The sequence below is a fragment of the Saccharopolyspora sp. NPDC002376 genome (assembly GCF_053593195.1).
Genome location: NZ_JBSFBZ010000022.1, coordinates 56,655 through 104,225 on the forward strand (window position 1 = coordinate 56,655; position 47,571 = coordinate 104,225).

34 protein-coding genes and 1 pseudogene (1 of these 35 cut by a window edge) are annotated in these 47,571 nt (G+C 67.8%); 10 read left to right on the top strand and 25 right to left on the bottom strand.

Annotated features, from left to right (window positions below; translation table 11 throughout):
* The 4 genes in view from ACWCO2_RS16980 to ACWCO2_RS16995 are tightly spaced (at most 26 nt apart) and all read right to left on the bottom strand, a layout consistent with a single transcriptional unit that may run on beyond the window.
* Window positions 1-102: the 5' portion of a Vmc-like lipoprotein signal peptide domain-containing protein gene (locus ACWCO2_RS16980; protein WP_450128663.1), read on the bottom strand. Its footprint begins 15 nt before the window's first position; the window shows 102 of its 117 coding nt (coding positions 1-102); its start codon is at window positions 100-102; the stop codon falls past the left edge of the window.
* A 16-nt stretch (window positions 103-118) separates the two neighbouring features.
* A complete protein-coding gene (locus ACWCO2_RS16985; protein ID WP_450128664.1) occupies window positions 119-5,755 on the bottom strand; it encodes a hypothetical protein in 5,637 nt (1,878 codons plus the stop codon).
* On the bottom strand, window positions 5,752-6,060 hold the full coding sequence (locus ACWCO2_RS16990; RefSeq protein WP_450128665.1) for an ESX-1 secretion-associated protein: 309 nt from the start codon (window positions 6,058-6,060) through the stop codon (window positions 5,752-5,754). Before ACWCO2_RS16990 ends, ACWCO2_RS16985 begins: the two co-directional genes overlap by 4 nt.
* 26 nt (window positions 6,061-6,086) lie before the next feature.
* Complete coding sequence (locus tag ACWCO2_RS16995) at window positions 6,087-6,638, bottom strand: YbaB/EbfC family nucleoid-associated protein (protein ID WP_450128666.1); 552 nt, start codon at window positions 6,636-6,638, stop codon at window positions 6,087-6,089.
* Between the two features lie 160 nt (window positions 6,639-6,798).
* Here ACWCO2_RS16995 and pdxR point away from each other — a divergent pair, with 160 nt between their 5' ends.
* The 5 genes from pdxR (at window position 6,799) to ACWCO2_RS17020 (ending at window position 11,081) form a co-directional block, all read left to right on the top strand.
* Window positions 6,799-8,184, top strand: a complete 1,386-nt coding sequence (pdxR, locus tag ACWCO2_RS17000; protein WP_450128667.1) for a MocR-like pyridoxine biosynthesis transcription factor PdxR — start codon at window positions 6,799-6,801, stop codon at window positions 8,182-8,184.
* 91 nt (window positions 8,185-8,275) lie between these two features.
* The gene (locus ACWCO2_RS17005) at window positions 8,276-8,782 is read left to right on the top strand and encodes a DUF6319 family protein (protein ID WP_450128668.1); all 507 of its coding nucleotides are present in this window, start codon (window positions 8,276-8,278) and stop codon (window positions 8,780-8,782) included.
* 263 nt (window positions 8,783-9,045) lie between these two features.
* Complete coding sequence (locus ACWCO2_RS17010; protein WP_450128669.1) at window positions 9,046-9,498, top strand: YbaB/EbfC family nucleoid-associated protein; 453 nt, start codon at window positions 9,046-9,048, stop codon at window positions 9,496-9,498.
* A 3-nt stretch (window positions 9,499-9,501) separates the two neighbouring features.
* A complete protein-coding gene (locus ACWCO2_RS17015) occupies window positions 9,502-9,828 on the top strand; it encodes a hypothetical protein (protein ID WP_450128670.1) in 327 nt (108 codons plus the stop codon).
* Entirely contained in the window at window positions 9,828-11,081 is a 1,254-nt protein-coding gene (locus tag ACWCO2_RS17020; protein ID WP_450128671.1) for a WXG100 family type VII secretion target, read from the top strand. The genes ACWCO2_RS17015 and ACWCO2_RS17020 overlap by 1 nt, the downstream gene beginning before the upstream one ends.
* Window positions 11,082-11,158: 77 nt before the next feature.
* On the opposite strand, the gene ACWCO2_RS17025 is transcribed toward ACWCO2_RS17020, so the two are convergent.
* The 3 genes from ACWCO2_RS17025 to ACWCO2_RS17035 form a co-directional block, all read right to left on the bottom strand.
* The gene (locus tag ACWCO2_RS17025) at window positions 11,159-12,361 is read right to left on the bottom strand and encodes a hypothetical protein (protein ID WP_450128672.1); all 1,203 of its coding nucleotides are present in this window, start codon (window positions 12,359-12,361) and stop codon (window positions 11,159-11,161) included.
* A gap of 189 nt (window positions 12,362-12,550) precedes the next feature.
* Window positions 12,551-12,892 carry a hypothetical protein gene (locus ACWCO2_RS17030; protein ID WP_450128673.1) on the bottom strand — a complete coding sequence of 114 codons (342 nt, stop codon included), beginning with the start codon at window positions 12,890-12,892 and terminating at the stop codon, window positions 12,551-12,553.
* A gap of 120 nt (window positions 12,893-13,012) precedes the next feature.
* Window positions 13,013-13,225, bottom strand: a complete 213-nt coding sequence (locus ACWCO2_RS17035; RefSeq protein WP_450128674.1) for a hypothetical protein — start codon at window positions 13,223-13,225, stop codon at window positions 13,013-13,015.
* Between the two features lie 37 nt (window positions 13,226-13,262).
* On the opposite strand from ACWCO2_RS17035, the gene ACWCO2_RS17040 reads away from it, so the two are divergent.
* The 3 genes from ACWCO2_RS17040 to ACWCO2_RS17050 are packed head-to-tail and all read left to right on the top strand — an operon-like array spanning window position 13,263 to window position 14,031.
* Window positions 13,263-13,616, top strand: coding sequence for a DUF6247 family protein (locus ACWCO2_RS17040; RefSeq protein WP_450128675.1), 354 nt, complete (start codon window positions 13,263-13,265; stop codon window positions 13,614-13,616).
* The gene (locus ACWCO2_RS17045) at window positions 13,616-13,858 is read left to right on the top strand and encodes a type II toxin-antitoxin system RelE family toxin (protein WP_450128676.1); all 243 of its coding nucleotides are present in this window, start codon (window positions 13,616-13,618) and stop codon (window positions 13,856-13,858) included. Before ACWCO2_RS17040 ends, ACWCO2_RS17045 begins: the two co-directional genes overlap by 1 nt.
* A gap of 41 nt (window positions 13,859-13,899) precedes the next feature.
* Window positions 13,900-14,031, top strand: coding sequence for a hypothetical protein (locus tag ACWCO2_RS17050; protein ID WP_450128677.1), 132 nt, complete (start codon window positions 13,900-13,902; stop codon window positions 14,029-14,031).
* Between the two features lie 80 nt (window positions 14,032-14,111).
* Here ACWCO2_RS17050 and ACWCO2_RS17055 read toward each other — a convergent pair whose 3' ends face one another.
* Window positions 14,112-18,023, bottom strand: coding sequence for a DNA-directed RNA polymerase subunit beta' (locus ACWCO2_RS17055; protein ID WP_450128678.1), 3,912 nt, complete (start codon window positions 18,021-18,023; stop codon window positions 14,112-14,114).
* 107 nt (window positions 18,024-18,130) lie between these two features.
* Window positions 18,131-21,625, bottom strand: coding sequence for a DNA-directed RNA polymerase subunit beta (gene rpoB / locus ACWCO2_RS17060; protein ID WP_450128679.1), 3,495 nt, complete (start codon window positions 21,623-21,625; stop codon window positions 18,131-18,133).
* Between the two features lie 701 nt (window positions 21,626-22,326).
* Here rpoB and ACWCO2_RS17065 point away from each other — a divergent pair.
* Entirely contained in the window at window positions 22,327-23,037 is a 711-nt protein-coding gene (locus ACWCO2_RS17065; RefSeq protein ID WP_450128680.1) for an endonuclease/exonuclease/phosphatase family protein, read from the top strand.
* A 30-nt stretch (window positions 23,038-23,067) separates the two neighbouring features.
* Window positions 23,068-26,196, top strand: a complete 3,129-nt coding sequence (locus tag ACWCO2_RS17070; protein WP_450128681.1) for a CHAT domain-containing protein — start codon at window positions 23,068-23,070, stop codon at window positions 26,194-26,196.
* A 317-nt stretch (window positions 26,197-26,513) separates the two neighbouring features.
* Here the strand turns inward: ACWCO2_RS17070 and ACWCO2_RS17075 are convergent, their stop codons facing one another.
* The 16 genes and pseudogenes from ACWCO2_RS17075 to ACWCO2_RS17150 all read right to left on the bottom strand — a co-directional run bounded on the left by ACWCO2_RS17075 (window position 26,514) and on the right by ACWCO2_RS17150 (window position 47,325).
* On the bottom strand, window positions 26,514-28,805 hold the full coding sequence (locus ACWCO2_RS17075; RefSeq protein WP_450128682.1) for an ADP-ribosylglycohydrolase family protein: 2,292 nt from the start codon (window positions 28,803-28,805) through the stop codon (window positions 26,514-26,516).
* Window positions 28,806-28,811: 6 nt separating this feature from the next.
* Window positions 28,812-34,610, bottom strand: a complete 5,799-nt coding sequence (locus ACWCO2_RS17080) for a toxin glutamine deamidase domain-containing protein (protein WP_450128696.1) — start codon at window positions 34,608-34,610, stop codon at window positions 28,812-28,814.
* Window positions 34,611-34,634: 24 nt separating this feature from the next.
* Window positions 34,635-35,075 (bottom strand): annotated as a pseudogene (locus ACWCO2_RS17085) (WXG100 family type VII secretion target); the annotation flags it as partial.
* Window positions 35,076-35,078: 3 nt separating this feature from the next.
* Window positions 35,079-35,378, bottom strand: a complete 300-nt coding sequence (locus ACWCO2_RS17090; RefSeq protein ID WP_450128683.1) for a WXG100 family type VII secretion target — start codon at window positions 35,376-35,378, stop codon at window positions 35,079-35,081.
* A gap of 11 nt (window positions 35,379-35,389) precedes the next feature.
* A complete protein-coding gene (locus ACWCO2_RS17095) occupies window positions 35,390-36,019 on the bottom strand; it encodes a YbaB/EbfC family nucleoid-associated protein (protein WP_450128684.1) in 630 nt (209 codons plus the stop codon).
* Window positions 36,020-36,170: 151 nt separating this feature from the next.
* Window positions 36,171-36,890 carry a hypothetical protein gene (locus tag ACWCO2_RS17100; protein WP_450128685.1) on the bottom strand — a complete coding sequence of 240 codons (720 nt, stop codon included), beginning with the start codon at window positions 36,888-36,890 and terminating at the stop codon, window positions 36,171-36,173.
* A gap of 35 nt (window positions 36,891-36,925) precedes the next feature.
* Window positions 36,926-37,435: a hypothetical protein gene (locus ACWCO2_RS17105; protein ID WP_450128686.1), complete on the bottom strand. Its 510-nt coding sequence runs from the start codon at window positions 37,433-37,435 to the stop codon at window positions 36,926-36,928.
* 15 nt (window positions 37,436-37,450) lie between these two features.
* Window positions 37,451-38,554: an MlaD family protein gene (locus ACWCO2_RS17110; RefSeq protein WP_450128687.1), complete on the bottom strand. Its 1,104-nt coding sequence runs from the start codon at window positions 38,552-38,554 to the stop codon at window positions 37,451-37,453.
* Window positions 38,554-39,687 carry an MCE family protein gene (locus ACWCO2_RS17115; RefSeq protein WP_450128688.1) on the bottom strand — a complete coding sequence of 378 codons (1,134 nt, stop codon included), beginning with the start codon at window positions 39,685-39,687 and terminating at the stop codon, window positions 38,554-38,556. Before ACWCO2_RS17115 ends, ACWCO2_RS17110 begins: the two co-directional genes overlap by 1 nt.
* 182 nt (window positions 39,688-39,869) lie before the next feature.
* Window positions 39,870-41,042 carry an MCE family protein gene (locus tag ACWCO2_RS17120; RefSeq protein ID WP_450128689.1) on the bottom strand — a complete coding sequence of 391 codons (1,173 nt, stop codon included), beginning with the start codon at window positions 41,040-41,042 and terminating at the stop codon, window positions 39,870-39,872.
* On the bottom strand, window positions 41,039-42,019 hold the full coding sequence (locus tag ACWCO2_RS17125) for an MCE family protein (RefSeq protein WP_450128690.1): 981 nt from the start codon (window positions 42,017-42,019) through the stop codon (window positions 41,039-41,041). The genes ACWCO2_RS17120 and ACWCO2_RS17125 overlap by 4 nt, the downstream gene beginning before the upstream one ends.
* On the bottom strand, window positions 42,016-43,038 hold the full coding sequence (locus tag ACWCO2_RS17130) for an MCE family protein (RefSeq protein ID WP_450128691.1): 1,023 nt from the start codon (window positions 43,036-43,038) through the stop codon (window positions 42,016-42,018). The genes ACWCO2_RS17125 and ACWCO2_RS17130 overlap by 4 nt, the downstream gene beginning before the upstream one ends.
* On the bottom strand, window positions 43,035-44,369 hold the full coding sequence (locus tag ACWCO2_RS17135; RefSeq protein WP_450128692.1) for an MCE family protein: 1,335 nt from the start codon (window positions 44,367-44,369) through the stop codon (window positions 43,035-43,037). Before ACWCO2_RS17135 ends, ACWCO2_RS17130 begins: the two co-directional genes overlap by 4 nt.
* Window positions 44,366-45,205 carry an MlaE family ABC transporter permease gene (locus ACWCO2_RS17140; protein ID WP_450128693.1) on the bottom strand — a complete coding sequence of 280 codons (840 nt, stop codon included), beginning with the start codon at window positions 45,203-45,205 and terminating at the stop codon, window positions 44,366-44,368. Before ACWCO2_RS17140 ends, ACWCO2_RS17135 begins: the two co-directional genes overlap by 4 nt.
* Window positions 45,206-45,310: 105 nt before the next feature.
* Window positions 45,311-46,102: an MlaE family ABC transporter permease gene (locus ACWCO2_RS17145; protein WP_450128694.1), complete on the bottom strand. Its 792-nt coding sequence runs from the start codon at window positions 46,100-46,102 to the stop codon at window positions 45,311-45,313.
* Window positions 46,099-47,325 (bottom strand): ABC transporter ATP-binding protein, encoded by a 1,227-nt coding sequence (locus ACWCO2_RS17150; RefSeq protein ID WP_450128695.1) that lies wholly within the window; start codon window positions 47,323-47,325, stop codon window positions 46,099-46,101. Before ACWCO2_RS17150 ends, ACWCO2_RS17145 begins: the two co-directional genes overlap by 4 nt.
* Between the last annotated feature and the right edge of the window lie 246 nt (window positions 47,326-47,571).

Below are 47,571 nucleotides of genomic sequence, written 5' to 3' on the forward strand. Positions count from 1 at the left end.
TGGCAGCCCTGCGCCTAGCCGACTCAGTGGCAGCCTCGACCTTCGCCCGCATCTCGGGCGACAGCTTACTGCGATCGTTGCTGTACTTCCGGACGAGTTCATCGTGATCCACTACCGTTCACCTTCCCATAGCAGATAGATAAATCTTCCACTTATTGTTCTCTTCGTCGAACTCCCGGTGCGTCACCTCAAATCGCCCCCCCGGGGGAAAGACAACTTCCCTCATTCCGCCAGTTGGCTTCAAGAATGCGATGTCCTTACCGGCCCCTTGTGCATCGATCACGAACTCGACATTTCCAGTCATTGCCGGTTTGCCGTCATTGGACGGGTCAGCCAGGTCATCCTTCGTGGAACTGGTGAAACCATTTTCCGTCAACGAGTTGCCCACCTCGTACCGCTTGAGGAAGTCATCCATGTTCATGGCGGAAAACGAATCGATCTGGATTCCACGCAAGAGTCGCGGAACGCTCGGGCTCGAACTCCAGTCGGGCAACTTGTTCATGCCCGACACGGCGTTCCTGATCAGCGTCTCGTACTCGCGCACCGCGTCAGGGTCACCGCTGCGCAAGGCTTCATTCCAGTTCGCGTGCTCCGGCCCGGTGTAGAGATGCATCGCCGATAGTTCTTCATCGGTGATGTGCGCGACATCAGCACGCGACCTGATTTCCTGCAGCTCACGCTCGCTGAGCATTTTGCGGCTCTCGCGCATCGCAGCGAGGTCTTCTTCCGTTGCCCGGAAGTCCTTGTTCCCGAAGAAGTCGAACTCGTCGAGCGGATTGCGCTCACGAGAGTCCGGCCCGTCGTGCTGCCCCGGCGAAGCATCATCCAGCCCCAACGAATCCCGATCGAACCCGTTGTTTCGCATGAAGTCTTCGCGAGAACGAACCGGCTGATGCGGCTCCGGGGTTGGTGACGGGCTTGCGGTCCCGGCAAGGTTCCGCTGGCCTGCGTCCACCGACGGCGACTGACCTCCCCGGTTCTGCGGGGGACCGCTGACATCCGCTGGCGAGACACTGTTCGACCGCGCCGACGGCCCGTCAAGACGCGGACCACTGACGTCCACTGGCGGCACCGACTGGCGCGGCACACCGCCCTGGCGCGGACCACTGACATCCACTGGCGAGACACTGTTCGACCGCGCCGACGGCCCGTCAGAACGCGGACGGCTCGGCGTCTGCTGCGGACCGCTGACCTCCGCTGGCGCCGGGGCCGCCGGGCGGACGGCAGGTTGCACCGGATGCTGCGGCGGGGCGCCCTGCGGGCGCTGCTGGAAGCCGCCGTTTTGCGGGTCTCCCTGGAAACCTCCGCGCTGGGGGTTTCCTTGGACACCGGATCCCTGCTGGAAATCTCCGTCTTGCGGGCGTTGCTGGAAACCAGGGCCTTGTTGGGGCGAGGCTCCTGGTTGGTGATAGACCGCTGGGTGTTGGGGCTGGCCAGGCTGCGGCGCGCCTTGCTGGAACGGGCCTGATTGGGGCGGGCGCTGCTGATACTGGCCCGGTTGAGGCGCACCCTGCTGAGGTTGCCCCGGCTGAGGCGCACCTTGCTGGTACTGACCCTGTAGGGCGGGACCTTGTTGGTACTGCCCCTGCTGGGGCGCACTCTGCTGGTACTGGCCGGGTTGAGGTGCACCCTGCTGGAACTGACCCTGTTGAACCGGACCTTGTTGGTACGGGCCCTGCTGGGGCACGCCCTGCTGAGCCGGGCCTGGTTGAAGCGGCCCCTGCTGGAACTGGCCCTGCTGGGGTGCGAACTGGCCCTGCTGTTGGGGCGGGCTTTGCTGGAACTGACCCTGCTGAGGCACACCCTGCTGGTACTGGCCTTGTTGGGGCTGACCTGGTTGCGGCCCGACAGGGGCTTGTTGGCCTTGGGGGAACTGCGCCTGGCCTTGGGGCTGGCGCCATTCCTGCGGCAGGTGCGCTGGTTGTCCGGGCTGCTGCGGCGGGAAACCTTGCTGCGGTGGTGGCGAGAACGTGTTGGAACGGACGTGTTCTGCCGCCCATTCCTCCATCGGACTTGGTTCCGGCTGTTTGTTCCTGCCGAAGATTCGGTCGAACAAGCCGCGTTGTTCGGCGTTGGCTGCTTGGGCTCCGTGGCGGACCCATTCTGGTTCGTGGCCTGGGGGGTAGGGGCTGTCGTGGACGGCTTGGGTGCCGTCCGGGTGGAAGCTGGCCCACTGGCCCGGTTCGTCGAAGGTGGCTTGGACGCCGTCGGGGCCGTTCGGGTCCAGCTTCGCCCGGGATTCGCTGGCGTACATGTTGCCGAAGTTGTCGACCCACGCGTTGGTCTTCGGGGCGAGGACTTCGACGCCCAGTTCCTTGGACAGCTGCTGGGCGAAGTTCGGGGAGCCGTCCGGCAGGTCGGCGCCGGTGTTGCAGGACAGCAGGCGGACCGGGGCGCCCGGCTTGTAGCCCGGTGCACCCTTGATGACCTCGGCCAACTCCTTCGCGGAGAGCTCCTGGCCGCGGAAGGTCACGCCGTTCGGGCTGCCGTGCACCTCGACCGTGTAGCGCTTCGGGTCGATGGACGGGTTCGGTTCCCGCCACCGGTCGTGCGGGGTGGTCATCGAGGAGGGCAGATCGGACCGCGACGGGACCATCGAGAGACCCGACTTGGTGTTGCGGATCCCCGTGGGCTCGCCGCCCAGCTTCTGCCGCAGCTCGTCCGAGACGTCCAGCCGCTGGTGCGCGCCCGCGTTGAGGTTCCAGGCGTGCTCGTACGGGACCGCCGGGGGCCGTTCGGCCGCCATGGACTCCGCGGTGGAGCGCTCCGGATCCGGAGCCGGTTCCGGCTGCTGCCCAGGGGATTCCTCGCGGACGTGGGTGTTCTCGGGCTGCTGCTGGCGGTCCGGGCCCCAGCGCTGGTCGCCCTCGGTCCTGACGTTCGAGAACGAGTCGGGGCGGACCTGCGAGTGCTCGTTGCGGCTGGTGTCCGCGTGTCGTGGGCCTGGTTGGGGCGCGTTGGGCGCGTTTCGGTTCGGCGCGTCCGGGCGCGTGTTCTGGGGGTGCGCGCCGCTCGGGTTGGGCTGGGACTCCGGGTGGCGCTGGCGCGGTGCGTCCGGGGCGGCGTCGGGGCGGGTTCGGGGCGGACCGTCCGGAGCGTGCTTCGGCTGGCCGTCCGGGTGCGTCGACCGGTCGGGGTGGGGTGGGCCGTCGGGCCGCTGGTGCTGAGCGGGCGGGCCGTCTGGACGCTGTGCCGGCTGACGCGACGGGCCATCCGGGTGCTGGTTGGGCCGGGCGTCCGGGCGCGACGGATCGTTCGGGCGCGCTGAGCCGTCCGGGCGTGCAGGCGCGTCGGGGCGTGGCTGGCCGCCTGGATGTTGCGGTGTGTTCGGCCTCGACACATCCGGGCGTGACGGAGCATCCTGCGGCCTCGGACCGGCCGGGTGCTGCGGGGCGTTCTGCCGCGGCGGGCCGTCGGGGCGAGGCGAGCCGTCCGGGTGTCCGGAACGGGCAGGGTTGGCAGGCCCGTTCTGCGACGCGGGTACGTCGGAACGTGGTGCGCCGCCCGGATGTTGTGGCGTGTTCGGCCTGGACGCGTCCGGGCGCGATGGAGCGTGCTGCGGCCTCGGACCTCCCGGATGCTGCGCGGGCCCCGCCCCTCCGGGGCGGTTCGCGCCTCCCGGACGCTGTCCGGCCTCGCTGCCCGGGCTGCGCCGCTCCGGCGCGTCCGGCTTCGCCGATCCGCGCGCGGAGCGCTCCGCTGCGCCCTCCGGCCCGCGCTGACGCGGGGCCTCCGGGCTGTTCCTCCCGGCTGCGCCGGGGCTTCCAGGAGTTCCGGTCCACCCACCGGACCCGGCCCGACCGGCGCCTCCGCCGGTCGATCCCGCCCCTCCGGGCGCGCCGCCGCCGGCTCCGCCCGCCATGCCACCAGCGGCTCCGCCGCCAGCTGTGCCACCGCCGGGCGACTGGTCGGAACGGGAAGGCGGGGGTCCGGACACGGGTGCCGCAACGCCTGGATCCGACGGCCTAGCAGGTGCATCCACATTGGACGAAAAGGTGCTCGCCGGGGTGTTCGGCGCGTTCGTGCCATGTCCAGCAGGACCGCCCGGCGAGCCGAATCCGCCTGCAGGCCCGCCAACCGGCCCCGCAGATCCGCCCGAGGTCGGAGCCCCAGTCGGCGACGCACCGGAGTGCCCCGGCCCACCAGGATTCCCACCGCCAGGCTGTGGCCCGCCAGGATTCCCGCCACCGGAGTGCTGACCACTCGGCTGAGGACTGTTCCCGCCATCTGGACCAACGCCGCCGGAGTGCGAGCTACCGGTGTTCACACCGCCGGAGTGCGAACCACCAGGATTCGGCACATCGGAGTGCGAACCACCAGGGTGCGATCCGCCCGGATTCGGGCCGCCCGACTGCGAACCGTGCCCACCATCAGGCCCAGCACCACCAGGGTGCGAGCCACCAGCGTTCACGCCGTCAGAGTGAGAACCAGGCCCGTCCGAATGCGGACCAGCGGACCCACCCGGCTCCGAAGTGCCAGGCCCACCCTGGTGCGAACGACTGGAGTCAGTACCGCCAGCACTGTCCCCGACACCCGAGTGCTCCGACATCGCAGTCCGCGGAGAATCCGGCGCCGTGCGGCCATCTCCACCACCGTCCACCGAGGACGAATCGCCCGGGCGATCCCCCGAACCGGAAGCCGTGTCCGACCCGCGACCGGGCTCATCAGCATGCCCAGCGGTATCCGAACCACGCGGAGAACCCGGCCCATCACCACCGGCCGGAGTCCCCGAATCACCGCCTGAAGAATCCCGAGGAGACCCACCGCTCGGCGCCTCGTCGGACTCCCCACCGGAATCCCCGCTCGGCAGGTCAGGTCCACCGAACTTCGCCTTGTGCTTACCGACAACATCAGTCCCCGCGATGTCGTCGAACTTCTTCCAGGAGCTCTCGGCGAACTTGTCCGCGATCTTCCCGGAGATCTTGCCCGAGATGTCGACGTTGTCGGCGATATTGGCGGCCTTGGTGGCGAACTTGGCACCCATCTTGGCCAGGGACTTCATCACGTCGCCGAAGACCTGGGCCATCTTGGCCAGCTTCGGGGCGACGTTGCTGATCGTCTTGATCAGCTTGGTGATGACCTCGCCGATCTTGCCGACGGTCTTGGAGATGAACGACACCGCCTGCGGGACCACCCACGCCAGGGAGACGACGGGTGGCACCCAGGCTTCGAGCGCGTAGGCGATCAGGCGCGAGATGCAGTCGGTGACCAGCTGCTGGACGAAGTCGCGGACGAATCCGACGACCTGGCCCATGACCGTCACGACCGAGCTGATCGTGCCGGACAACTTGGCCGCACCGACGAGGGCTTCGCCCTTCTCCGCGGCCAACTTGCGGTAGGCCTCACCGGCCTGGCCGGTCCAGTCCGAGGTGTCCGACAGCACGGCGTCCTGGTAGGCGGTGGAGGCCTCGCCGACCGCCTTCGACACGTTGTCCCAGGTCTGCCCGTACGCAGCGACTCCGGCGGGGTCGCCGGCGAGCCAGTCCAGCGCGTCCTGCAGCGGCCCGATGTGCTCGATCAGCCAGCCCACTCCGTAGGACACCAGGGTGCCGACCGGGTCGGTGGCGATGCTGACGACTTCCAGCGCCGCCGAGCCCCAGGCCAGGCCGGTCTCGACCCAGTTGTTGCCGTCGTCGAGCTCGGAGATCCCGTCGACCGCGTCGAGGATGCCGATCCCGCTGGTCCAGCTGTCGCCCTTGGTGATGAACCCGTCGTCACCCGACTGCTCGGACTGGGCCACGAGCGGATTGCTCATACCTCAACCCCGCCGATCAGGTCGCGGTTCTGGTCGTCGACGGCCTGGTAGTCCTCGGCCGCGCCGCGGACCTCTTCGGCGACGTGCTGCATGCCCTCGACGGCCTTCTGCAGGGTCTCGACGCCGATCCCCTCGACCATGTCGATCAGCATCGCGAACGGCTGGCCGATCAGGCCGTAGGCGTCGTTGTCCACCTTGACCTGCTGCGAGGCGTCGACCGCCACGTTCAGCTGGTCGACCACCGAGTCCACTTTGGACGCGTGGGTGCGCAGGTTCTCGATGACGACGTTCATCTCATCGGGCATCGCGAAAACTCCCCCAGGTCAATGCTTCAGCGCAGGAACGAACCGCTTCCGAAGTCGTCGTCGAAGTCGTCGACCGGCTGGCGGCGCGGCGGCTGCCGGGGCGGCTCGGGCGGACGCTTCGGCGGCTCGTAGTCGTCCTCGACCGGAACCTGCATCTCCTGCAGCCCGGAGGAGCGCTGCGGCGCTTCCTCCTCCTCCGGCGGCTCCGGGAAGTACTTCCGGGACTGGGTCACCAGGTGCTGCGCTGCGGTGTCCTCCAGGCCCACGGTGTCGACGACCGCCTGCTCGACCATGTCCGGGACCTTGGACTGCGCCAGCTGCACCATGCTCATGATCTCGGCGCCGAGCTTGGCCATCGGCCGACTGCTCGCGCTCTCCGCCAGCTGGAGGGACTGCAGCATCCCGCTCGAGTTCACCGTCACCTGGATCGCACCGTCGCGGGATGCCTGAGTGATCACGATCTGTTCGATCTGCTGCTGCATCTGGCCGAACTTCTGAGCCTTCTCCTCGGCTCGTTCCTGCCATTCGCGAACCATCCGCTCGGTGTTCGCGATGCTCTGCCCGACGTCCTCAGCCACGAGTCCCCTGCCACGAATAGCGCTGCCTGCGGCGACAAACCGTATCAACGGCGAATGCCGCAGCGGGGTGGAAAGCGAAAACCGCGCGTGTAGCGATCATCACCACCGGGGACGGGACTCGGCTTCGATCACCCTCCGCTCCGGCGTAGGCTCGGAGGACGTGACGGTTGGATGGTCCCCTGCTGAGCTGCGCTTGGACCGGGGGCGTCCGGACAGCCGCGGGTTGGCCGAGGCGCTGCGCGCCGCGATCCGCGACGGACGTCTCCCCGCCGGTTCCCGAGTGCCATCCACCCGTGCGCTCGCGCAGGACCTCGGCGTCGCGCGCGGCACCGTGACCCGCGCCTACGACCAGCTGATCACCGAGGGCTTCCTGCTGTCCCGACAGGGCGCACCGACCACGGTGGCCGATCGGCTCGCTGCCCCGGACCCGGTCGACGACACGCCGAGTCCGACGCCACCCACCGCACGCTGGGACTTCCGCCCCGGACGGCCGGACCTGAGCGCCTTCCCGCGCCGGGACTGGCTGGCCGCGAGCCGCCGGGCCCTGCACAACATCCCCGCCGACGACCTCGACTACGGCGATCCGCAGGGGCATCCACTGCTGCGCGAAGCCCTCTCCGACTACCTCGCGCGCGTGCGCGCGGTGGCCACGGCGCCGGAGCGAATCATCGTCTGCAACGGCTACACGCAGGCGTTGTCGCTGCTCAGCAAGGCCCTTCACGACCAGGGCGTGGACTCGATGGACTTCGAGGACCCGTCCGCGCCGCAGCTGCGGACCATCCCGGCCAGCCTCGGCATGGCGGTGCGCGGCGTGCCCGTCGACGAGCACGGCATCGACATCGAGCAGCTGCGCAGCGGGGCGGTCGTGCTGACGCCGGCGCACCAGTTCCCGCTCGGCGTCGCGCTGAGCTCGGCGCGGCGGATGGCGCTGGTGCAGCGCGCCAAGGCCGAAGACCTGCTGGTCGTCGAGGACGACTACGACGGCGAGTTCCGCTTCGACCGCCAGCCCGTCGGCTCGCTGCAGGGCATGGCGCCGAACCACGTCGCCTACGCGGGCACGGCCAGCAAGACGCTGGCCCCGGCGCTGCGCCTGGCGTGGCTGGCGCTGCCTCCGCAGCTGGTCGATCCGGTGCGCACGCTGAAGATCAACAGTGGTCTGCACGCGCCGCTGTTCGAACAGCTGGCCATGGCGGAGCTGATCCGCTCGGGCGCATACGATCAGCACGTCCGCCGATCGCGCGCCGCGTACCGGAGGCGGCTGGAGCTGCTCGGCGCCGCGCTGAACGACCTGCGCGCGAACCACCGGCCGCACCCGGCCGGGATCTCGGCCGGACTGCACGTCACCTTGCAGCTCGACCCGGAGGGACCGACGGAGCGAGAAGTCCTGGCCCGGGCTTGGGAGCATTCAGTGGAACTTGAGGTACTCGGGCCGCACTGGATGCGCGCGGGAGCCCATCCGCCCGGCGTGGTCGTCGGCTACGCCGCACCGGCGGAGCACGCCTTCCGCCCCGCGCTGCAAGCACTGGTCGCCGTCCTCCAGCGGTGACCCGATCGGGCGCATGCCTGACAAGTCCACAGCACATCAGGGGAACACCTGTTCTATTCTGGTTTCCCGCCGCACGACACAGGAGACAGAGTTGACCGAGGAACAGTCGAGCACCGAGAACGCCCCGGCCCAGCCCGAGTCGGCGCAGTCCCCGGTCGAGCCGGCCGCGCCCGCGGAGACCCCGGCTACCGACGCTCAGGCCGACACCACCGCGGCCGACGCCGAGTCGACCGAGACCGCGCCGACCGAGGAAGGGCCGAAGCCGGAAGCACCGGTCGAGGAGACGCCGAAGAAGTCGCGGGCTCGCAAGCAGAGCACCGCGAAGAAGACCCGCACGGTCGAGCTCACGCTGACGGTCACCGGCAGCGCTGACGGCGAGTGGCAGGCGGACCTGCTGCACGCGGGCAAGCGCATCGTGCAGGGCCTACCGGTCGCCGCAGCCGCGGTGTCCAAGGCCGCTGCCGAACTGCACGAGGAAATCTCGGAGACCATCGAGAGCGTGATCAACCAGGCGCGTCAGCAGCACGAGGCCAAGCTGGCCGAGCTGGAGGCCGAGGTCGAGCGCGTCCGAAAGGCGCTCGCCGAGCTCGAGGGCTGAGACCGCAGGCAGGGCATGCCGTGTTGGCCCCTCGACGACACGGCATGCCCGCCGCAGCCTGTCCTTTTCGGCCCGGGCCGATCCACGCCACGGTAACCCGAACCGCAGCTCCGGCCACCAGCGCCGAGCATGTTTTGCCGCCTCCAGCGCAATCGATCTGCAACGTCCCTTCTGCACGTATTTCGTGGAAACGTTCCACATCGCGCACCCGTATGTACGAGCATCCGGGGGGAAGAGCCGCATAGCAGACAAAGGAGGCGCAGATGTCCGCGGACCTGGACGATCTGCAACGCAAGCTCGAAGCGCTGAAGGAGGCCGGGCGCCGAGCGGAGCAGCAGATGGGCGACTTCGGCCGGATGCGCGAGCAGATCGGTGAACTGCAGGTCAGCACCACCTCGCCCGACCGCTCGGTGACCGTGGTCGCGAGCCCGGGTGGCGTGACGGACATCCAGTTCACCCAGGACGCGATGCGCAAATCCCCCGGCGACCTGTCCAACCTGGTCATGAGCACCCTCCAGCAAGCGGTCGCCGAAGCGGCCCGCCGCCAGGCCGACATCGTCCAGGAGTACGTGCCCGACAGCGACGTCCGCGAACAGGTCCTCCGCACCCAGGAACAGCTCTTCAACCGCGATGCGGACCAGCAGCAGCTCAGCGCCCCGACGGACGACCCGGGCGACGACGACATGCCCGACTCGTTCCTCGACGGCGGACGGTGACCCGTGGGCGGCTACAGAGCACAACCGGACGCGATCACCAGCTGCGGCAACAACGTCGGAGGCCTGTCCAGCGAAGCGAAGGCCATCAAGGAGAAGGCAACTGCGGCCCAGGTCCCGGAGATCTCCTGGGGCCTCCTCGGGCTCGCCACGGTGTTCGGCCCGTATCAGCAGTTGCTGGACAAGTTCCAGCAGCACCTCGACGAGATGGCCGAGGGACTGACCAAGGCCGGCGAAGACATCAGCGCATGCGGCAAGGACTACCAGGACACCGACCGGGAGCTAGCCGAAAAGCTGAAGCAGATCAGGGTCGACGCCGGGAGTAAAGCCTGATGCCCAGCAACACCGAAGCGATTCTCGAGAACAGCGCGATCAGCCCGGTCGCATCGGATGCCGATTTTTCGGCATTCGGGAAGCTGCCGTTCGTCAAGGGCCTCGTCAGCGCGAATGAACACGCTGGCCAGGGCGACGTCGAAGCACTCAAAGGCGATATCGAGAGCTACCTGTCCAGCGCGACCAGCTTCGCGATGGACCCGATGGGCTTCCTCGTCGGCACCGGCGTCGAGTTCGTGATCAACTTCGTAGCACCAGTGCGGGACGCCATTCAACTCGTCACCGGCGACAGCGAAGCACTGGCCGCTGGCGCGCAGGCCTTCGACCAGGTGAAGGGCGATCTCGACAAGCTGGCGACAACCCTGACCGACACGCTGGACAACGAGCTGGCCGACTGGGACGGCGAAGCAGCGGACGCTCTCCGAACCAAGATGGCCAAGTTCATCGAGGGCGTGCAGGCCACCGGCGGTCAGGCCAACAACATCTCTCAGCTGCTGCAGATGAGCGGCACCATGATGGAAGCAGCCGAGGGCGTCATCAAGGGCATCCTCGCCGACTTCCTGACCTGGGCGATCACCACCTGGATCACGGCAACGGCCTCGGCCGGACCGACCTTCGGCGGATCCATCGCCGCGGCCACCGCGGTGACCACCGCGGAAGCAGGTATCACCTGCGCTCGCGCCGCGCAGCAGATCCAGCGGATCACCTCGATCATCAGCAAGATCATGGACGTGATCACGGCGATCAAGGCAATCCTCGACACGATCCGCATCGTTGAGAGCGTCCAGAAGATCACCGACACCAGTAAGTCCGGCGGCGACGGGAAGAGCCCGGCCGACGCCGGCAGCGAAGCCCTTGGCAACGCGACGAAGGAAACCTCCGAAGAGCGAACGGCTCTAGGACAGCTCGGCGACGGCTACGCCAGCGAGGCCAAGGACCGCGGCTACCAGGTCGACAAGCCGGAGAAGTTCGGCCAAGAGGGCAAGATCTGGAAGGTCAACGAGGACGGCACGACCCGAACCCAGGTCGACAGCAGCGGAAACGTCGTCACTCACGGCGGAACGCCGGAAGGACGGCCGGTCACTTCCGACGTCCCGAACAAACCGTCCAAGTTCGAGGCCGGCAAGTCCGTGTTCAACCGGACCGCGGAAGGACTCGGCACTGCTGCGGACAAGCTGGAGGAGCAGGCCAACAACGGCGGCTTCAGCGAGGTCCCGGCGGACGAAACGATCAGCGGCGACCTCAAGTGGTGAGCCTGGACTGATCCGCACAAGCGCGAGGCGCCTTCCAGCGTTGAATGCTGGAAGGCGCCTCGCTTTACGGACAACCCTCAGCCAACCGGAATCTGCAGCTGCGTCAACGGAACGTGCTGCTGATCCGCCTGCACAGCAGCCGGGGTGTTGTACGCAGCCGGCGGGATCCACCGCACGATCTCGTCCGCGGCCGCGAACAGCGCGTCCACGACCGCGACGCTGCCCATCCCGGTGTAGGACCACACGATGAGCTTCCGCCCCGAGAGCCGGAAGAACACCGGCCCAGTGGAGCGGTTGCTCTTCAGCCAGGTCGCCCGCTCCGGCGTCAACACCGCGTGCGCGTACGCGGGATCAGCGTCGTACAGGTAGTAGTCGCTGAGATAACCGCTCGCCGTGATGAACGCGATGGACGGACCACCGGTCGAAACCGTTCCAACAGCGCGCCCCTGGAACAGCCGCTGCGTCTTGTTCAAGAAGAACAGGCTTTCAACGTCTCCCAGAACGTTCCGCTTGGTACCGACCAGCAGCTCGGGAACCGGCGCTGGCAGCTCGACGACCACAACGCTGCTCGTCGACGTGTGCTCGACGGTCTTCGTCGGTTCGACGTACCTGTCCGCACCTGGCGAGTAGTACGACGGCCCCGTGGTCGCTTTGTGCAGGTGCCGGAAATCGACCTGCACGGCCATCGCCAGCGCACCCCGGTGGTAGCCGCGCATCAGCACCGGAACCTGCTTGCGCCGGTACTCGTGGAAGGGCTGCCCGCGAAGCGGGTCCAGCACGCTCGACGGCACGTTCCACGCAACCTGCCAGCCTTGCTGCTGCGCCCACTGAGCCAGCGGACCCCGCGCAGGTTCCGGGCTGGGGAGCTCGCCTTCGCACCAGACCCGCACCGGCCTCGAGTTCAGCGGGAACGCGCCTCCGAACATCAACAGCGCGATGCCCAGCCCCAGCAGGAGCGATACCGCGCCGCCGCTACTCGCAGAGCCCGTGATGAACGCGGCGAGAACCACCACCAAGCCGAAGCACACTTCGACGCCGAAGAGGATCCCGCGTGCCGCCTTCTTGCCCAGCCACACTCCAGTGAGCAGACCGGCGCGAGCGAGCGCACCGATGGCGACCAACAACACGCGAACCGCGTTCACCGCACCGTACGAACTCGATCCGAGCCCCAAGACCCAGACCAGCCCGAGCGCCACGTCGACGGCCAGCACAGCCGTGATGACCAGCAGCAACGCCGTCGGCGGATGCGCGGGACGCACCATTTCGGTCCGTTGGTTCATCACGACCATTCCCCATCAACGCGCTCGAACACCTGCCGCCGGACACCGTAACGGGCAAAAGAACCAACAAGCACCCGAACCACGCACCTCACACCATCCTGCCCCGGACGGCTCCCCCAGAACGGACGAACCTTCATCCCGCCGGTGGCCCGAGATGGGGCCGCACCACGGCGCAGGTGGGTCGAGCGGTCAGGTGGCGCCGACGAGCAGCACTCGGGGTTCGCCGCACAGGAACTGGCGGTCGACGCGGAGGTGGTGCCGACCGGCGGGCTGGTCAGGGTCGGCTTCCGGGAATCCCGGTGGCACCTCGGAGAATTCGAGATCAGCAACACTGCGTTGCTCGGTCCTGCCGGCGTCAACCTTCTCCGCTTCGATGTCGGCGATGAGCCGCCACACGTTGTAATCCCCTGCCCCACCTCCAGCATGCTGCCCCGCAGCGAACGCGATGCTCCCCACCAGCAAGTGCTGAACGAGCAGCGCCAGGATGAGCAGGTTGAACAGCACAAAGGTGCTCAGCTGGATCCAGAACATGACCACGGTTTCCCTTTCCAAATTTCCCCAAATTTGGAAACCCTTCTGACCTGGGGTTTCGAGGAATGGTGTTCCAAATTTCCCTAAATTTGGGAGCTATCATCGCCGCTCACGAGTACGTCAGGACTGCGCGGCGAGGACCCGCCAGCAGCTCATGCAGGTCCGCTCCCGCACCCAGTCCACTTCGGACCGGTCGTGCAGCTCAGCTGCTTCGGCTTCTGCTCCACAGTAGGCCTCGACAAGAGTTCGCCAGCCCTCCACCCGACGGTGCACACCGTTGACCGGGTTGAGCGACTGCCGACCAGACGACTGATCGCTACGTTGAAACCCCATGGACAGCAAGGATTTTCACGCGGAGATCGACGCGCGGATGAAGGTCGTGGTCGACCGGACAGGCCCCGCCATCCGCCGCACACTGCGTGACCTGGACCCCGAGAACTGCGTCGAGTTCGAACGCGAGTTCCACACCGCGATGGCCGAGGCCGACGACGACTTCGACCTCAGCCGCGTCGAGAAGATCCTCGGCCGCTGGTGGGCGATGGCGTGCTCTGCAGCCAACCCCGACCCGCGACTCGCCGAGCTGCTGGAACGTATCAAAAGCGGCGAGGAATCGATGTTCTCCGAAGAATGGCGTCCCCAACCCGACGGCACCGACCTCGTCTTTCGCAAAAACGCCGAAGGGAAATGGCAGTTCTCCCACGTGCGCCACCCCGAGGCCGAGTGATGCCGCGCTACGACATCCGCTGGTGCACCGAAGCTGAGCGGACGCTGGACTCACTGCCGCACAGGGTCCGCACCGCGGTCGACGCCTTCGTCAAGGAACTCAAGGAGAACCCCAAAGCCCATGGGACCTACAACAAGAAGTTCGACTACTACTCGGCTGATTTCGAGTACGGCTTCATCCACTACGCGGTCGTCGACCAAGTACTGAGGGTGCTCCTGCTCCGCATCACCGCCGTCTACTGACGGCGCAGGAAGCAAGGTTCCCGACAGGAAGCGAGATGCGCATGACCGGCGAGAGCGGCGAACTCCCGTTGTCGCAGGGACAGCTCGAAGAGCTGGCCGAGTACTACTCGACCTACTCGGCCGCAGACGATCCAGAAGCCGAGCACGGCGAACGGGTCGAGCCGTCGACCTGATGCGAAAACCCTGACCCCACATGGCAAAGGGCCCCTGTCCGGAGGAGTCGGACAGGGGCCCTTCGGTCAATCGATCAACTTCAGCGGTAGTCGCGCCCGAAGTCGTAGTCGTCCAGCGGGACGGCCGCACCGGTGCCGGCGCCGAAGACATCCGGGGTGTAGTAGCTGTCGTCGTAGGACGGGATCGCGTAAGCCGCGGCCCGTGCCTCCTCCGTCGGCTGCACCTGGATGTTGCGGTACCGGTTGATGCCCGTACCAGCCGGGATCAACTTACCGATGATCACGTTCTCCTTCAGGCCGACCAGCTTGTCACTCGCGCCCTCGATCGCGGCGTTGGTGAGGATGCGGGTCGTCTCCTGGAAGGAGGCCGCCGACAGCCACGACTCGGTGGCCAGCGACGCCTTCGTGATGCCCATCAGGACCGGACGGCCGGACGCCGGGTCGCCGCCCTCGGCAACGACGCGGCGGTTCTCCGACTCGAACTGCGAGCGCTCGACCGGCGAACCGGGCAGGAACTCGGTGGCACCCGAGTCGATGATGATGACCCGGCGCAGCATCTGGCGGACGATGACCTCGACGTGCTTGTCGTGGATGCCCACACCCTGCGACCGGTACACCTCCTGCACCTCGCGCACCAGGTGCAGCTGAGCCTCGCGCGGGCCCATCACGCGCAGCACCTCGTGCGGGTCGACGGCACCTTCGAGCAGCTGCTGACCGACCTCGACGTGGTCGCCGTCAGAGATCTGCCGCTCGCTGCCGTCCACCGAGATCGCCGCGAGCCGCTGACGCTTGGACAGCTTGTCGTAGACGATCTCTTCGCCGCCGTCGTCCGGAATGATCGTGATCTTCCAGTAGCGGTCGTTGTCCTCCAGCCGGACGCGACCCGAGGTGTCGGCGATGGGCGCCTTGCCCTTCGGGACGCGGGCCTCGAACAGCTCCTGGACACGCGGCAGACCGGTGGTGATGTCGTCACCAGCGACACCGCCCTGGTGGAACGTACGCATGGTCAGCTGCGTACCGGGCTCACCGATGGACTGGGCGGCGACGATGCCGACGGCCTCGCCGACGTCGACCAACTTGCCGGTGGCCATCGAACGGCCGTAGCAGACCGCGCAGACGCCGACGCCGGACTCGCAGGTCAAGACGCTGCGGACCTTGACCTTGGTGACCTTGGCGGCGAGCAGCTTCTCGATCGCCGGGTCGCCCAGGTCCGAACCGCGGGCCAGCACGATGTTGCCGTCGGCGTCGGTGACGTCGTCGGCCGTGGTGCGGGCGTAGATGCTGGTCTCGACGTGAGCGTCGCGCAGCAGCTTGCCGTCGGGCAGCAGCTCCGCGATCGGCATCTTGATGCCGCGCTCGGTGCCGCAGTCCGTCTCGCGGACGATGACGTCCTGCGAAACGTCCACCAGACGACGGGTCAGGTAACCCGAGTCCGCGGTACGAAGCGCCGTGTCAGCCAGACCCTTACGGGCACCGTGGTTGGAGATGAAGTACTCCAGCACGGACAGGCCTTCGCGGAAGTTCGCCTTGATCGGGCGCGGGATGTACTCACCCTTCGGGTTCGACACCAGACCACGCATACCGGCCAGCTGAACGACCTGGGTCATGTTACCGGCGGCCCCGGACTTCACGATCGTGCTGATCGAGTTGTCCTCCGGGAAGTTGGTCTCCATGGCCTCGGCGACCTCGTCCTTGGCCGCCGTCCAGACCTTGACCAGCTCGGCGTTGCGCTCCTGGTAGGACAGCGCACCACGGCGGTACCGCTTCTCGACCTGGTCGGCCTTGGCCTCGTAACCGTCGAGGATCTCGGTCTTGTTCGGCGGCACGACCACGTCGGTGATCGACACGGTCACACCGGAACGAGTCGCCCAGTGGAAGCCGGCGTCCTTCATCTTGTCCAGCGTCTGGGCCACCGTGACCATCGGGTACCGCTCGGCGAGGTCGTTGACGATCGCGGCCTGCTTCTTCTTCGGCAGCAGGTCGTCGACGAACGGGTAGTCCTCGGGCAGCAGCTCGTTGAAGAACACCCGCCCCAGGGTGGTCTCGGCCAGCCACTGCTGACCGGGCTCCCAGCCCTCCGGGGTGGCGTCGCGCGACGGCACGACGTCCTTCAGCCGGATCTTGATCTTGGCCTGCAGCCCCAGCACACCGCGGTCGAAGGCCATGATCGCCTCGCCGACCGAGGAGAACGCCAGGCCCTCGCCCTTGGCCCCGTCCACCTGCTTGGTCAGGTGGTACAGGCCGGTGACCATGTCCAGACGCGGCATCGCCAGCGGGCGACCCGACGCCGGGGACAGGATGTTGTTGCTGGACAGCATCAGGATGCGGGCCTCGGCCTGAGCCTCGGCCGACAGCGGCAGGTGGACCGCCATCTGGTCACCGTCGAAGTCCGCGTTGAACGCCTCGCAGACCAGCGGGTGCAGCTGGATGGCCTTGCCCTCGACCAGCTGCGGCTCGAAGGCCTGGATGCCGAGGCGGTGCAGCGTGGGAGCACGGTTCAGCAGAACCGGGTGCTCGGCGATGACCTCTTCCAGCACGTCCCACACCTGCGGGCGCTGACGCTCCACCATCCGCTTCGCGGACTTGATGTTCTGCGCGTGGTTGAGGTCGACCAGCCGCTTCATGACGAACGGCTTGAACAGCTCGACCGCCATCTCCTTCGGCAGACCGCACTGGTGCAGCTGCAGCTGCGGACCGACCACGATGACCGAACGGCCGGAGTAGTCGACTCGCTTACCGAGCAGGTTCTGGCGGAAGCGGCCCTGCTTGCCCTTGAGCAGGTCGGACAGCGACTTCAGCGGCCGGTTGCCCGGGCCGGTCACCGGACGCCCGCGACGGCCGTTGTCGAACAGCGCGTCGACGGACTCCTGCAGCATCCGCTTCTCGTTGTTGACGATGATCTCGGGCGCACCGAGGTCGATCAGTCGCTTGAGGCGGTTGTTGCGGTTGATGACCCGGCGGTACAGGTCGTTGAGGTCGGAGGTCGCGAAGCGGCCACCGTCCAGCTGCACCATCGGACGCAGGTCCGGCGGGATGACCGGCACGCAGTTGAGCACCATGCCGCTCGGGTCGTTGCCGGTGGCCTGGAAGGCCGCCACGACCTTGAGCCGCTTGAGGGCGCGCAGCTTCTTCTGGCCCTTGCCGCTGCGGATGGTCTCGCGCAGCAGCTCGGCCTCGGCACCGATGTCGAAGGTCGACAGCAGGGCCTGGATCGACTCGGCGCCCATGCCACCGGTGAAGTACTCGCCGTACCGGTCGTAGAGCTCGCGGTACAGGATCTCGTCGGCGACCAGCTGGCGGGGCTCCAGCTTGGTGAAGGTCTCCCAGATCTCGTCGAGCTTGTCGAGCTCGCGCTGCGCACGGTCGCGCAGCTGCTTCATCTCGCGCTCGGCGCCTTCCTTGACCTTGCGGCGCTGGTCGCTCTTGGCGCCCTCCGCCTCGAGCGTGGCCAGGTCGCCCTCGAGCTTCTGGGCCCGCGCCTCGAGATCGGCATCGCGCTGGTCGGCGACGTGCTTGCGCTCGACGCTGATCTCGCTTTCCAGCGTCGACAGGTCGTTGTGCCGCAGCTCGGTGTTCACACTGGTGATCACGTAAGCCGCGAAGTAGATGATCTTCTCGAGGTCCTTGGGGGCCAGGTCGAGCAGGTAGCCCAACCGGGACGGGACGCCCTTGAAGTACCAGATGTGGGTGACGGCAGCGGCCAGCTCGATGTGGCCCATCCGCTCGCGACGCACCTTGGCGCGGGTGACCTCGACGCCACAGCGCTCACAGATGATGCCCTTGAAGCGGACGCGCTTGTACTTGCCGCAGTAGCACTCCCAGTCCCGGGTCGGACCGAAGATCTTCTCGCAGAAGAGCCCGTCCTTCTCCGGCTTCAGGGTGCGGTAGTTGATGGTCTCGGGCTTCTTGACCTCGCCGTACGACCACTGGCGGATGTCGTCGGCCGTAGCCAGGCCGATGCGGAGTTCATCGAAGAAGTTGACGTCAAGCACGTCGGGTCTTCTCCCTTGGTCGAGAGGTTCTGCCGGCTAAGGGCAGGGGTGCCAGGTTGGGTCGGTCGCCGGTCCGCGGGAGCGATCCCGCGGACCGGCGGCGAGTGTCAGTGCGCGATGTCGTCGACGGACGGCGACTCGTTGCGGGACAGGTTGATGCCGAGGTTGGCAGCAGCGCGCTCCAAGTCCTCGTCCTCGCTGTCGCGCATCTCGATGGCCGCACCGTCGCTGGAGAGCACCTCGACGTTCAGGCACAGCGACTGGAGCTCCTTCAGCAACACCTTGAAGGACTCCGGAATGCCCGGCTCCGGGATGTTCTCGCCCTTGACGATCGCCTCGTAGACCTTCACGCGGCCCACCACGTCGTCGGACTTGATGGTGAGCAGTTCCTGCAGCGTGTAGGCGGCGCCGTAGGCCTGCATGGCCCAGCACTCCATCTCACCGAAGCGCTGACCACCGAACTGCGCCTTACCGCCCAGCGGCTGCTGGGTGATCATCGAGTACGGGCCGGTCGAACGGGCGTGGATCTTGTCGTCCACCAGGTGCGACAGCTTCAGGATGTACATGTAGCCGACCGCGGTCGGGTACGGGTACGGCTCGCCGCTGCGCCCGTCGAACAGCTGGGCCTTGCCGTCGCCACCGACCATGCGCTCGCCATCGCGGTTCGGGCGGGTGGAGGCCAGCAGACCGGTGATCTCCTCCTCGCGCGCACCGTCGAAGACGGGGCTGGCGGTGTTGGTGCCGGCCTCGACCTCGTACAGGTCCTCCGGCAGGCGCTTGGCCCAGTCGGCGTCACCGTCGATGGACCAGCCCTGGGAGGCGATCCAGCCGAGGTGCGTCTCCAGCACCTGGCCGATGTTCATCCGTCGCGGAACACCGTGGGTGTTCAGGATGATGTCGACCGGGGTGCCGTCGGAGAGGAACGGCATGTCCTCGGCGGGGAGGATCTTACCGATGACGCCCTTGTTGCCGTGGCGGCCGGCGAGCTTGTCGCCGTCCTGGATCTTGCGCTTCTGCGCGACGTAGACCCGCACCAGCTGGTTGACGCCCGGGGGCAGCTCGTCGTCGTCCTCGCGGTTGAACACGCGGACGCCGATGACCTTGCCGGTCTCGCCATGCGGCACCTTCAGGGAGGTGTCGCGGACCTCGCGAGCCTTCTCGCCGAAGATCGCGCGGAGCAGGCGCTCCTCCGGGGTCAGCTCGGTCTCGCCCTTCGGGGTGACCTTGCCGACCAGGATGTCGCCACCCTGGACCTCGGCACCGATGCGGATGATGCCGCGCTCGTCGAGGTCGGCCAGCACGTCGTCGGAGACGTTCGGGATGTCCCGGGTGATCTCCTCGGCGCCCAGCTTGGTGTCACGAGCATCGACCTCGTGCTCCTCGATGTGGATCGAGGTGAGCACGTCGTCCTGCACCAGGCGCTGGGACAGGATGATCGCGTCTTCGTAGTTGTGGCCTTCCCAAGGCATGATCGCGACGAGCAAGTTCTTGCCCAGCGCCATCTCACCGTTCTGGGTGCAAGGACCGTCCGCGATGACCTGACCGGCCTCGATGCGGTCGCCCTCGTTCACGATCGGCTTCTGGTTGATGCAAGTTCCGTGGTTGGACCGCGAGAACTTGTTCATCCGGTACGAGCGGCGGGTGCCGTCGTCGGCCATGATCGTGACGAAGTCGGCGCACAGCTCCTCGACAACACCGGCCTTCTCGGCGGTGATGACGTCACCGGCGTCGACCGCGGCGCGCAGCTCCATGCCGGTGCCGACCAGCGGGGACTCGCTGCGCAGCAGCGGCACCGCCTGACGCTGCATGTTCGCACCCATCAGGGCGCGGTTCGCGTCGTCGTGCTCGAGGAACGGAATCATCGCGGTCGCGGCGGAGACCATCTGCCGCGGCGAGACGTCCATGTAGTCGATCTCGGTCGGCGCGAGGAGCTCGACCTCGCCGCCCTTCCGCCGACCCAGCACGCGGTCGTCGACGAAGTTGCCGTCGTCGTCGATCGTCGCGTTCGCCTGCGCCTTGACGTAGCGGTCCTCTTCGTCCGCGGTCAGGTAGTCGATCTGGTCGGTGACCCGGCCGTCGACGACCTTGCGGTACGGCGTCTCGATGAAGCCGAACGGGTTGACGCGGGCGAAGGTCGCCAGCGAGCCGATCAGACCGATGTTCGGGCCTTCCGGCGTCTCGATCGGACACATCCGGCCGTAGTGCGAGGGGTGCACGTCTCGGACTTCCATGCCCGCGCGCTCACGGGACAGACCGCCCGGGCCGAGCGCGGAGAGACGACGCTTGTGCGTCAGGCCCGCGATCGGGTTGGTCTGGTCCATGAACTGGGACAGCTGCGAGGTGCCGAAGAACTCCCGGATCGCCGCCGTGATCGGGCGGATGTTGATCAGGGTCTGCGGGGTGATCGCCTCGACGTCCTGGGTGGTCATCCGCTCGCGGACGACGCGCTCCATGCGGGACAGGCCGACCCGGACCTGGTTCTGGATCAGCTCGCCCACGGTGCGCAGGCGCCGGTTGCCGAAGTGGTCGATGTCGTCGACCTCGACCGGAACGGTGGCGCCTTCGCCCTCACCGCGAGCGGGCATGTCGGTCCCGCCCGCGTGCAGGCGAACCAAGTACTCGATCGTGGTGACGATGTCTTCTTCGGTCAGCACGCCGGTCTCGTAGGGCAGGCCCAGACCGATCTTCTTGTTGACCTTGTAGCGGCCGACGCGGGCCAGGTCGTAGCGCTTCTCCTTGAAGAACAGGTTCTCCAGGAGGGTCTGCGCGCTCTCCTTGGTCGGCGGCTCGCCCGGGCGCAGCTTGCGGTAGATGTCGAGCAGCGCCTCGTCGGTGCCTGCGGTGTGGTCCTTCTCCAGGGTCGCCATCAGGGTCTCGGAGAAGCCGAACCGCTCGCGGATCGCCTCGGCCGACCAGCCCAGCGCCTTCAGCAGCACGGTGACCGGCTGGCGGCGCTTGCGGTCGATGCGGACGCCGACGGTGTCGCGCTTGTCGACGTCGAACTCCAGCCACGCACCGCGGCTGGGGATCATTTTGACGCTGAAGACGTCCTTGTCCGTGGTCTTGTCGACCGACTGGTCGAAGTAGACACCGGGGGACCGCACGAGCTGGGAGACGACGACCCGCTCGGTGCCGTTGATGATGAAGGTGCCCTTGTTCGTCATCATCGGGAAGTCACCCATGAACACGGTCTGGCTCTTGATCTCGCCAGTGCCGTGGTTGGTGAACTCCGCGGTGACGAACAGCGGCGCCGCGTAGGTCATGTCCTTGTCCTTGCACTCCTCAACGGAGGCCTTGACCTCGTCGAAGCGTGGGTCGGAGAAGGACAGCGACATCGATCCGGAGAAGTCTTCGATCGGGGAGATCTCACCGAGGACCTCCTCGAGACCACCAACCGGAACTTCCTCGCCGGCGTCAACCCGGCGCTGGAACCAGGCTTCGTTACCGACAAGCCATTCGAAGGACTGGATCTGCAGGTCTAGCAGGTTCGGCACGTTCAACGGTTCGCGAATGTTCGCGAACGAGACCCGCTTGGGTGCCCCAGGGATCCCCGACGTGTAGTTGGAAGCTGCAGAGACCTTGGTCGCGCGGGAGACTGCCAAGATGCGTCCTTCCGGGACTCTGAACTGGCTACAGCCGCGTTATCAAAGCGCGCGTTACGCGAACGCGCAGTCCGCTAACACAGCTGTCAAGGGTGCAAGTGGCGCCCGCCATCCTACGACCCGACGCACGGGCAGACGGAAAGAGGGCAGCGCAAAGTAGCAGTCTAGCTGGAACTCCGCCAGCTGTCGAGGGGGCCCACTGATAGCGGCCCAGCCCCGCGTTGGCCACCAGAGTGAACCCCAGCGCGCCGCCAGTCAAGAGATCACGCTCCGATCACCCTCGTGGCGCAAAACACGATCACTGCACGTGGCCATCGGGGGCGCACTTTTGCCTGGTCAGAGCACTAGCGCCGGACGGTTCGGGGTGCTCCCGCACGACACTCCCGACCGCCCTCCGAACGGCTCTTGACAGCACCCCGCCAGATCAACCCCAAGAGTGGCCGGCGCCTCAGCATTCGTTATCGATCACGGCCATTCCCGGACGACTGGGCTGAACGGAGTCAATCCGGCGAAGTCGCCCTCGGCGACTCACCCCATGTGCTCGGATCCGCACCGACGGTCATGGAGACCGCCGGATTCGATCTTCGAATTCTCGATCTTGAACCGGGGAGGTCGATTTGCACCTGAGCACGCAGCGTCGCGGACTCGGCACCCGCCGCAACCGAAGTCGATTACCCGGACTCCTAGCCGCCTTCGCCACGATGGCCGCGCACCAGGACGCAGTTGTTGATGAAGAGCTCTACCGCGACCCTCGTGACAAGGGCACCGAGAGCCGCAAGCTGCTCTGCGCGATCACTCCCCTCGGAAGCAGAACCGTCCAAGTCTGCTCGACGCACCTCAAGGCTGACAAGGACAGCGACGACTATTCGGAGACGCGCAAAAAGCAGGCCCATCAGATCACGGGCAGCGGCGGTTACCGGAGTTTCCTGGAGCCCGCGTTCAAAAAAGACCTGCCGATCATCATGACAGGCGACTTCAACGAAGAGCCGTCATCCGCAGTGGCCGAACCGTTCTACATGGCTCCCAGCCGGGCACAACAAGTACAAATTCGCGAGGACTGGCAGGCGTCCGGGCTCACTGCCGGGCGCATGATCCTGCACGACAGGGAACACCCGACCAGGAAGAACAGCGTCTACGACAACGTTCGCGGAGCGGACTACGACGTCGACCGGTTCACCCCCGCAGCCGGCCGATCTGGAAGTAGCGGCGACCACTGCGTGGTAGCCGTGAGTATTGATGATCTCAAGCAGAACCCCTCGTCGCACGTGCCGAGTAGGTTCGGAGATCGAGCGGATCGCACCGATGGACACAGCTGTCCACCGGTGCGATCTCAGGTGGTGCACACGGGCTATTCGGCGGCTGCGCGCGCCGGTAGCGTGTTACGACCCCACCGAGAACTCCCCGACCGGTGACCCGGTGAGCTAGCCACAGGAGAACGACCGATGACAGACGATGCAAGCCGCGCGAACGACCGGTTCGGCGGGCTGCAACGTTGGACCGCAGCGCAGAGCGCTCGGGGAGGTAACCGCTCCAGCTGGTTCACCGACGAACAGGACGCCACCCCGGATCCCCCAGCCCCGGAACCCGCAGCTCCGGCCCCGGATCCCCGCCGCAGCGCCGAGCAGCGCTACGCCGACGCGATCGCGGCGATGAACCAGATCGTCGCCACCCTCGACTTCGAGCAGCTGCCCTGGGTGACTGAGGTCTTCCGGGCCACCGCGGGCATGTTGCGGGAGGGCGATCCCGCGCGAGCAGGCGTGCTCAACAACCTCGGCAGCGCTGCACAGCTGTCCCACCTGCGCAGCGGCGATCTGGCCGATCTCGAGGACGCCATCGGCTACTACCGGTCGGCCACCACCGCGGCGCATGACAACGACCGCGACCGGATCCTCTACCAGTGCAACCTCGCGCTGGCGCTGGCCGATCTCGCGGGCAAGACGAAGCGCACGGCCACGGCGGCGGAGAGCGTGCAGGCCGCCCGCACTGCCGTCGAGCAGGCGTCGCGCCGCGACCCGCGACGGGCGATGGCGCTGGTCAGGCTGGCCAACGCGCTCAAGCTGCACGCCCAGTTGGCGGACTCGGCCGCCTCCGACGACGAGTCGATCGAGGTGTTCCGGGAGGCCGCGCGGATCTCCCCGGCCAACGACCCGGCCACCCCCGAACTGCTGGTCAACCTCGGCGCCGGGCTGCTGCGCCGGTACGAGCGCAGCAACTCCCAGGACGACCTGGACGACGCCATCAAGCACCTCGGCTCGGGCGCCGGGGCTCTCGCCGACGGTGATCCGCGCCGCTCAGCGCTCTGCAGCTTGGCCCGTGCGCTGCGACTTCGGTTCCGGTCCAACGGCGACCTGACCGACCTCAACTCGGCGATCAGCGAGCTGGTCGGGGTGCTCGGCGTGCTCGACACCGGTCACCATCTGCTCGGCACCGCGATCTGGAACCTGGCCACCACCACCGTCGAGCACGTCGACGCCACCGGCGAGGCCAGCCAGCTGCGCCGGGTGCTGCGGCCGATCGCCCCGGCGGTGCGCGCGATGTCCGCCGACGACACCGAGCGCGCCACCGCCCTCACGGCTTATGCAACCTTGCTGCGCAGGCATTTCGTGCACGGAGCCGAGCCGAAGGTGCTCGACACCGCCGTCACCGCGGGACAAGCGGCGGCCTCCGCGGCAGCGGCCGAGCAGCGCGGCGCGGTGCTCAACGCGCTGACCACGACGCTGATCGAGCGCTTCGAGCACAGCAAGGACAGCTCCGACCTGGACAGCGCGGCCGACCTGGCACGCGAGGCGGCCAAGGAGGATCCGTCCACGCAGCACGCCGCGTTGACGCAGTTGGGGATCATCGCGGCGCACCGGTTCCGGCTGTCGAGCAAGACCAACGACGTCGAAACGGCGATCGAGCTGTTCGAGCAGGCGCTCAACGCCATGCGGCTGGACGCCCCCGAGCGCGCGAACGCGGCGATCCACCAGGCCCGCGCCTTGCAGTCGCTGTACCAGCGCAGCGGGCGCAAGCGCTACTACCGGTGGGCGCGCAAGGTGCTCATGGAGGCTGCGGAGCAGAGCAACGCCCCTGCTGACCAGCGGTTGCGGGCGGCAGCGCTGGCCGGCCGGATCTGCGCGCAGGCGGGCCGCTGGTCCGAGGCGCTGGAGTCGTTCACCTACGCCGTCGACCTGTTGCCGCTGGTCACCCGCGGCAAGCGCGTCGTGGCGCCGCCGGTCTCGCAGCAGCGGTGGGCGTCGATCGCGGCGGACGCGGCGGCGTGCGCGGTGGAGAGCGGAAACCTCGAGCTGGCGGTGGAGCTGCTGGAGCACGGGCGCTCGGCGATCCTGGCGGACTTCCTGCCCACCGGCGGCGAACTCGGCGAACTGCACCGCACCCACCCGGACCTGGCCGACGAGGCGGTCCGGCTGCGGCGCTTGCTGGACCGCCCGGTGGCCGAACCCGGCCTGACCGAACTCGACGACCGGACGCACCTGGCCCGCACCTGGGACGAGTTGCTGGCCGAAGCCCGCTCGGTGCAACCCGACCACCTGCGCCGCACCCCGTTCGCGAAGCTCGCCGACGCCGCGCCGGAGGGCTCGGTGGTGCTGGTCAACCTCAGCCGCTACCGCTGCGATGCGCTGGTGCTCATCGCGGGCCGCGCACTGCTCGTGCCGCTGCCCGACGTCACGCCGGAGAAGGCGGCGGAGCGCGCCGCGGAGATGCTCGAGTCGGCGCACCGGGATGAGCACGCGGTGCTGACCAACGGCCTCGACTGGACCTGGCGCTGCATCACCCGCCCGGTCCTGGACCGCATGGGCTACCTGAACACCCCGAGGCCGGGCGCCCGCTGGCCCCGGATGTGGTGGAGCGCCTTCGGTGCCCCGGCATTCCTGCCTATGCACGCGGCAACCGCCCGCACTGGTGAGTCCACTTTGGACAGGGTTGTCTCCTCGTACACGCCGACCCTGAGCTGCCTGCTGCGCGCGAGCGAACGTCCGGTCCCGGAATCCGGAACCCCTTTGGTGGCAGCAGGTTCCGCGGAAATGGTGGCTCGCGAACTGCCGCGGCAGAACCAGGTCCTGGCCCAGCGCTGGCCATCCGCGGAGATCGCAGCGGTGGAAACGGCCACCGCGGCGGAAATGCTGCGCATGATCCCGAACCACCCGTGGCTGCACATCTGCGAACCGAGCTCGCAGTTCCCGACGCAACCGGCGGCGGGCATGCTCCTGGACCGCGAAGCTCCGCAGCGTCCGCTGGGTCTGGTCGAACTCGGCCAGATCTCCTTGGACGAAGCGGAGTTCTGCTACCTCGGCCAGTGCGCGACGGCGGCCGACGAACCCTGCGCGGCGGCGGTGTCCCTCCCGGCAGCACTGGTCTTCGCGGGCTTCACCCACGCCATCGGCACCCTGTGGGAGGTCGACGAGGACAGCGCGGTGGCGATCCACGCGGACGTCTACGCAGACCTGTTCACCGACCACTTCGACACGGACCGAGCGGCCTACGCCCTCCACAACGCAGTCCGCCAGCTCCGAGCCCACTACCCGGAAGAACCCTCCCGCTGGTCAGCCCACATCCACATCGGCCCCTGACCTGAACCCTCCGGCTGGCCAGGTAGGACAGCAGGAGGCCGGGGACGGCGAGGGCCGCCGCGATGGCCAGGGGTGCGGTGTAGGTCGCTCCTGCCGACAGGGCTGCGGCCAGGAGAGGTCCTCCGGCGTTGCCGATGTTGCTGGATCGTCTGGCTGACCTGCAGCCGCTCAGCGGTACGACCGAAGCGCAACTCCTCGGCCAGGACCACGAAGCTCTCGATCTCCAGTCGCTCCAGTACCAGAGCAACAGCAGCTGCCATGAGCTGGGACGGCGCCAAGAACAACCGCCACCACTCACGCAGACTCAGCGGTCCCTGTCACCAGTTGGGATAGCGCTCAGCCCATTCCTTCTCAAGCTCACCGAGCGGGTTGCGGTGACCGAAGTTCCAGAAGAGCTCGTCGGCCACTTCCTGCACCAGATCGCCGAGGTCCAGCGCTTCGACCCATTCACGCGGTAGCCCCGCAACACCGGCCCTCGCCCCGACGAGGGCGCCGGTGAGGGCTCCGGTGATCGCCGGTTTCGGGGAATTGTTGACCGCCAGCAGGAGCGCTTCCTTCGGGTAGTACTCACGTTTCGCAGCCGCGTAGACCGCACGACCGAGCACCGTGAGCGTCGCATCGCCGGGATCGATCGCAGCGATGTCGTCGGCATCGATGTTGAGCGGCTTCTGAGCCCGCGAAGACACGTTCCGCAGCATGCGCGAGACCTGCTCCCAAGCCTGGTTCGGCGGCTCTGCCAGGTAGCCGCCCCCGAGCCTGTCCTTGAGCTGGACGCGCACGGGGAAGATGAAGGCCTCTCGCCGGAACAGCTCCGCGAAGATCGCGCTCAAGACCGCAGAAGCCGCGACGTCGATCTCGCTCCGGTTCCAGCCCTTGGCCAGCGCGTTGATTCCTCCCGCCGTGGCCTTGCTCGTCAACCCACCGGGTAGCGACCAGATCAGCGAAACCGGCCCTTGCACGTTGCAGTCCTGGCCGGGATCGGCGATCTTCTGCTGGATCGCCGCCAGCAACTGAGGTGACGCTCCACGCGCTCCCCGAATTTCCGGGGTCCGCACCAGCCATCCATCGGGCTGCGAGTGCGCTGCCGCCAACGGTCCTGCAGCCTGCTGCCACGGCACACCTTGAGCGACCAGCCACCGGGCGTGCGCCGACTGCATGGCGGTGGGCTGCATCGCCAGCAACGACGTGCCCATGCCTCGTACCGCACCTTCGCTAAGGAAGAGCAGCATGGTCGTTCGCCAGCTCACCTGGCCGGGGCGTTCGAAGGCGGTCTCCATGCCCGTGATGCCGCGTCGGCCGTAGCGCTGCTCGATCTCCGGCCGCGACATTCCTTCCAGCGCCGAACCGAGCGCATCGCCCACTGCGAAGCCGACGTACGCCCCGATGAGCGCGGACCAGGACGTGCGCGGCTCGATCCAGCCCACACGTGAGAGCTTGCCGAAGGTGTCGAGCGCCGGCCGCACCCGACCCGCGTTGTCGTGGAACGCCATCAGGCCGTTCGCGTGCAGATCGGTCGGCCAGGACTGGTGCGAGATGTCGTCGTCGCCGCTCCAAGCCGCGCCCCTCCAAGCACGATTGCGGCGGAGCCACGCCGAGCCGAGGAGCCTTCGCTCCTGCTCCTCGCGGGTCAGGTTGTAACCGCTCGCCCGCGCCTGCTCGAACCAGTCGGAAGAGAAGTACGGCGGCTCCTCCAGCTCGAACTGCTGCTGCAGCCGCCCGGCCGTCTCTCGGTCCAGCCCGGGCTCGCTCTCGTAGCCGGCTTTCGCCGGGTAGACCGGAACGTCCGGGCGGTTCGGATAGGTCGCCAAGGCGGGCTCCCGGAGCCCGGCGAGCTCGTCGGCAGTGACCTCCGCCTTCGGCTCACCACGCACGTTGATCACCATCGCAGCGTCGGAATGCCTGATGAACGTCGGCACCGTGGTGCGGATCCACTCGGCGGAGCGCGGGATCCGCGCGGGTGAGCTGAACACCTCCACGGTGCCAGAGAGGTTCGACAGGACCTCGTCCGGCGGCGCGTCGAAGTCGCTGACGGGAATGAGGATTTCGCACTGCAGCAGCCCGCTGAGGAATTTCTCGCGCGTCATCCGCTTCAGCGTCAGGTGGTTGAGCATCGCCTCCAGCCGGTTCCGGTGCCGGGGCATCCCGAGCTGGATCGGCCCGGGCATGTAGTCCGGGTTCAGCTGCTCCTCCACACGACCATCGGGGTGGGTGACCTTCCACCCGAGGATCGCGTGCCGCGGCACCCCCAGGTCGAACAGCTCGGCCGCTCGGTACTCCGAGTCGATGATCTCCTCGCGCTTCGGCTCCCCCGGCCAGTGAGCCGGCGACGAGAAGCCGGGGTGCGGCGTGGTGTTGGCGTGCCGAAGCTGTCCCTCGGGTTCGGTGACCACGAAGGCAGGTGGCGGCATGATCATCTTGCCCGCATCGCCCCGGTCCAACCACGCAACGCTGTTCCAGGGAATCTGCCACCCCTCAGCGGTGCGGACCACCTTGGCGTGATCCACCCGCACACCATCCGGCTCGCCGAGCCCCTGCCCGGTAGCCCGCAGCCACTTCTCGGCCAGCTCGATCGCGTCAGCCCTGTCCACTGTCGGCAGATCCTCCCTCATGCATCGTCACTCCCCACCGTCCAGCCACTTGCGCCCCATGCGGGTGGGCGTCCACGACCGCGAGCCGGCGTTGAAGGTGCCCAGCAGCACTTCTGAGCCATCAGCGCTCTCGACGTAGATCTCCGCGCTACCGGTGAATTCGCTGACGCCCAGGTCACCCTCGTCGAACGGTACTCCCGTGCTGGACGGGTCCACGGCCTCGTAGCGGAGCATCACCGCGGTCTCCGGCATGTCGTCCGGGTGCCCTGCGCCGAGGTCGACCGCGGCGTCCTTGCGGAACTCCACCTGACGGCCGTCGCTGGACAGCAGCGTCGTGGCCTCCTGGTTGCGCAGGTACATCGCTGCCGCATCAGCGGGGATGGTCCGCTCCCGGTTGTAGGTCACCGAGCCGTCGCCCTTTGGCCGCCAACGCTCCCGGGATGTGTTGGTACCACCGCCCGAGCCTGCCCCGGGCATACCGCCCATCGCCGCACCGGCCTGCTCAGCAGCCGCGGACCTCCCGCCGACCGCCGAACCTACGTTCGCTGCGGAGCCGGTACCGGCCGAGCCGCTGCCGGGTGGGATCTGCCCTGCGCCGGGCCCGCCCAGACCACCTGCGGCCGACGATGCGCTCGCGGGGCTGCTGGCATCCGGCAGGCCGCCTCCACCGTTCCCCAACACGGAACCGGAGTCAGTCATCGGCATGGACGGAAGTGCATCCGAACCCAACCAGCCAGGCGGTTTCGGACCGCCTGGCATCTCGGGCATCTCAGGCCACTGGGGCGCCTCAGGCATGCCCGCACCGTCCGGCGTGCCGGTTCCGATCGTGGGCGGCGCATCGAGGTCCCCTTCGGTCGGCCAGGACGGCGAGGGATCGCGGCCCGGGACCACCGGTGCGATCGGAGGCGCAGGCAGCGGCTCACCCTCGTCCTCCTCCACTGGAGGAACCGTGCGGAGCGGATTCACGTGCTGGCCGAACCACGGCCCGTCCGAGCGGTAAATCCGGTTCTCCCGCTCCGCTTCGGAGTCGTCGAATTCCCCGCGAACCGCGGAATCATCAGCGGATTCCCGATCGCTGTCGGATCCCGGCTCGTCATCGGCACCATCGTCGTGCGCGGTTTCCCCTGACTCATCAACAGAATCCGGCCGTTCGGGCGGATCCGAGTCGGGCACCAGAAGATCCGCGCTGTTCGACACCCTTCGGTCCATAGTGGAATGCTGGTTCGCTCCCGGGTCACCGACACCTATACCCGGCTCGGGCAGCGAACCGTAGGGCAGCAGGTCGAGCCGGATGGGCGGATAGGGCAGATCCATCAACCTGCCGGACTGCGGGTCGATGAACGCCACGCCCTCCGGGGTGTTGGTGACCAGCGCAACGTGCCCCATCGGGCCCTTCGGCGTATCGAACACCACTCCGATCACGGCGTGCGAACCGACCGGGTCTTGGCTGACCCGCTGGATGATGCTGTCGTAGCTCGTCCCGTGGTGCTCCCACTGGCCGCCGAGCTGGCTCTGGACGTACTCCGGGGTGCCCTTTTCCGCGAGTTCGCTCGGCAGCACGGGTTCAGCCTGCACGTCGAAGCCGAGCAGGCGCTGGGCGTAGGTCACCACGCTGCGCGTGCAGTTCGTCTGCCACCCGTTCTCGAACGCGCCCTGCGTGTGGAAGTTCGGATTGACGTTGCCCAGCTCGGGGTGGTTCGCAGCGATGTAGGCCGCACCGTGCTCCGGATGAGCGGTGAGGCTGTGGATCGCTGGCAGCGTCGTGATGGGCTCAGTCGAATGGGAAATCGCGTTCCAGTCCGGATTTCCGCTGGAATCCACCGACAGCGGCGGCACTTCGCCAGCGGATACCCTGTCATGGGCTCCGTAGCTCTCAGCCGCCCCGTACCTCTGCGGTTCCTCGAGCCCGTCCAACAGCCGGGTGATCTTGCTGTCGCCGCCTTCGGAACTTTGCCCTGCTTCGCCTGGCTCGCACGCAGCGGGCTTCTCCGGAGTCGGCAAGTCGTTCGCAGCGGGACTCTCCGGGGTTCCGTCGAAAGAACGGGGCTCATCCACCGAGGAGTCACCGGAATCGACCGAGTCGTCGGCAGAGCCGGTTCCCACGCCTTCGTCCGACGAAGACTTCTCGTACTGCCCGAGGCCGCCATCGTCGTCAACGGGATTCAACCTGCTGTCGACCGTCTTCGACTTGCTCATCTCCGCGAGCTCGCTTTCCAGGCGGGACTGCTTCTGCCGCTCCGCAACCTGTCGGCTGGCGTCCTCCGGGCTCAGGTAGCGCGGATCCCCTGGAACGATCTCCTCCGCCTTGATGACCCACTTCTCCCGCGGGTTTCCGTCCTGGTCGGTGAGGACGTTGCCGTTCTTGTCACGAGCGATCACCAGCTCTTTGCTGTGCACGTAGAGCTGGGACATCGGCATCAGCACGCCTTCGCGCTCGCTGACTTGGCTGGCGAGTTCCTGGAGCCGCCTGGCGGTCTTCGAGTCGATCTGCAGCTCGACGTCGCCCACGAACTTGTTGTCGCCCTCGCCCATCGACACGCTGGTGAGGGAGGGCTCGACCGTGACCTTGCCTTCCTGGTAGTGCCCCGCCGCGAGTGCGGCGGCGAACGGGTTTCCGAGGTTGAGCCCCCGCACGGACGGCCCCTCGTAGTGCTGGAGCTCGTTGATGCCGGAAACAATGGCCTGGAGCTGACGCATCTGGTGCGGTGACAGCGTTCCGGTCCGCGCCGCCGTGTTCAGCGCGGTGTAGACGTCCGAGGTGCTGTAGGCATGCGCGCCCATCGCACCCTGCTTCGACAGCGAGCCCAGGTACTCCGGGTGCGCCGCGATCCGTTCGTTGATCCGCTCCGCGAGGTAGGCACACCGGGTCCGCTCGGGACCAGTGGATTTGTTGTCGGTGCTCGTACCGCACAGAACATCGTCAAGTGCGTCGAACGACTCCTTCGGGGCGCGGTAGTTCGGGTCCAGGCAGAAGTCCAGGCTCTGGTCTACCGCCGGCTGGGTGTACTCCGAGCTCTTCTGAATCAGCTTCCAGCGGAGTTCGGCCTCGGCGTCGAGCACCTCATGCGTGTCGTCCTCACCGAAGAGATCCGGCTTCTGCTCGTCAACCCGCGCGGACACCTCTTCGTCCGACAGAGCGCCATCTGTCGGCTCATCGTGATCCCGACGTTGGCCGGAATCACGATCGGCGCTTACCTCGCGCTCCGGGTCAGCTGTGGAATCCTCATCCGGACGCCGCTCGGACGTAGCGCGATCCGCCGAGTGTCCGCCGTTGTCGTGCGGCTCGGAATCCGACCGGTGGTCCGTGGTCGTGCTCGAGCCTTCGCCGATGCGGGACGTATCGCTACCGGACGTCTGGGCATGCTCCGGGGCTTCATCCGATTTGATGTCCGAAGTGGAGCGTTCTGGGGTCTCCTCGATTCGGGTGCGGTCCGGTGAATCGCGTTCCGGGAACTCCGGAGTGCGGTTGGCATCCGCGTCCGCCGGTGTTTCCGCGCTGCCCTCGCGTTGTGGCTGGTCGGCACGGGACTTGTCGGTGGGTGCCGGCGACTGCGAAGCAGGGCGCTGACCGGAGTCCGTTCGGACGTCGCGTTGCGCCGGTGTGCTCTGCGCAGGTCGCATCGGCTGATCGCCCAACTTCGGGGCGAAAGCCTGCTGCTGCGAAGCACCTTGGCGCGGTGGCTGCGCGTCAGGGCCCTGCGGAGACTGAGCGCCTGGCCCGCGCTGCGGCTGGGCGCCAGGACCTTGTTGTTGCGCCTGAACGCCCGGGACCTGCTGCTGTGGTTGAAAGCGAGGGACCGGTGAAGGCTGACCGCCTGGAGCCCTTGGGGGCTGGCCACCGGGGCCTTGCGGCGGCATGGCTCCCTGCCGTTGCGGGGGCATGCCAGGGCCTTGCGCGGGTTGCCCGCCGGGGCCGCGCTGTGGCTGCACACCTGGTCCCTGCTGTTGCGGACCTGCTTGCCACTGCGCGCCCGGACCCTGCGGTTGCCCACCAGGGCCTTGCGGCTGACCGCCTGGGCCCTGCTGCTGGAAGCCAGGTGCCTGCGGCCGGCCACCGGGTCCTTGAGGTTGACCGCCCGGGCCCTGTTGCTGGAAGCGCTGGGGATTACCCGGCCCTGGTTGGGCTGGGTTTTGCGGCGGAGCCGGCGGCCCCTGCCGGGGCTGCGCTCCGGGCGGCTGCTGAAGGCCACCTCGGGGGTCGAAGCCTCCCTGCGGTTGCGGTCCTCGCGGAGGCTGCGGGCCACGCTGCTGGGGACCGCCCGGCTGGTTCTGGCCGCCTGGCGCTTGGGAATCGGCCTGTCGGAACCCTCCCTGCCTGGCAACGTCCGCAGGCGGGGCGAACCCGCCCGGTCCCGGCGCGGGGCCAGGCTGCGCTGCCTGTTGGAAACCGGCTTGCGGGCCCGGGTTCTGGCCAGGTTGCTGCGGGGCGCCGCCGCCTTGGAAGGCCGCTGGCGAGACTCCGCTGGGGCCGTTCTGAAAGGCCTGCGAGCCGTTCTGCGCCGGCAGCTGCCCACCTGGCTGGCGCGGACCGGCGCTTCCCGGCACCTGTCCACTTTGGCCGTTCGGACCGGTCTGGGGAGAGCGCGGCGTCTCCGGCGCTGCGTTCGGCATGCTGTTCTGGGGTGCGAAACCGCCCTGACGGCCACCTGCCGGGGCGAAATCGCCGCGTGGCCCAGCCCCACCGCCGGGAGCCGAATTCGGCGGGGCTTGGCCTGCCCCTCCACCCGGGCTCGGCGGGGCTTGACCGCCACCGCCCGGTCCCATCGGGGTGGACGCCATACCGCCCCCTGGTATGCCCCCGCCACCAGGCATGCCTCCACCACCGGACATCGGGGCCTGCGGCATTCCACCGCCCTGCATTCCGCCGCCCGGACCAGGATTGCCCGGGTGCTGGCCAGGAGGGCCTTGCGGAGGCATGCCACCGGGTCCGGGCGCAGAGCCGTAAGACGGGGATCCCGGGCTCTCCGGTGCCGCCGCAGCGGCTGCAGAAGTGGACGAAGGAGTGTTGTTGCTCCCGGGGCCCGCGTCTGAACCGAGTCCAGACGCGGGAGAACCACCGCCTCCGTGCGAAACGTCCGGCGCGCCACCGCTCGGGGCGAGCGAGCCTCCGCCGTGCCCGCCGCCCGGGGCTGGTGAACCGCCCTCGTGTCCACCACCTGGAGCCGCAACGTTCGCATTCGACGCGGTTTCCACGCCGCTGGCCACCGAACTCGTGCTGTCCGCGACGGATCCAACGCTGTCCGCAACCGAACTCACCGATGCAGAAGCTGCGCGGGCGTCCGCGGTGACCTGCTCGAAACCGCCCTTCGTACCGCCAATTCCACCATCAACGGCACCGCTGGAAGCCCCGGTGAGCACATCGCTGGCCGAGAGGTTCCCGAGGTCACCGGTCATCGCCGCTCCGGCGACGGTGCCGAGCGCTCCTTCCGCGGCACCCCGCACCGAGCCGTCGACGAGTCCCTTCGCCGCAGTACCGAGCACGCTCCCCGAAGCATCCGCGGCCACGTCACCAACGGCCCCGGTCGCCGCGCGACCGTTGACCAGATGTCCGGCGATGCCGCCACCAACGCCACCGAGTGCCGCGTCCTTGCTCTTGCCGAAGTCGAAGCTGGAGCGGTCCCCCTTGGCCATCTGGACGCCCTGGATCCCCGCATCCATGGCCATTTCCGTGCCGACGTTCGTGGCGATGGACTTGCCCAGGTTGAGCAGACCGCTCTTGCTGATCAGCTTCTGCAGGCCCTCCTTGAGGACCTTCTCCAAGAGCTCCTTCACGAACTTCTTGGAGCCCATCTGCATGAGCTTCTGCACGAGCTGCCGGAACACCATCTGGACGGCAGTGCGGGTGGCGAGCTGCGCGGGGACGATCCCGGCGCTGGACGCGCCGAAACTGACGAACGCGGCAGCGATCATCGCGGCGATCTGGATGGCAAGCAGGACCAGCGACGCGATGATCATGTACTTCGTGTACTCGATGTCCAGCGCCGCGTTGTCGCACGCTTCCGCCAGCCCGTTTCAGGCTTCTTCAAGCGACTGGAACACCGGCGGCTGATCGCCGCCAGCCGTGAACTTCTTCCACATCTCCTCGAAGGCCTGGGCGGATTCCCCTTCCCACGACCCGAGAATTTCCCTGGCCGCGGCATCGCCCGTGTCCTGCACAGCAGGAATCGCCTGTGCCGCCTCGGTCCAAGCAGCGCTCAGCTCGCGCAGCTTGTCCTCGTCGCCTTCCGGCCAGCTCTCCCCGACGACAATGGGGAGCAGCCACTTGACCTCTTCGGGAAATTCCAGCCCCACGCGTCAGGCCCCCACCTGACCGATGTCGTCGGCATTGCCCTGGTCTACCGCTTCGAAGTCATTGGCCGCTCCCTCCACTTGGGAGCGGAGGTTGTGCAGTGCTTCCTGCACGGAGGACAACGCCTCCTGCATGCCATCGGCACCAGGCAGGTAGTCCTTCGCGAACTGCTGACCGGCCTCGTCGTTGCCCCAGCACTGCCCCTGCGCCTGCAACGCCTGTTGCAGGCGCTGGTTGATCTGCTCCATCTGGTCGGCGGCACCGTCGAACTTCGCCGCACCACCCCGGACCCGAATCGGGTCCATCGAGCTCCCGGTCATCGGAGCCATGAGTCCGGTTCGTCGAACTCCGGATCATCGTCGGCCTGCTGCCTCCGCGCTCGTTGAGGCTGCGTGGGCTTGGGCTCGGGCTGATCCGCACCAGGGCTGGCCGGTGCAGCTGAAGGCGACGGGGAAGCTTGGGATGCTAGGGGTTCCGGCGCCTTGGGCGATTCCGAGAAGTCCGGCATCTTCGGCATCAAGCCCTTCAGCGAGGGCGCGCCGTCGATCAGATCCGACAGGTCCGGCAAGTCTTGGGTCACCGGCGACAGCAGGTCCGCCATCTGGCTCTTGACCTGCACCGTGGCCGCTTGCAACGTCTCCTGCACGGTCCGGGCGACCACGCGCGGGTCACTGCGCTGGAACGACTTGGCGGAGAATTCCAAGTTCGTCATGGTTCCGGCGGAATCGACCGTCACGGTGACCGATCCGTCTGGCGAGGTCACGGTCGCCGATGCCGTGGAAGCTGCCGCCTGCGCTTCCTGCAGCGTGCGCGTCTGCTGCTCGAACTTCTCCAGGAGACCGTCCACCTGCGCCTTGATAGCCGCGTTGCGCGCTTCCATCTCCGCCCGGTCGCTTCCCGGTTCAGTCACCGATGCCCCCTCGTGATCGCCGACGCGCAGGGCCACGTTAGAAGACAAATTCGACCTGCACGTGGTTTTCGGAGAAACGTCGGGTGCATCACATGACGCGTCGCGTCCCGGACTTGGCGGAGAAGCGCGAGAGCTACCGCTTCGGGGCGGTGGCTCTCGCGGTTCGCTTGATCCAGGAGGGCTCCGGTCAGCGGAGGGTGATCTGGCTGATCTTCCAGGTGTCGCCCTGCTTTTCGGCGCTGACCGAGATCTGGGCCGGGCCGGCGTTCTCGCCGGGGGCATTGGCTCGCCTGGCGTACTGGTCGACGAAGAGCAGCAGCTCCGCGCGGTCGTCCTGGAGGCGGGTCACCGAGCGTTCCTTCACCGTGGTGGTGACGATCAGCTGCTGCTGCGGGGCCTGGTCCTTGACCACCGAGAACAGCTCTTGGTAACGCTGAACGGCCGGGCCGGTCAGCAGGTCTCGCGCTGCTGCCTCGGTCTTGGCCGTGTCGTTGAAGTCGTAGGAGAACAGCTTCTCCACGGCGTCGGAGACCTGGCCGGTGACCTCGCTGGTCTCCCCGGCCGAAACCAGCGCCTCGTTCGCGGCGGCACCGGTGTAGCGCGCCGAGTAAGCCTCGAAGCCGAACCAGACCGCCAACGCGGCGAGCACGACGGTGGCGACCCACAACCCCCAGGCCGGCTTGCGCTTGGTGGCACCGGATTCGGTCACGACGGACGTACCGTCGGACTCGCTCGACGAAGCTCCGCCAGCATCGCCCTGCTCCGGCTTCGCCTCCGCGACGGCATCACCGCCGTCGGCGGTTCTGGCCTCGGCCAGGAGCTCTTCGTTGTGCGTCGGGCGGTTTCGCAGGCCCGCGACCGTGGGGCGGCGGGCTGGTTGCTTGCCGGGGCGGCGGTTGGTTGGCACTGGGGCACTCCTCGTGTTGCTCGCGCGGTCCGCCGTCAGCCCACCGGCACCAGGCCGAGGGCGCTGAGCTTCCAGGCGTCGCCTTCGCGGGTCAGTTCGCCTTGGTAGCGGTCCTGCTTGGTGGCCGGTTGTTCCCCCTCGACGTTCACCGTCACCTGGAGGACCGCGATCATCCGCGCTTTTCCGGCTCGATCGTCGAGTTCGACGATGCCCGAGTCGAGGACGCGGGCCGTCGTGGTGCTGCGCTTCTGCTCGATCTGGGTCGCGTAGTCCTTGCGGCTCTGGCGGATCTCGTCGCGCAGCGGGCCGGTCGAGTGGTCCTCCCAGTTCTGGAGGCCGCGTTCGACGTCCCGGTAGTCCAGGGTGTTGAAGTTGATGATCGCGTTCTGCCCGTCGCGCAGCGCTTCGTCGCGCACCTCGGCGTAGGCGATCGAGGAATCGTTGGCTGCCAGGGCCCAGGAGACCCCGGTGGCCAGGCACGCGACCAGGCTCACCGCGAACAGCACCAGGGTGACGACCGGGCGCCGTCGGGTTCCTGCGGACATTCTCGGGTTCCTCTCCTACTGCCCGGGTGCATTCTGCGCGCCGCGCACCGAGGTCTCACTGCCCGGGGGCTCCGCGCAGTGCGCTTCGGTGTTGACCGGGACCGGGTCCATCTCGATGCCGTTGCGGCGGTCAGTCTGCTCGTAACCCTTGGTGCAGGGCAACGGGTCAAAGGCGTTGAGCACCAGACCGAAGTGCGCGGTGCCGTCGCCGGGCACCACGGTGCGGCTCGGGGTCACGACTGCCGGGTAGAGCACCATCGCGTGCTCGATGCCGTCGACGTGCTTGGCGATGAGCTGCGAGGTGCTGGTCAGGTTGGTCAGCAGCGGGGTGAGCTGCTGGTTGTCGTGGATGAGGCCGCTGATCTGCTGGGCGGCCGGCGGGGCCTTCTGGATCATCGCGCGCAGGTCGCCGTCGGAGTTCTTCAGCTGCTCGGAGATCAGCCGGAGGTCGCGGCCGAAGGACTTGATCGACGAGCCCTGCTCGTTCTGCGTGGCCAGCACGGTCTTGCCGTCCTCGAGCAGCTGCACGGTCTGCGGCAGGTGCTCCTGGGCCGTGGAGATGAGCTCGCGGCTGGTGTCGACGATGGTCTGCAGGTTCCCGCCGTTGTCGCGGAAGGCCGTGCCCAGCTCGTTGACCACGGTGCGCAGCGATTCCTCCGGCACCGAGTTGGCCAGCCCGTCCAGGTTGGTCATCAGCGTTTCGACCGGGAGCGGTGTGGTGGCCGACTGCTGGGTGATCACCGAACCTTCTTCCAGGAACGGGCCGTCGTCCCGCTTGGGCTGCAGGTCCACGTACTGCTCGCCGACCGCGGACCGGTTGGTCACCACGGCTTCGACTTCGCTGGGGATCTGCGGGGCGCTGGATTCGATGTCCAGCGGGATGTTCACCCCGGTGTTGGTGAGCTCGATGGTGCCGACCCGACCGATCGGCACGCCGCGGTAGGTGACCTCGGCGTTCTCGAAGACGCCGCCGGTGTCGGCGAGCTTCAGCGTGACCACGTATCCGCGCGGGCCGAACAACCGGTCCAGCCCGGCGTAGCGGGCGCCGGCGAAGCTGACGCCGACCAGGGCGATCGCGACGAAAGCGACGATCTGCAGGCGAACTCGACGGGTGAGCATCAGCGGCCACCTCCCAGCAGCGAGCCCAGCAGGCCACCGCCGGAGTCCTTCTGCGGATGATCGGTTGGCGGTGGTGGCGGGGTGTCCTGCCCGGCCGGCGGTGCCAGCGGCAGCGGCAGGTTCTGCACCGCGTCCGGCAGCGGGATCAGCGGCTGCCTGCTGCGGCCCAGGTTCTGCAGGATGTCGGTGAGGTTGAGGTCCACGTTGGTGTAGAGGTTGACGTAGTCGCTGTTCTGGATGCCGTCCGTGACGTTGTCCGGGAACGGGTACGTCAGCAGGACTTCCAGCGACTTCGGCAGGTTGTCCCCGGCCGCGGTGAGCTGCTGGAGCACCGGGGTGAGCTGGTCGAGGTTGTGCACCAGGTCGTCGCCGGAGCGGTTCACCACATCGGTGGCGACCACGGAGAGCCGGTCCAACGCTTTGAGCATGTCGACCAGCTGGGTGCGCTGCTCGTTCAGCACGCGCAGGCCCGGTTCCAGGTCGCGCAGCGCGGTGTCGATGCTGCCGCGCTGCTCGTTGATGCGGGCGCTGAGCCGGTTGATGCTGTCCAGAGCGCGGGTGATGTCGTCGCGCTGAGCGTCCAGACCGGACACGAGTTCGTCCAAATTGGACAGCAGGCTGCGCAGGTCGGACTCGCGTCCTTCCATCGCAGCGTTGAGCTCCTTGGTGATGCTCTGCAGCTGGGAAACGCCGCCACCGTTGAGCAGCATGGACAGCGCGCCCAGCACTTCTTCGACCTCGGGGTTGCGGCCGGTGCTCGACCGCGCGATGACGCTGCCGTCGGCCAGCTTCCCGACCGGCTGCTGCGATTCGGGCGGTCCGGCGAGCTCGACGTACTTCTCGCCGAGGAGGCTGGACTGCCGCAGCCGGGCGGTGGCGTTGGCCGGGAGGTGCACGTCGCCGTTGACCAGCACGGTCACCTCGGCGTCCCAGGAGCCGTCGGCGAGCCCGATGTTGCTGACTCGGCCGACCGACACGTCGTTGACCCGGACACCGGCGTTGGGCACCAGGTCCAGCACGTCGCTGAACTGCACCTTCACCTCGTACGGGTGGTCGCCGACATCGGCCCCACCGGGCAACGGCAGGTCGTAGACCCCGCGAGAACTGCACCCGCCGAGCACCACGAGCGCCAACGCCGCCGCCGCGCCGACGCGCCACGTACGCCGTCTCCCGGACTGCCGGCGGTTTACAGTTTCAATTGAAACTGTGGTCTCCCGTGAGGAGCCGAGCACAGTTTCCATTGAAACCGTGGTTCTCCGTGCTCGGATGAGCGGCTTCGGACCGGTGCCCCGCGGTCGGCGGATTCGGCGGAGGTTCATCGGGTGCCTCCCTGCGACGACAGCGGGAGCGGCAGGTCCGGCAGTTTGCCGTTCTGGATTGCGTTGAGCGCCTCCGCGGGCGTCGGCAGCTTCGCGACGCCGTCGATGACCGGTTGCAGCGACTGGCAGGCGTCGCTGACCTCCTTCGGCACGTCGGCCGGGACCTGCTGTTCCAGCAGCTTGCACACCTCGACCGCGGGCGGCTGGGCCAGCTCGTTGATGGTGATCCTGGTGTCCAGGGTCCCGGAGGACCCGTTGTAGACGTTGCTGAGGTTGGACAGCGCCAGCGGCGAATTGACCAGCGATTCCCGCAGCGCTTCCTTCTGCTTCACCAGGACCTCGGACACCCCGTGCAACTGGTCCACATTGGACTTGACCAGCTCCCGGTTGTCCCGCACGAAGGACTCCACCTTGCCCAGCGCGACGGCGAGCTCGGCCAGCGCCGCGCCCATATCCTCGCGCTCGCCCGCCAGGAACCCGCTGACCTGCTGCATCTGGGTGTTGAACCGGCGCACCTGGTCGTCGTTGTCGGCCAGCATCGAGGTGAACTTCTGCAGGTTGTCGACGGTGGCGAACAGCTGCTCGCTGTTGCCGGACAACGTGGTCCCGGCTTCGCCGAGGTTGCGGATGGTCTCCGACAGCGCCTTGCCGTTGCCGTCGAGGTTGGCCGCACCGGTGTTGAGCAGGTCGGCCAGCGCACCGTCGGTGTTGGCCCCGTTCGGGCCGAGCGCGCTGGACAGGTCGTTGAGGCTCCGGTAGATCGAGTCCAGCTCGACCGGGGTCGCGGTGCGCTCCTTCGGGATCACCGCGCCGTCCTCGAGCGTCGGTCCGCCCTTGTAGACCGGGGTGAGCTGCACGTACCGGTCGCTGACCACGCTCGGCGCGACGGCCACCGCACCCGCGTCTGCCGGCACGTCGACGTCGCGGTCCACACTCATCACGACCCGCACCAGCTTGCCCTGCGGGACGACTTCGTCGACGGTGCCGATCGGGACGCCGAGAACCCGGACGTCACCGCCCGGGTAGATGCCGACGGCGGCGTTGAAGTAGGCGGTGACCTTGCGTTCGGCGGCGCCGAAGAACAGCCACCAGATGGCAACAGTCACCGCGAGCACGAGCACCACCGCGATCGACAGCACCCGGGTAAGCGAGGGGCGTGCGCTGGTCATGGCTGGCAGCCCTTCTGGTTGATCGGACCGACGGCGGGCGGCAGCAGACCGCAGACGTAGCTGTCGAACCACCGGCCGTTGCTCAGGACGTTGGAGAACAGGCGGGTGAACGGCGCGAACATCTCCAGGCTCCGGTTCAGGTTGTCCTGGTTGCGCTGCAGCATCTTGGTGACCCGGTCCAGCTGCTGCAGGGTCGGGCCGATCTGCGCGGCGTTGTCGTCGACCAGCCCGCTGAGCTGCTGGGACAGCTCACGGGTACCGTCCAGCAGCTGGCTGATCGAGTCGCGCCGCGCCCGGATCTCCTCCAGCAGGAGGTTGCCGTCGGCGAGCAGCTTCTCGAAATCGCCGTTGCGGTCGGCGATGGTCTTGGACACCTGCGCGGTGTTGTTCAGCAGGTGCTCCAGCTGCTCGTCGCGCGAGGAGATGGTCTGCGACAGCCGGGAGAGCCCGTCCAACGCACCGCCGACCTCCTCCGGCGTGTTGGAGAACGTCTGCGACATCGCCCGGAAGCTGTCCGCCAACTGCTTGGTGTCGATCTGGTCCACAGTGGACGACAGGTCGCTGAACGCGTTGATCACGTCGTAGGGCGACATGGTGCGCTGCAACGGGATCGGCTCGGACGGGTCGGCTTCCTTCGCGCCCTGCGGGTCCAGCGCCAGGTACTTCTGCCCGAGCAGCGTCTTGATCCGGATCGCGGCGGTGGTGTGGTCGCCGATCCAGGCGTCGTTGACCCGGAAGCTGACCAGCACGTGGCCGTCCTCCAGCTCCACATCGGACACCGTGCCCACCTTCACCCCGGCGATGCGCACCTCGTTGTCCGGCCGCAGCCCGGCCGCCTCGGTGAACTGCGCGGTGTAGGTGGTGCCGCCGATCAGCGGCAGCCGCTCGAAGTTCATCGCGAGCACGAACATCATCACCAGCACCAGCAGGCCGCCGATGCCGATCTTGAGCGGGTCGCGCTTGGAGAAAGCTGTCATCGCTGGCACCTCGGCTGGGACACCGGCAGCAGCGGCAGCGGCAGGTTCAGCTCACCGACGCCCACGGTTCCGGTCATCTTGCAGTTGAAGAAGTTGAACCAGGAGCCGTGCGACGCGGTCCGGGTCAGCATCTCGACCTTGCCCGGCATGTTCTGCATCCACCGCTCGACGACCTCCTCGTTGTCGTTGAGGTTCTTCGACAGCGAGCCGAGCCCGGCGATGTCCTGCTGCAGTCCCGGACGGGCCTCGGTGAGCAGCCCGGCGGTGCTGTTGGTCAGGCCGTCCATCGCGGTCACCGCGTCACCGATGGCGTGCCGGTTCTCGGACAGCCCCGAAACCACCTGGCGCAGTTGGCCGATCAGCTCGGACAGCTGCTGGTCGCGGGCGTTGACGGTGTCCAGCACCCCGTTGAGGTTGTCGACGACCTGCCCGATCACCTGGTCGCGGGAGGCGATCGTGGAGGTCAGCGAGGCGGTGTGGGCCAGCAGGCTCTCCACCGTGCCGCCTTCGCCCTGCAGCACCTGGATGATCTCGTACGAGAGCTTGTTGACGTCCTCCGGCGAGAGCGCCTGGAACAGCGGTTTGAACCCGCCCAGCAGCACCGTGAGGTCCAGCGCCGGCTTGGTGCGTTCCAGCGGGATCGTCGAACCGGGCTGCAGCACGCCGTTGTCGCCGGGTCCCGGCTCCAACGCGATGTAGCGCTGGCCTACCAGGTTCCGGTATTTGATGGTCGCGGTCGCGGTGGCCGGCAGCGACCGGTCGGCGACGTTGAACTGCACCTCCGCGACTCGCCGGTCGACCAGGTCGATGCTCTCCACCTCGCCGACCTTCACGCCGGAGATGCGCACCTCGTCGCCCACGTTGAGGCTGGTCACGTCGGTGAACCGCGCGTTGTAGGTCTGCGCCGAGCGCAGGTCCTTGTTCGCGATGGTCAGCACCAGCAATCCGGTGGCCAGCACGGTGACCAGCACGAAGATCAGGAACTTGACCAGCGGTCCGGTGATGCTGCGACCGTTCACCGGTAGCTCACCTCCGCTCCGCGCAGGACCGGGCCGACCAGCAACGAGCCCCACTCCGGCACGTCACCGGCGTCCCGGCCGATCGCCGGGGCCAGCACCATCGACACCATGTCCCGCTCTGCCGGGGAGTTCACCCACTGCGAAGAGGTGCCGGCCGGCAGGTAGGACTCCCCCGGCTGCGGCGGGTTCAGGCTCTGGTCGACCTGGCGCGACGGCGCGGGCGAGGTCGAACCGTCCTTGAACGGGCCGTCCGGCGGGTACTCCGGGAACGGGTCGGGCATCGGCGTCAGGTTGTAGCAGCGCGGACCGCGCTTGTCGGCGAACTCCGGCTCGTCCTGGTTCGGGCGGTACTTCCCGCGGTGCGCCACGACCTCCAGCGTGATGTGCAGGCCGGGCTCGTTGGTGCCCTCGCCGAACACCTTCCGGATGCGCGGCACGTAGGCCGCCATCTCGTCCAGGAAGCACGTGTACTCCGGCGAGTACTTCGCCAGCACGTCCAGCGTCGGCCGCTGCGACTCGCCGAGCTGGATCAGGTTGTCCCGGTTGTTCTGCAGGAACTCGGTGGTGTCGTCGGCGGTGGTGGTCAGCTGGCCGGTGAGGGTCTTGAGGTTCTCCCGCTGGTCCACCAGGGTTCGCGCCGTGGTGCTGAAGTTGTCCAGCGCCTCCAGCACGTCCGGGGCGGCGTCCTCGTAGGTCTGGGCGACGCCGACCATTTCCTTGAGGTTGCGCTGCAGGTCCGGCACCGACGGGTTGAGGCCGTCGAGGTAGGTGTTGAGCTGCGACAGCGTCTCGCCCAGCTGCTCGCCGCGCCCGGAAAGCGCCTGGTCCAGCGCGTTCAGCGTGACCGCGAGGTCGTCCGGGTGCACCGCCTGCAGCACCGGCATGGTGTCGGCCAGGACCTTCTCCAGCTCGATGCCCGCGCTGGTGCGGTCCTGCTCGATGACGTCCCCGGCGGCCAGCGTCGTGGTCGAGGCCTGGTCGGGCAGCTCCAGCGAGACGTAGCGCTCGCCGAACAGCGTCCGCGGCAGCAGCCGCGCCGAGACGTTGGACGGCAGGTGCTGGACCTTGTCCGGTTCCAGCGCCAGGTGCAGCTCGGCACCGTCCCCTGTGGACTGCACGCCGGTCACGCGGCCGACGACCATGCCGCGCACCTTCACATCCGAGTCCGGCAGCAGCTGGTTGCCCGTCGATGCGGCCTTGAGCACCACGTCCACGCTGGAGGTGAACGCCTTCTGGTAGGACGCCACCGTCAGGCTGACGAACAGCACCATGCACATCAGGAACGCGAGGCCCGCGACCCGGCGACGCAGAATCTTCCCTCGGGTACTCATCCGGTGATCCGAACCGTCGTAGTGGTGCCCCAGATCGCGAGGCTGAGGAAGAAGTCCAGCAGCGCGGTGGTCACGATCGCGGTCCGCACCGCGCGTCCCACCGCAATGCCGACTCCGGCCGGGCCACCGCTGGCCCGGTAGCCGTAGAAGCAGTGCGTCATGATCACCACGACGCTGAACACCAGCACCTTCCCGAAGGACCACAACACGTCTTCAGGAGGTAGGAACAGGTTGAAGTAGTGGTCGTAGGTGCCCGCGGACTGGCCGTAGACATAGACCGTGACGCCGCGCGCCGCGACGTACGAGGTGAGCAGGCCCAGCACGTACAGCGGGATCACCGCGATGAACCCGGCGATCACCCGTGTGGTCACCAGGTACGGCAAGCTCGGCACGCCCATCACCTCGAGCGCGTCGATCTCGTCGGAGATCCGCATCGCGCCCAGCTGCGCGGTGAACCCGGAACCGACCGTCGCCGACAGCGCCAACCCGGCCACCAGCGGCGCGATCTCGCGGGTGTTGAAGTAGGCCGAGACGAACCCGGCGAAGGCCGAGGTACCCAGCTGGTCCAGCGCGGCGAAGCCCTGCAGCCCGACCACGGTGCCGGTGAACAGGGTCAGCCCGATCATCACGCCGACCGTGCCGCCGATGACCGCGAGCGCCCCGCTGCCGAAGCTCACCTCGGCCAGCAGCCGCAGCGTCTCCTTGCTGTAGCGCGTGATCGCGCGCGGAATCCACACCAGCGACCGCACGTAGAACGACAGCTGGTCGCCCAGGTCGTCCAGCAGCTGCAGCGGCCGCCGGGCCGCGCGCTTGGCGCGCTGAGAGATCGTCACCATGTCAATTCCGCCGTCTTTGTTGTTGAAGCGGCGAAGCCGCTTGGCCCACCCACGCACGGCGACCACCTGAGCAAAACGAGTTCGGAGACCTTTTCCATGGCCCGTTCACATGCCCTTTGGCGGCACGAGCTGCAGATAGAGCGTGGTCAGGACGAAGTTCACCGCGAACAGCAGGAGGAACGTGATCACCACCGACTGGTTCACCGCGTCCCCGACGCCCTTCGGACCAGGCGGTGGATGCAGCCCGCGGTAGGCGGCCACCACCCCGGCCAGGAAACCGAACATCAGCGCCTTCAGCTCACCGATCCACAGGTCCGGCAGCTGCGCTAGCGCGTTGAAGCTCGCCATGTAGGCGCCGGGCGTACCCCCCTGCATGATCACGTTGAACGTGTAGCCGCCGAGCACGCCGACCACGCTGACCATGCCGTTGAGCAGCACCGCGACCAGCATCGCGGCCAGCACCCGCGGCACCACCAGGCGCTGGATCGGCGAGATGCCCAGCACCTCCATCGCGTCGATCTCGTCGCGGATCGTCCGCGAACCCAGGTCGGCGCAGATCGCCGAACCGCCGGCACCGGCGATCAGCAGCGCGGTCACGATCGGGCTGGCCTGCTGGATGATCGCCAGCACGCTGGCCGCGCCGGTGAACGACTGCGCGCCGATCTGCCGGGTCAGCGACCCGAGCTGCAGCGCGATCACCGCGCCGAACGGGATGGACACCAGCGCGGTCGGCAGGATCGTCACGCTGGCGATGAACCAGCACTGCTGGATGAACTCGCGGAGCTGGAACGGTCGCTTCGGCAGCGACCGCATGACGTCCAGGCCGAGCGCGAACAGGCGCCCGGTCTCGCGCAAGCCCCCCGCGCCCGGAAACCGCGCCTGCGAAGGCGAACTCACTGCTCACCCCGCTTGCGTCCGAACCACCGGCGACGCGAATCAGCCGGCTCCGGCGCGCCGGCGGCCCACGGCGGAGCCTCCGGGTCCCGGGAGTGCGGCGACGGGCGCACCTGCTGCGGCACGTCGGCGACCTCGGACTGCGGCAACGGCTGCGATTGCGGCTGAGCCGGAGGCGGCGGGGCCTGCGGCCGAACCGGCTCGGCGTGCTGCTGCGGCCACGCGGGTTCGTTGTTCAGGGTCACGGGAGCTGAAGCGCCGTAGAGTGCGAGCTCCTCCGGGCTCAGCGTCTTCAGGATCTCCTGCTGCGCCGACGGCGCCAGCGTGTCCAGCTGCCGCAGCACCCGGTCCTTCCGGCGGCGCACCGCGGAGCGCTCCGGCATGCCGGGCGTGACCTCCAGCTGCGGCATCATCGGCGGCACGGACAGCTCGCTGAGCCGCGCCAGCTCGTTCGCGCCGGTGTCCTTCTCCTCGCTCATCCCGATCGGCCCGTCCGGGCGACCGTTGAGGAACTGCACCACCACCGGCTCCGGCGAGGTCAGCAGCACCTCGCGCGGGCCGTACATCACCAGGTGCCTGCGGTAGAGCATGCCGATGTTGTCCGGCACGGTGCGGGCGGTGTTGATGTCGTGGGTGACGATCAGGATCGTCGCGTCGATCTGCGCGTTGAGGTCGACGATCAGCTGGTTCAGCAGCACGGTGCGAACCGGGTCCAGACCCGAGTCGGGCTCGTCGACCAGGATGATCTCGGGGTCCAGCACCAGCGCGCGGGCCAGACCGGCGCGCTTGCGCATACCGCCGGAGATCTCACCGGGCAGCTTGTCCTCGGCGCCGAGAAGACCGACCATCTCCATCTTCTCGAGCACGATCCGGCGGATCTCGGACTCACCCTTGCGGGTGTGCTCGCGCAGCGGGAAGGCGATGTTGTCGAAGAGGTTCATCGACCCGAACAGCGCACCGTCCTGGAACAGCACGCCGAACAGCTTCCGGACCTCGTAGAGCTCCTTCTCCGGGCAGGTGCAGATGTCGACACCGTTGATGACGACCTTGCCCTGCTCCGGCTTGAGCAGCCCCACCAACGACTTCAGGAAAACCGACTTCCCGGTTCCCGAAGGTCCCAGCAGCACGCTGATCTCGCCAGGAGGAAGCGTCAGCGTGACGTCCCGCCAGATGGTCTGCGAGCCGAAGGACTTCGACAGTCCGTCGACAACCACCTCGACGCCCATCCGCACCTCCGCGTCCTCGAATTCAACTCAGCCGGGCCGCCCCGAAGAGGCAGCCTGGCACATGTGACGCACACAACGAAGGCCATCAGCGTCACACCTGTGCAACGAGCTCGACGCGAAGGGGTTACTCGCCAGTTCACTGAGGTTTTTCCAGGCTCGTTTTGCGTGGCGGTGCGGGTGGCGGAACCTCAGACGCCGCCTGGCTGCGGGATCCCGTTTTTATGTATGTCCAATACACGGCAAACG

What these genes read in the sequence shown, in the direction of transcription:
- ACWCO2_RS17070 (WP_450128681.1), top strand. Translation starts at nt 23,068, where the DNA reads ATGACAGACGATGCAAGCCGCGCGAACGACCGGTTCGGCGGGCTGCAA.
- ACWCO2_RS16990 (WP_450128665.1), bottom strand. Translation starts at nt 6,060, where the DNA reads ATGCCCGATGAGATGAACGTCGTCATCGAGAACCTGCGCACCCACGCG.
- ACWCO2_RS17065 (WP_450128680.1), top strand. Translation starts at nt 22,327, where the DNA reads ATGGCCGCGCACCAGGACGCAGTTGTTGATGAAGAGCTCTACCGCGAC.
- ACWCO2_RS16985 (WP_450128664.1), bottom strand. Translation starts at nt 5,755, where the DNA reads ATGAGCAATCCGCTCGTGGCCCAGTCCGAGCAGTCGGGTGACGACGGG.
- ACWCO2_RS17045 (WP_450128676.1), top strand. Translation starts at nt 13,616, where the DNA reads ATGCCGCGCTACGACATCCGCTGGTGCACCGAAGCTGAGCGGACGCTG.
- ACWCO2_RS17125 (WP_450128690.1), bottom strand. Translation starts at nt 42,019, where the DNA reads ATGACAGCTTTCTCCAAGCGCGACCCGCTCAAGATCGGCATCGGCGGC.
- ACWCO2_RS17035 (WP_450128674.1), bottom strand. Translation starts at nt 13,225, where the DNA reads ATGGGGTTTCAACGTAGCGATCAGTCGTCTGGTCGGCAGTCGCTCAAC.
- ACWCO2_RS17050 (WP_450128677.1), top strand. Translation starts at nt 13,900, where the DNA reads ATGACCGGCGAGAGCGGCGAACTCCCGTTGTCGCAGGGACAGCTCGAA.
- ACWCO2_RS17105 (WP_450128686.1), bottom strand. Translation starts at nt 37,435, where the DNA reads ATGTCCGCAGGAACCCGACGGCGCCCGGTCGTCACCCTGGTGCTGTTC.
- ACWCO2_RS17030 (WP_450128673.1), bottom strand. Translation starts at nt 12,892, where the DNA reads ATGTTCTGGATCCAGCTGAGCACCTTTGTGCTGTTCAACCTGCTCATC.
- ACWCO2_RS17010 (WP_450128669.1), top strand. Translation starts at nt 9,046, where the DNA reads ATGTCCGCGGACCTGGACGATCTGCAACGCAAGCTCGAAGCGCTGAAG.
- ACWCO2_RS17150 (WP_450128695.1), bottom strand. Translation starts at nt 47,325, where the DNA reads ATGGGCGTCGAGGTGGTTGTCGACGGACTGTCGAAGTCCTTCGGCTCG.
- ACWCO2_RS17110 (WP_450128687.1), bottom strand. Translation starts at nt 38,554, where the DNA reads ATGCTCACCCGTCGAGTTCGCCTGCAGATCGTCGCTTTCGTCGCGATC.
- ACWCO2_RS17025 (WP_450128672.1), bottom strand. Translation starts at nt 12,361, where the DNA reads ATGAACCAACGGACCGAAATGGTGCGTCCCGCGCATCCGCCGACGGCG.
- ACWCO2_RS17140 (WP_450128693.1), bottom strand. Translation starts at nt 45,205, where the DNA reads ATGGTGACGATCTCTCAGCGCGCCAAGCGCGCGGCCCGGCGGCCGCTG.
- ACWCO2_RS17135 (WP_450128692.1), bottom strand. Translation starts at nt 44,369, where the DNA reads ATGAGTACCCGAGGGAAGATTCTGCGTCGCCGGGTCGCGGGCCTCGCG.
- ACWCO2_RS17090 (WP_450128683.1), bottom strand. Translation starts at nt 35,378, where the DNA reads ATGGACCCGATTCGGGTCCGGGGTGGTGCGGCGAAGTTCGACGGTGCC.
- ACWCO2_RS17120 (WP_450128689.1), bottom strand. Translation starts at nt 41,042, where the DNA reads ATGACCAGCGCACGCCCCTCGCTTACCCGGGTGCTGTCGATCGCGGTG.
- ACWCO2_RS17020 (WP_450128671.1), top strand. Translation starts at nt 9,828, where the DNA reads ATGCCCAGCAACACCGAAGCGATTCTCGAGAACAGCGCGATCAGCCCG.
- ACWCO2_RS17080 (WP_450128696.1), bottom strand. Translation starts at nt 34,610, where the DNA reads ATGGTGTTCCGGCAGCTCGTGCAGAAGCTCATGCAGATGGGCTCCAAG.
- ACWCO2_RS17040 (WP_450128675.1), top strand. Translation starts at nt 13,263, where the DNA reads ATGAAGGTCGTGGTCGACCGGACAGGCCCCGCCATCCGCCGCACACTG.
- ACWCO2_RS17075 (WP_450128682.1), bottom strand. Translation starts at nt 28,805, where the DNA reads ATGAGGGAGGATCTGCCGACAGTGGACAGGGCTGACGCGATCGAGCTG.